The following is a 57,671-nucleotide window of genomic DNA, read 5'->3' on the forward strand; positions in this document are numbered from 1 at the left end:
ACCTTCCCGATTCGAATGTTGGAAAAGGGGAAGTTATTTCGTAGGCGTTCCTAAGGCGATTTCGTGCGGGGCATGTCGCGATGCGTAAACTGCCGCATCGTCGAGCCGGCTTTTATGGTTAAAATGCTAATGATGCAAACCAATAGTCAGGGATCTTCGTGTCAGTCAAGCTAGCGCGCCCACTGCGTGCCTTCCTGCTTTCTTTGGCACTGTTACTCGGCGTGGCCGGTTGCGACATGATCCAGCAACAAATGGGAATCGAAGACCCGAACGCCAAAGCCGCCCGGACCGATGCCGAAGGCAAGGCGGTCGGTGGTGCCTGCCGCCAGTCGGGGCGTGCCATCGAAGACTGCTACGCTATCTACTCGTGGCTTCCCAAGGCGCCGATCTACGAAGGCTGGCGCGACATGGATGCCTACATGCGCGAGAACAAGCTGGAAACCGTCGAGCCTCAACTGCCTCCCGTATCAGCGCCCGGCACCAGGCGCAAGACGCCAGCGCCCGAAGCGCCTGCAGCAGGCGCAAAAGCCGGCACCAAGGCTGTCGAAAAACGCTGATCATCCGCCGGGGGAGACCAATTTTTTCCGTTAGCATCGCCCCCAGAAATGTTGTTATTGTTTTCAAGGAATGAAAGGAATCCGCCATGAGCCAGGAAAAATATAGACTAGTTACTCGCAGCGATTTTGACGGTCTCGTTTGCGCCGTGCTGCTCAACGAACTCGATCTGATCGACGACATCAAATTCGTCCACCCCAAGGACATGCAGGACGGCAAGATCGATATCACCAGCCGCGACATCACCACCAACCTGCCCTATGTCGCTGCAGCCAGCCTGGTCTTTGATCACCACCTCTCGGAAACCATCCGCAACCCCGGCGCGCACAGCAACTACATCATCGACCCCGACGCCCCGTCGGCGGCGCGCGTGGTTTATGACTACTACGGCGGCAGGAAAACCTTCCCGAACATTACCGACGAGATGATGGCCGCCGTCGACAAGGCCGACGCGGCGCAATTCAGCCGCGAGGAAATTCTCGACCCGGTCGACTGGGTGCTGCTCAACTACCTGATGGATTCGCGCACCGGTCTGGGCCGCTTCCGCGAGTTCCGGGTCAGCAACTACACGCTGATGATGGATCTGATCAAATACTGCCGCAATCACGGCATCGATGACATTCTCGCCTTGCCGGACGTCAAGGAGCGCGTGGAGCTTTACTTCGAGCACGCCATCAAGGCCAAGGAACAGATTCAGCGCTGCACGACGGTTTACAAGAAACTGGCCGTACTCGACCTGCGCAACGAAGAAACAATTTACGCCACCAACCGCTTCATGATCTACGCGCTTTTCCCGCAAACCAATATTTCGATCCATGTCTTGTGGGGTGTGCAGAAACAGAACACCGTTTTTGCTACCGGAAAATCGATTCTTGACCGCAGCAGCGCGACCAACGTTGGCGAGTTGATGCTCAACTACGGCGGCGGTGGTCACCATGCCGCCGGCACCTGCCAGGTGGACAACGATCAGGCGGAGGCCAAGCTCAAGGAAATCATCACGCAGATCAACGCCGATGGTTGATCGGGAAGTCAATGCAGTTGGCGGCAGGCGCTTGCTGCCGCCACCTCATTTTGTATTGAATTAAAAATGCTCGAACAATCCGGCCCCGCGACGGCTCCGCAACAAGCACAAGAGGACTCGTTTTTTGTCCTGCGCGACTGCAGCGAACTTTTTCAGCGCCGACTCGTGGAAATTGCCAGGCAGTCGGGGATTTCTTCGCCATCCGTCATTTCGGCCTTTGTCCGCGAAGTCGGAAGTGCTCATGACGAACTGGCCGCTTCCGCCCAGCAGGACGGATTCGAGCAGACCGCCGGGCTGACGGCCTCGCGAATCACGCTGGTGGGCAATGACGATCTCGAACTGGATATCCGTATCGGCGAAATTGCCAGTCGCCTGAGAAGCGATGAGCGCATTGATCATTGGCGAGTCCAGTTGCGCTACATGACCTTGCTGCATCGGCCAAAGATGGCTGCAGAAAGCAACCCGGTCGGTCTTGAGCCGATCTGCCGGGGCCTATGGACGATCTGCAAAGAGAGTGGCGACAACCTTGATCAGAACCTTGATCGACTTGACCGCCTGCAGGAACAACTCCAGGAGAAGCTTCCAGAGATCTACATGGAACTCAACGAACTGCTTGAGAGTCACCGCGTTGAGCCGGCAGTAGTTCAGTTTGTCCAGCGAGCGAGCGGCGGCAAGCCTTCGGCCGGGACGGGGGCTGGGGGGGCTGGGGGAACAGGGAGGGCAGGGGGCTCCTCAAGCAGCGACGGTGGCCAGGCCGCCAACGCCCTCTCGACATTGCAACAAACCTTGCGCCAGCAGTTTGCTGGCGAAGACCTTGCGCCGGCGGAGACCTTTTCAGGCAACACCACCGGCAATCACGCCGATAGTTCGGGCAATGTCATTCTCAACGCTTCGACCATCGTGATGCTGAACCATCTGATGGAACGTCTGCGCATTTTTGATCTTCAACAGGAATGCGGGCTGTCAAATTTTTCATTCGGAGAATCAAGCGCAGATCAACCACTGCGCGCGCTGAAAGCGAAAGATCTGGATTTGCCGCTGGGCAAGCCCGCCGCCATCGCCCTTGACACGCTTTCGCTTATTTTCGAGGGCATCTTTGCCGCCCCCGACCTTCCCGACGCCGTCAAGGCCGCCATCGGCCGTCTGCAAATCCCGCTGCTCAAGCTGGCCATAATCGACGATTCCTTCTTTGCCGACACGCAGCATCCGGCCCGCCGGCTGGTCAACCGCATGGCACGTGCCGCCATCGGACTGGCCCCGGATGCCGGACGTGATCACCCGGTGTGCGTCAGCCTCGCGAAACTGGCTGACGCAGTTCGTAGCACACTTGAAGACAACGATGGAAAAATTGGCCCGCATCTCGAACAACTCGACGCGCTGATCGCCGAGCGTGATCAATCCATTCAGGCGAATATACAGCCCTATGTGCAAGTGGTTCTGGAGCACGAAGCCGGGAATGCGGCCCGCTCAAGCGCCCAGGATTGGCTGCGCAAAGTGCTCGGCCAACCCATGGATCCGGCAATCGGGAAATTCCTGTCGGATTACTGGCTGCGTGTCATGCAAGCCGCTTGCCTTGAGGGCGGTACAGAGGGGACGCGCTGGAAGGAATGCCATTCCACCATCGAGGAGCTTCTCTGGAGCGTGCAGCCCAAGCAGACTGCCGATGAGCGAAAGCAACTGGTCTCGCTGATCCCTTCGCTGATCAAGCGCATCAACGCCGGGCTGGATCTTCTGGAGATTTCAACTGAAGAAAGAGTCCCTTTCCTCAACACCTGCTTTGACCTTCAAACAGCCGCCCTGCGCAATCGATCCGCTGTTCCCGCACCGGCCTCTGCAGAGTTGCCCCTTGCTAATTTGATGAGCGATATGGCGGTGCCTTCGGTTCAAATCCTTGAGCACAATGGCAAGCTTGTGCAATACCTTGGTCTGCCAAGCGCAACCCAATCCCCCTGGCGTGCCGCAGGCAACGCCTGGAAAGTGGGGGACTGGATCAGCTTTTTCCTGCCGGATGGCGAACGTCTGTGTGGTCGCTACTGCTGGCATGGTGTTCCTTCCGGAACCGTCTTGCTGTTCAACCCCGACTGGGGCTTTGCCGTCGCTTTGGCGCCATCGTTGCTTGAACAACAACTACGCGATAGCCGCGCTCGTGTCGTCTCCGAGTCATCGCTCTTCGATGAAGCGGCGGAGCAGGCGCTAGGCCGGATTACGCTGCAGTGATCGAAACCGCGTTTGGACTTTAAATGCCGCAACGCGCTGCACACCACGCCTGGCCATATTCGGCAAGCGAAAAAGCCCGCAAAAGGTGTATAATCCACGCCCTATGCCATTGATTCCACATTTATTTACAGGCGCTGCCGATGCGTTTTGACGAACTCGGCCTCGCGCCCGAGCTGCTAAGAGCCATTTCCGAACAGGGCTACACGGATCCGACGCCGATTCAGGCGCAAGCCATTCCGATTGTTCTTGCCGGTAACGACCTGATGGGCGGCGCCCAGACGGGTACCGGGAAAACCGCTGCTTTCACCCTGCCGCTGCTCCAGCGCATCCTTCCTTTCGCCAGCCCGAGCCCGTCTCCCGCCCGCCACCCTGTACGCGTACTGATGCTGGCGCCGACGCGCGAACTGGCGATCCAGGTGCACGAGTCGGTCAAGACCTACAGCAAATACATTCCGATCCGCAGCCTGTGCGCTTACGGCGGAGTCGATATCAAGCCGCAGATCGCCGAAATCCGTCTCGGTGTCGAGGTGCTGGTGGCCACCCCGGGACGCTTGCTTGATCTCGTCGAACAGAAATGCCTGAACTTCGGCAGCGTGCAAGCGCTCGTCCTCGACGAAGCCGACCGCATGCTGGACATGGGCTTTGTGCCCGATGTGACGCGCATCATCAGCCTGCTGCCGAAACAGCGGCAGAGTCTGCTTTTTTCGGCGACCTTCTCGGAAGAGATCAAGAAGCTGGCTGACAAGATGCTCAAGTCGCCGGTGCTGATCGAAGTGGCCAAGCGCAACACGGTTTCCGAGACGATCACGCACCGCGTTCATCCGGTGGCTTCCGATGCCAAGCGGGCGCTCCTGGTCAAACTGCTCAAGTCTTCGGATTTCAATCAGGTGCTGGTTTTCACCCGTACCAAGATCGAAACCAACAAGCTCGCCCGCGAATTGCAGCGTGCCGGCATCAAGGCCGATTCGATTCATGGCGACAAGACCCAACTGGAACGGCTGAAGGCGCTCGAAGAGTTCAAGAATGGCACGGTGCTGGTGCTGGTTGCCACCGACGTTGCAGCTCGCGGCCTGGATATCGATGATCTGCCGCATGTCATCAATTTCGAGCTTCCGCATACGCCGGAAGACTACATTCACCGCATCGGCCGTACCGGTCGGGCGGGCAAGCCGGGCACGGCAATTTCCCTGGTTTCGGCACACGAAGTCCAGTATCTGGTCGACATTGAAAAGCTGATCAAGATACAGGTCGAACAGGTCATCGTTCCCGGATTCGATCCGGAATACGACTACGAATATCCGCCCACCGGCCGCAAAGCGCATCACCGCCGCCCACCGTCTCCACCGGCATCGGTCGCTCCAGCGGCCAGGCCGCGCCGTGAGCATGCCTCAGAAAGCCGGCCGGTCAGCAGCAGCAGGCGCAAGAGCTCGATCGCTGCCGACGGTTTCGATTTCAGCAAGCCGTACGAGAGTGCGGAACCGCATCCCCTGGCCGCTCCCGCCGACACCGAAACAGCGCAGGTCGTTGCGCGCATGGAGCACCCGCACAAACCGCGCCGTCTTGTCGCGGCGTTACTGGGCGGACTGGGTCGGAAAAAAGTTTAGCGTGGCCGCAGACGGTGGTTAGCGTACCGGTTTTTTCGCCGGCGCTTCCACGAGTTTCAGGATCGCCAGCGATACATTATCACCTTCGCCCCGGGACCGCGTTCGAGCCCGGCTGATCAGCAGTTCCGCAGCTTCGCGGGCCGAATAGGCGGCGATCACGCCAGCCAGTTCGGCATCGCTGAAGTACCCCCACAGACCGTCCGAGCACAGCAGAAAAGAATCTCCCGCCTGCAGGTCTTCTGCTTCGCCAAGATCGATCTTCGGGACTTCGTTGCCGCCAAGCGCCGTAATCAGGATATTGCGGTTGGGATGGACGAGGGCCAGTTCCGGGGTGATTTTCCCCTTGGCCACCAGTTGCTCGACGTAAGAATGGTCGGTCGTGCGAAAAAAAGGCTGGTCTCCGCGGAACCGGTAGAGACGGCTGTCGCCGCAATGCGCCCAACTCACCTTGCCCGGCTGCAGGATCATTATCACCGCCGTGCTGTGCGGATCCTTCTCGTTCATGAAACGCGACGCCTTGATCAGCATGTGCGCCTCTTTGAGGCTGGATTCGAGCATGGCCTGTGACGATTCGCTGCGCGCCGATAACCCCTCGAGGTTGTTGCAGGCCGTGTGAATCACCTGCTGGGCGGCCAGCACGCCGCCGGTATGTCCGCCCATCCCGTCGGCAACGACCGCCAGCACTACTCCCCCGCCTTTGGGATGGGGCAGCAGGGCAACACGATCTTGCTGTTCTTTGCGGTCTCCCTGATGCTGGGCAATACACGCATCGATAATTATTGGCATTACACTGGTTCTCCCCGAGTGTGGGCAGAGTATCACGTTTGGAGTAGGCAGTTACTGTGCGGCAATCCACGAAACAGCAATTCCGGAGCACGTAGCCCAGACTGGCGAAGCGCCTTTCGTGCCCTCGAATCACAACCAAGGCCAAACTCAAGCCGTGCGGTTATAGCGCTCAAGAATGACATCAAACAGTTCGGGCAAGGTATCTTCACCGAGACCCAGTTCATCGAGCACTTCATGGCGCACGCCATCCCACTCCGGGTTGTTAATGCGCTGATTCAGGTGGTAAAAATGGATTGCCAGCTGCAGGATCGCCACCATGGTTCGCGCTGCATGATTCTCGATGCGATTGATGTCGTGATGGTAGCGAATCGAGTCGCAGATGAAATCCGGCAGCTTCCAGTGCCGCCCGACCAGATAGCCGATCACGCAATGATCGGCGTTGAAGCGGGCGTCTTCTTCGGCCAGATCGATCCAGTTTTCCGGATCATCGAGATGCATGTCCTTGCAGTAGGTCGAGAAACGCTGCATCAGCACCGGCACGCCGCAATCGTGAAAGATGCCGGCCAGGCAGGCCTGGTCGGGAAAGATATTGCACACCGTCACCCGATCTTCGGCAATCAGCATGGCGAGTTCTGAAACGGCCTGCGAACGCGCCCAATACGCCTCAAAAGCCTTCTGGTTGTGCTTGGCGGGCAGCGCCGACGACAGCGCAATGGCGCGCACCAGATTGCCTGTCTGCTGCAGTCCGACTGCTTGCAGAATGTGTTCGAGCGAATCAAACGGCTGGAATTTGCGGAACACCGCGCTCTGCACCACCCTGAAGAGCATCGAGCCGATCCCGGGGTCCTGGGCGATGGTGCGCGACAGTACGCGCACATCCGCAACGCCGCTCGCCAGTTGCTCCTGCAACTGGTGCAGCACACGCGGCTGCGTCGGAATGGTTATTCCCTTGTCAAACAGGCGCTTGACGCTTTTGCTTTCTTCTCCGGAGAGATCCACGAGAAGTGTTTTGTCGAATACCATGGTTTCCTCTAATCGATCAAGACTTCATCAAGGATGATTGATCGCGTACTTTAAAGCTTCGCGTAGCCGGAAATCTGACTTGCTATCCAATGCTTTGATTGCAGTAAAGAACAGGAAGAAGTCTTCCGATATAATCAGCCACTCAGTCTCTTATTCACCCATTCTCCTCAGGAATCCAGTTATGGGCAACCGCCTTTCAAAAATAGTTACCCGCACCGGCGATGCCGGCACCACCGGCCTTGGCGATGGGTCGAGAGTCGCCAAGGATTGCCTGCGCATTGAAGCCATTGGCGAGGTTGACGAACTCAACTCGAGCCTTGGCGTCCTGCTGACTGAAGAGTTTCCTGAAGCCATCCGCGAAGCACTGATCGGCATTCAGCACGATCTTTTCGATCTGGGTGGCGAACTGTGCATACCCGGCTCACACATCATGAGTGAAGCGCACATCGTACGCCTTGAAGAACTCGTCACACAATTCAACGAGAATCTCAGCCCCCTCAAGGAGTTCATCCTGCCCGGCGGCACCACGGCCGCAGCGCTTGCTCACCTTTCCCGTACCATCTGCCGCCGTGCCGAACGTCGCGTCGTGCACCTCGCCAACAACGAAAACGTTTCCGATTTCGCCGGCAAATACCTGAACCGATTGTCCGATCTGCTGTTTGTGTTTGGCCGGGTGCTGAACATGGCGGGTGGCCGTGGTGATGTACTGTGGGCACATGGCAAGAAGCGCAGCAAGAAGCCGGGTTGATAAAGCACCACACCTGGAAGCCGCGCCAATTGGCGTTCTGCAGCGACTATGGCTGTAAAGCCAATCAATACGCCACTGTTCTGGCATGCAGGCTGTAGATCGCCTTTTCACGGGCTCTGCAGCCTCATGTGTCTGTAAAACAACAATAATTCCAGGCTGTCTTGTTGTCACAAGCGTTCAGCCTTAAATCTAAAAACCGCAGTTCAAACCACGGCGACACGACGGACACGGCGAAAAGCCTCAGTTTTTCAGGATTTAATGGCTCACCCAAAGGGTGAATCATAAAAACATTGCAAGCCATTGTTTTTACGCTGTGTTCGCCGTGCCGCCGTGGTTAAACAGAGTTTTCTGGGTTAAAACCACATTCAGCACAGGGAGCAGTGCGCAGCAGAGTATATTTTCTCTAGTCTGAAGCGATCTATTTGACCAAATCGAACGATTCGTCTAGATTGAATGTGTCAATTCTGTATTCCATGCAAAGAGGGGTCAAGCCATGCAAACCTATACCGCCAACGAAGCCAAGACCCATTTTGGCGAGTTCATAGACCGTGCTCAGCGCGAGCCGGTGCGGGTGATGCGCCACGACCGCGTGGTCGGCGTGATGGTCAGTGCTCAGGACTACGAAGCGATGCGCGCCTATTACGCCGACCGTTTGGTGAAGACGATGGACGAAACCGCCGATGCAGCGGAACGTGCCGGATTGACGCCGGAGAAGCTGGCCGATTTGTTGGCCGACGAAAGCTGAGCAGCCGGTGGGCCCGAGGAGTTCGCCCGTTGTCATCGACACCAATGTCTGGGTCAGCGGCTTGCTGACCAAGTCGGGCCACCCTGCACGTTTGACGCGGCAGGTGGTGCGTAACGGTCAGCCGATTTTTTCGGATGACACCTTTGCCGAACTCAGGGAGCGTCTGTGGCGCCCAAAATTTGACCGCTACGTGACGTTGGAACAGCGCAACGATTTTCTGCGTGACCTGGCGTCCGTTGCCATTTGGGTCGATGTGCCGCCCTCGGTTGCCGAAAAGACCTTCTGTCGCGACGCGACTGACGACAAGTTTATCCATGCAGCACTGGTGGCGGGGGCTGCCTGGCTGGTGACCGGCGACCAGGATTTACTGGTTTTGTCAGAAAGCGTGTCGTCGCTCCACGGCGTGAAAATCCTTTCGCCTGCCGACGCATCGGGCTTGCCCGAATTTTCCGGATTCCCGCCTGAGCGCGAATGAGCGCGGAGCCTGGCCTTGGGCCGGTAGTCAGTCAGGATAAACTTGCCGTGGCGATTCGGCCCTGATCACCGCATCAAACCCCGACATCGCTAACCCGCACCGACACCTTCAGCACCGGGCGAAGTCCAGCCGGGCCAACAAAACTGCCCGAGATCGGGGGCACCGCTTCGGGATGGCGAGCCACGGCAACCGGGATGTGGTGATTACCGGTGATCAGGCCGCTGGTCGGATCGAAACCCTTCCAGCCGGGGCCGGGCAGATAGACTTCGGCCCAGGCATGGGTGCTGGCATTTCCTTCCTCGTTGTTGGGCATATGCAGATAGCCGCTGACAAAGCGGCTGGCGAGGCCCATATAGCGGCAGGCTTCGATGAACAGTGCGGCAAAGTCGCGGCAGGAGCCGCTGTTCATGCGCAGCGTCTTGGCCGGGGATTGAACGCCCTCTTCCTCGCGAATCTGGTAGGTGAAATTATTGGCGATTGCACAGTTCAATTGCGAAAGCAGCGCGAATGTCTCGATCGGCCGCTTCAGCAGGCCCAGGCCATTAAGCCAGGTGTGCACCGCCGGGCGATCATCCGGATAGACACTTTGCTCGAAGGCAACGAGATCGGGTTGCTCGTCGATGGCGTAGGCGAAGGGACAATTGACCGCATAATCCTCCATCAGGAAATCGAGCGGCGCATCGTCATAAACAGCAATGACCACCGCGCTCAGCACGTGCAAGGTGTCTGCAATATCGCCAAAGCTCACCGTCGCCACAGAATTGCCAAGCACGTCCTGATACCAGCGGATGGCGTGGGCCGGGGTGATGTCGAGCGTTGAGGATTCGATCCTCAGGCTGTGGCTTTCGAGTGGACGCAAGCGCAGCCGATGCGGCTGCAGCGCTACCGGAGTCGAGAACCGGTACTCGGTTACGTGAGAAATATTTAGTCGTCGCATGCTTTTCCTTCTTTCTTTCTGTATTGCCCAGCATCGTCTTGAGCTAAAAACCGCAGTTGAATGCGACTAATTGACCGCAACGTCAAGTTTGACGCGTGTTTAGCCCTCACCCCGACCCTCTCCCGCGGGGAGAGGGGGTTTGCACCCTTCTCCCCGCGGGAGAAGGGCCGGGGATGAGGGCCTGCGACATTGGCATTAATCCAACTGCGGTTTTAAGGTTGAGCGATCAGTGCTGGTTCCGTGCCGGCTAACTATATCCGAATTTTCCATCACTAAACCTTCAGTGATCTGCCTGGCCGAGCAACGATTCTTGTTTTGCCATCCCGTGGTGCATGGCCGCTGGCGCTCGCACTGTTTCGGTGCGCCAATTGCCGAATATCAGCGAAAAGGTTAGCCAAGGGATGGCGCGGCTCTTGCTAACCAAACAGCAGACCACTTTTCCCGGAGCTCACCGTGTCGATTCAAGTTGCCCTAAATCACGTTACCATTTATCGCTATGACCGCCTGGTTGCCCTCTCGCCGCAGGTGGTTCGCCTGCGTCCGGCGCCGCATTCGCGTACGCCGATCCTCAGCTATTCGCTGAAAGTCACGCCCGCCGAACACTTCATCAACTGGCAACAAGACCCGCAGGGCAACTATCTGGCGCGGCTGATCTTCCCCGGGAAAACGCGCGAGTTCCGGGTTGAGGTCGATCTGGTGGCCGAAATGTCGGTGATCAATCCCTTCGACTTCTTCCCCGAGCCCTACGCCGAGAAATTCCCGTTCAAGTACGAGGCCGAGCAGCGTGAAGAGTTGCTGCCCTATCTGCACACGCTGCCGCCGAGCAAGCTGGTCAGCGAATTTCTCAAGACCATCCCGAGCGAAGCGATGCCCAGCGTCGATTTCCTGGTCGACATCAACCAGCGCGTGCAGCGCGTCGTCGGCTACGTCATCCGCCTGGAACCCGGCGTGCAAAGCCCGGAGGAAACCCTGGAACTGGGCACCGGCTCGTGCCGCGATTCAGCCTGGCTGCTGGCCCAGGTACTGCGCCATCTTGGCCTGGCCTCACGCTTTGTCTCCGGTTACCTGATCCAGCTGGTGCCGGATGTGAAGTCGCTCGACGGCCCGTCCGGCACCGAGGTCGACTTTACCGACCTGCACGCCTGGTGCGAAGTCTATCTGCCCGGTGCCGGCTGGGTTGGCCTCGACCCGACTTCCGGGCTGTTTGCCGGTGAAGGGCATATCCCGGTGGCCTGTTCGCCGCAACCGTCTTCCGCATCGCCAATCACCGGGTTTACGGAAGAGTGCGTCTGTGAATTCGAGCACAGCATGAGCATTGAACGCGTCTGGGAAGCACCGCGCGTGACCAAGCCCTACACCGAGGAGCAATGGTCGCAGATCGAAACGCTGGGCCATCGCATCGACGCCGATCTGTTCAATGGCGACGTGCGCCTGACCATGGGCGGCGAGCCGACCTTCGTTTCGATCGACGACCCGGATGGCGCCGAATGGAGCACCGAGGCCATGGGGCCGACCAAGCGCATCCTGGCCGCCGAAGTCTTCCATCGTTTACGTGCGAAATACGCGCCGCAGGGCCTGGTGCACTTCGGCCAGGGCAAGTGGTATCCCGGCGAGCAACTGCCGCGCTGGTCGCTCAACTGCTACTGGCGGCGTGACGGGCAACCGGTGTGGAAGAATCCGGCGCTGTGTGCCGATGAAAAACAGAACTATGGCGCCGACGAGGCGCTGGCTGGGCGCTTCCTGCGCGGCCTGGCCGAGCGGCTGGGGCTCGATGGCAAGTACGTTTTCCCGGCTTACGAAGACGCTTTTTACTACCTGTGGCGCGAGCACCGCTTGCCGATCAACGTCGACCCGCACGATGCGCGCCTTGACGATCCGCTCGAACGCGCCCGTCTGGCCTCGATCTTCGGTGAGGGGCTGGAGAAAGTCATCGGCTACGTCCTGCCGGTAATGCGCCATCCGAAGAAGACGGAACTGTGGCAAACCAGCCCGTGGTTCCTGCGCGGCGAACGCTGCTTTCTGGTGCCCGGTGATTCGCCGGTCGGTTTCCGCCTGCCGCTCGATTCGCAGCCCTGGGTGGCCAAGAGCGACTATCCGTACACCCATTCGCCCGATCCGACCCAGACTTTCGAACCGCTGCCGACGCATGCCGACTTGCATGAAAAAATTGCTGAAGGTTCTCCTGCCGCAAGTTTTGTCAATGATCGCCCGCCACAAAGCAAGGAGTCGGCGTCCGAGGTTACGCGCACGGCGATTTCGGTTCAGGCACGCAAAGGCATTCTCTACATTTTCATGCCGCCGACCGATGCGCTGGATGATTACCTCGAACTGGTAGCCGCCGTCGAAGCCACTGCCGACGCGCTGAAATCGCCGGTCCTCCTCGAAGGCTACGAGCCGCCGTCGGACCCGCGCCTGACCAACTTCCGCGTCACCCCCGACCCTGGCGTTATCGAAGTTAACATTCAGCCCTGCGCCAATTGGGACGAGATGGTCGAGCGCACCACGCATCTTTACGAAATGGCCCACCTGTCGCGCCTGACCTCCGAAAAGTTCATGCTCGACGGCCGCCATACCGGCACCGGCGGCGGTAATCACTTCGTTTTCGGCGCGCTCACTGCGCTCGATTCGCCCTTCCTGCGCCGTCCCGACCTGCTGCGCAGCCTGATCAGCTACTGGCACAACCATCCGTCGCTGTCCTACCTCTTCTCCGGCCTGTTCATCGGCCCGACCAGCCAGGCGCCGCGAGTTGACGAGGCACGCAACGATTCGGTCTATGAACTGGAAATTGCCTTCAGCCAGTTTCCAAAACCGTGGGAAGAAGTTGCCCCGTGGCTGATCGATCGCCTGCTGCGCAATCTGCTGATCGACGCCACCGGCAACACGCACCGCGCCGAGTTCTGCATCGACAAGCTCTATTCGCCGGACGGCCCGACCGGTCGCCTCGGCCTGCTGGAAATGCGCGCCTTCGAAATGCCGCCGCACGCGCGCATGTCGCTGGCCCAGCAGTTGTTGCTGCGGGCGCTGATCGCGCACTTCTGGAAGCAGCCCTATGCCCCCGAGAAACTGATGCGCTGGGGCACCGAACTGCACGATCGCTTCATGCTGCCGCATTTCGTCAAACAGGATTTCGACGACGTGATCGACGATCTACGCGGCGCCGGCTATGCCCTGGAAAGCGCGTGGTTCGCCCCGCATTTCGAGTTCCGCTTCCCGATCCACGGCGGCTTTGTCGCCCAAGGCATCGAGTTCGAACTGCGCCATGCCCTCGAACCCTGGCATGTGATGGGCGAAGAGGGCGCTGCCGGCGGCAACGTGCGCTATGTCGATGCCTCGTGTGAGCGTGTGCAGGCCAAGGTAACCGGCATGGCCGGCGATCGTTTTGTGCTCACCTGCAACGGCAAGCCGGTACCGCTGCAGCCGACTGGCAATATTGGCGAGTTTGTCGCCGGCGTGCGCTACCGCGCCTGGCTGCCGCAATCGGCGCTGCATCCGACCATCGGCATCCATGCGCCGCTGACCTTCGACCTGGTCGATACCTGGATGAAACGTTCGCTCGGCGGTTGCCAGTACCACGTCGAGCATCCCGGCGGACGCAATCCCGAGCGTTATCCGGTCAACGCCAACGAGGCCGAAGGGCGGCGTCTGGCACGCTTTTCCGCCGTTGGCCACACGCCGGGGACGATCGAGGTACCGCTCGCGCCAGGCAACGCAAACTTCCCGTTTACGCTAGACTTGCGGCGCTCCTGAAACGTAGGCGCTGGCTAGTGGTCAATCATGGTGAAACGTGCCAAGAAAATTCGTCATTCCGGGCTTGACCCGGAATCTAGAGGTGCACCACTGGATTCCGGGTCAAGCCCGGAATGACGGGGTTACCCATAGATTTCACCATGACTTGCTACTAGTGTAGGTGAAGCCGGAACGCTCACCTCTGCGGTGGATTTTTGATATTTTCACAGTCTCTCAACAACCCCTTTTAGCCATGCCGCGAACCCTGCTTTCAAAGTACCTGAGACCCACCGACCGCTTCGACGAGATGCTCGCCGAAGACGGTGAGTTGCGTCCGTCATGGCAAGCATTTTTTGATCATTTAAGCGCGTCCACGCCCGAGCAGATGCGTCACCGGCTCAACTACGTACGCCGGCGCATCCAGGAAAACGGCGTTACCTACAACGTTTACGCCGACCCGAAAGGGACTGACCGGCCGTGGGAACTCGATCCGCTACCGCTGATCCTCTCGGCCGGCGAGTGGCAGGAGATTTCCAGCGCGATCACCCAGCGCGCGCGCCTGCTCAACGCCGTGTTGGGCGATCTCTATGGCCAGCAGACGCTGCTCAAGGACGGCACGCTGCCCTCGGCACTGGTCTATGGCCATAACGGTTTTCTCTGGCCGTGCCAGGGTATCAAGCCGCCTGGAGACACCTGGCTGCATCTCTATGCCGCCGATCTCGCGCGCTCGCCGGACGGCCGCTGGTGGGTAATTGGCGACCGTACGCAGTCGCCCTCCGGTGCCGGTTACGCGCTGGAAAACCGGATCATCGTTTCGCGTGTTTTCCCCGAACAGTTCCGCGACCTGGGTGTGCAGCATCTGGCGTCCTTTTTCAGTGCGCTGCGCGACAGCCTGGCGCACTGGGCTCCGCAAGTCGGTGTCAGTGCTCACGATGGTGGCCGGGATGCGCCGCTGATCGTGCTGCTGACGCCGGGCCCATACAACGAAACCTATTTCGAACACGCCTATCTGGCGCGCTATCTCGGCTTTCCGCTGGTCGAAGGGCAGGATCTGACGGTGCGCGGCGAGTGCGTCTATCTGAAGACGCTGACCGGGCTCTGTCGCGTGCACGCGATCATGCGCCGGCTCGACGACGACTACAGCGATCCGCTTGAACTGCGCGGCGATTCGGCGCTGGGCGTTCCCGGACTGTTGCAGGCCGTGCGCGCCGGCAACGTGCTGGTGGCCAACGCGCTCGGCAGCGGTCTGCTCGAATCGGCCGCGCTGCCGGGTTTCCTGCCCGGCGCCTGCAAAAAATTGCTCGGCGAAACGCTGGCCATGCCGTCGGTCGGCACCTGGTGGTGTGGCGAGCCGGCGGCGCTTGAGTTCACCATCAAGAATCTCGACCAGTTGGTGATCAAGGCTTCATTTCCGTCGCAACGCATGGATCCGATCTTCGGCAACCAGTTGAATGCAGCACAGCGCGAGGAAATGATTGCCCGCCTGCGTGCCCGGCCGCTGGCCTATGTGGCGCAGGAACTGGTGAATTTTTCGCAGGCGCCGGTGTGGAGTACGACGCACGAACGCAGCCTGTTGCCGCACGGCGTCGGGCTGCGCGTGTATGCCGCCGCCACGCCGAACGGCTACGTCGTGATGCCGGGCGGGTTGACACGTGTTTCGGCGGCCGCCAACGCCCGTCTCATCTCGATGCAACGCGGCGGGTCGAGCAAGGATACCTGGGTGCTCAGCGAGGGCGCCGTGAATTCCTTCAGCCTGCTTAAAAATTCGGTCGGGATCATCGATCTGATACGTAGCGGGAGCAATCTGTCGTCACGGGTAGTCGAAAATCTCTACTGGTTCGGCCGTTACACCGAACGCTGCGACGATGCGGCGCGCCTGTTGCGCATCAGCGTCTCGCGGCTGGTCGACGCCGGCACCGACGCCATGCCGGCGCTGCTTTCCGCTTTCAATATGTGTTATGCGCTCAAGTTGTTGCCCGAAGAAGATGAGGATGAAGCCGGCACAAAAGCTGAGCCGTCAAGCGCTGATGAAATTTCTGTTCGTCGCCCGGAAATTGAAACGTGTTTGCTCTCCGCAATCTGTGACAGCGAGCCGGATGACGGTCTGGCCGGCAACATCCGTCGCCTGCTGTGGGTTGGCGCACAGGTGCGCGAGCGCTTTTCGCTCGACAACTGGCATGCGCTCAACCGCATGCAGCATCAGTTGCAACGCTACAGCGAAGAGCCGCACGAGATCAGCGACGCGCTGGCCTTCCTCGATCAGGTGCTGCTCGCCTCGTCGTCGCTGGCCGGTTTCGCCATGGACAACATGACGCGCGACGATGGCTGGCGTTTCCTGATCATCGGCCGACGCATCGAGCGTCTCATTTTCCTGTCCACGGCCATCAGCCAGTTCCTGCGTCTCGAATCGACGCGCGCCCCGGGCAGCATCGAGTGGCTGCTCGAGCTGGCCGACAGCATCATCACTTATCGCTCGCGTTACATGACCCAGCCCGAACTCCTGCCGGCAATCGACCTGATAGTTTTCGACGAAGGCAATCCGCACGCCGTCTGCTTCCAGCTGCAGGACCTGGTGCAATACATCGGCCGTCGGGCCAATGAGCTTGGCGATGCCAATGACGACTCGCTGCGCCTCGCCTTCAGCGGCCTGCAATCCTTTGATCTGGCGCGTTTCGAAAGCCTTGATTTCAGCCAGTGCCGCAACTGCGACCCCTGTCTGGAACTGGCCGGTCTGCTCGACGCGACAGCCCTCGCCGCCGCCACCCTTTCGGATCGCCTGGCCATGCGCTATTTCACCCATGTCGGCGATGTCAGCCGGCAGACGCTGGCGGCGTGATACAAAGATGAAGTCATGAACGCCCCCGCCGCCCGCTACCACGTAATTCACGAAACCAGCTACAGCTACGAAAGCCCTGTTTCGCTGTCGCGCCAGCTTCTGCATCTGACGCCGCGCGATTGCCCGTGGCAAAGCTGCATCGCGCACCAGATAAGTATCGATCCAGAGCCGACCCTCACACAGTCTCGCGTCGACCACTTTGGCAATTTGGTCAGGCAGTTCGCCATCGAGGCACCGCACAGCCGCCTGCTGGTGCGTGCCGAGAGCACCATCGAGGTCAGGCCGCACTTGCCGGCCGCTGGGCTGGCTGCATCCCTGTCAAATTCTCTGGCAAACTCGCCGCCTTGGGAGGAGGTTCGTGACGCGCTGGTCTACGGCGTCACGCCGGTGCTTCTTGATGCCGAATGCTTCCTGTTTGAATCGCCTTACGTTCGCGTCAAGCATGAGTTTTCTGCCTACGCCGGCCCCTGCTTTACCCCCGGACGCCCGCTGCTTGAAGCCGTCCAGGCCTTGATGAGCCTCATCCATAGCGAATTCGAGTTCGATCCCGAGGCGACCACCGTCGCCACGCCGGTACTCAAGATACTGGAAGACAAACGCGGCGTCTGCCAGGACTTCGCGCACCTGATGCTGTCCTGCCTGCGTTCGCTCGGCCTGGCCGCACGGTACGTCAGCGGCTACCTGCTGACGCAACCGCCGCCGGGGAAACCACGCCTGGTCGGCGCCGATGCCTCGCACGCCTGGATTTCGGTCTATTGCCCGAGCATTGTTGGCGGCATCTGGGTCGATTTCGACCCGACCAACAACCTGCTGCCCGATACCCAGCACATCACCCTGGCCTGGGGCCGCGATTTCGGTGATGTGTCGCCGCTACGCGGCGTGATCCTGGGGGGTGACGAGCACGAACTTGACGTCGCGGTGACGGTGACGCCGTGTGAAAACGAAGTCTCCATTGGCGAAAGTCTTCAACAGACTTGAGCCACCTGTCTCCTTTCCTGCAGGAAGATTCCCATGTTGCTAGACGCTGCTGAATCCCAACTCGTCCTCGTCGATTACCAGATTCGCCTGCTGCCGGCCATTCTTGAAGGCCCCGCCGTGGTGGCTAACGCGGTGCGTCTGGGGCAACTGGCCCGGTTAATGGATGTGCCTGTCTGGGGTACTGAACAAAACCCCTCCAGGCTAGGCGAGAACGTACCCGAGGTAAGGACGCTTTGCCATCAAACGTTGAGCAAGATGCACTTCAGCGGGGTTCCGGATGGCTTGAGTGAATGGCTGCGCCCGCATGCCGAACCGGTGGCGGGCAACCCCCGCACGCCAGCGACCAATACGCCTGAACGGAACACGGTTTTAATCGCTGGTTGCGAAGCCCATGTCTGCCTGTTGCAAACGGCACTGGATTTGCTGGAATGCGGGTTTGACGTCTGGGTGGTGACCGATGCCTGCAGCTCCCGCACCGAAGGTAACCGCGACGCCGCGTTTGATCGCCTGGCGAGTGCCGGAGCTGAGTTGGTGACCACCGAGATGGTGGCCTTTGAGTGGCTGCGCAGTTGTGAGCACATCGCTTTCAAGGCCGCGCAGGCCTTGATAAAGTAAGGCTTGGATTCAGACCCGAAGTGCAACTTTTAAAAACGCCAAACCCGATCTCGACCCGGAAACCTTCAATCAAAGCCATAGCCCGTAGGGTTTGCAAACCTCCCCTTGGCGGCATCCCAGACGTTCTCCGCCGGTTGCAGGTAGGCGACAATCGCCTTGCCGACCTCCGTAGGCAAAGGCAACTCGAGTTGCTGCGCTCCGTGGCCATTGATATACAAACAAAGAGCGCAATGCGGTGGTCATGAGCTTGGCTCGCTTCAGATGCAACCGTGGTGCCTGAAGCTGTACAAATCTCACCAGCCGCTATTCAATCGGCGCCACGGATTTCGTCGGTCTGAACTTCGGCGATGCGGCGATAACGGCCAAATGTGTCTGAAGAACCAATGGCTCCAGTTCCGGCCTGAATCGCCGCTGACCATATCAGTGGCGATCAGATGAAGCAGACGTCCAATTGCCTATCGAAGCCGGGGCGATTCAAATATCATCGTGTTACGAACTCACCGTAGCCCATTCGAGGAAATGTCGTGACGGGAAAAATTGACTTGGCAAAAGGATCACTCGGCACCGTCGAGTCGGTCGTCATGGGAATTGCCGGTACCGCCCCGGCATTCAGCGTCGCCGTCACCACCGCAGCGATTGTAGCGTCGGTTGGCGTGCTTTCGGTTGGCAGTATTTTCTATTGCGGCCTGATCATGTTCGGTATCATGCTGGCGTTCTTCCACCTCAGCAAGATCGCGCCACATGCCGGCGCTGCCTACGCCTGGGTTGGGCACGTCTTTGGCAGTTCCTGGGGTTTTTTTACCGGCTGGGGGCTGCTGGTTGCATCAACCTTCTTCATGGTATCCGCCACCATCCCGGCAGCAACTTCCACCTTGGTCCTGATTTTTCCAGACCGGGTCGAGGATACCGTCTGGGTGACAGCTACCGCGGCCGTCTGGCTGACGCTGGTCACCCTCGTCGTGACCAAAGGCATCAAACACGCGAGCTATACACAGTTGGCCCTGACCGGGATCGAAACCCTGGTAGTGCTCGCCCTGATCATCGCGGCTTTTGTGCAATACGGAGGCCGTCCGGCTCACCCGCCTTCGATTATCTGGTTCTCCCCGTTCTCCTTTACACCCCAACTGTTCGCCACCGGAGCGCTGACAGCCATATTTTTCTATTGGGGCTGGGACGTCACCTTGAATCTCAGCGAGGAAACCAAGGCAGGCGAGATCGACAAGCCGCACCCAGCGAGCCAGGGAGCCTTCTGGGCCATGGTCAATCTGATCCTGTTCTTCGTGATCATGATGATCGTCGTGCTGATCGTCCTGAATGACGAAGAAATTGCACAGGCCAACACTAATGTGCTCTACGCCATTGCCACCAAGTTGTTTCCAACGCCCTGGAATTATCTGGCGGTGCTTTCGACCATCTTGAGTACGGTCGGCACCATCGAAACCCAAATTCTGCAATTTAGTCGCAGCATGTTTGCGATGGCGCGTGACGACATGCTTCACCGGCGTTACGCAATAATTCACCCTGAGTGGCAAACCCCATGGGTGGCGACCGGTGTGATCTGGGGCCTGGGTGTGTTTCTGCTCTTTAGCTCATCGTTCATGCCGTCAGTCAAGAATATACTTGAGAGTTCGATTCTGGCAATCGGATTCCAGATCTGCTTCTACATGAGCCTGGCTGGATTCGCGTGCGCCTGGCACTATCGCGGAAAACTGAAAGACGGTGCCTGCAGCGCATTTTCCTATGTTCTCTGGCCATTGCTTGCTGCGATCTTCATGGTGTTCATTGCGTTGTACAGCATCCCGACGTTTGACACGGTGACCAACATTCTCGGGGTTGGCGGGATTCTGCTCGGCTTTTTGCCACTACTCCTCGGGCGCTCGCGGCGAAGAATCGGTGGGTGAGAATTACTGGCAGACGGGCACTCATGGGTGGACGTGAATCAGCGGATCGTCCAAATTTTTCCCGAACAGCCGAGTATTTGTTGTGACCTCGATTTATTGATTTTCCTTTTTGCTTCCGGCTTGTCCGGCTTAGGATAATCATCCTGGAAAACTCAGTTGGATGTTATGCCAATGTCGCAAGCCCTCATCCCCGGCCCTTCTCCCGCGGGGAGAAGGGTGTAAACCCCCTCTCCCCGCGGGAGAGGGTTGGGGTGAGGGCTAAACACGCGTCAGATCTGGCTTTGCGGTCAGTTTGTCGCGGTCAACTGAGGTTTTCAGGATCATGGTGCCAGCCTGAAAGCCGCGCCAATTGGCTGTCTACAATGATATGCACTGTCGATCCAATGAATACGGCACTCTTCAGGCATATTGGTTGGAGATTGCCTATCCCCTGCCATATCAACTCGTTGGATGGCGCATAGATTGAATAGCACGCGGAAGATGCCGCAGTCGAAACAGAAAGCACCAGTAAAGCAAAGATTGTTTTCATCATTTGACCTTTTGATAGTCCTGCGACGGTTTTCCTGAACGTGTACAAGCGCTTTTATCCTGGCTCAACTTGCCAGCGGCGTACACCTGGTGGCTGTCCGCTCCCGGTCTGCGGCCCTGGAACCTCGTAATTCCCCAGTGACACGCCCCGTAATATCCCGAGGTCACAGCACTCCTCGTCGCGATTAATCTACGCTTGAAGCCAGGTACTGACAGGTATCGCGGCAAGCAAACGGGCATGGCTTTGAAAGTCGCCCCAAATTATTAAAGTCCTGCCCGTTTCCCTCACCCCCGACCCCTCTCCCAGAGGGCGAGGGGAGGTTCGAGAGTCGCTGGCGCGACTTTTACGTAAGTTGCGGAAAAGGAAATGCCTTGATGCCCGAGACGCCTCTCACTTGTGTTCTGTTGGCGGACCGTCACCACGGTCTGACGGAAGGTGTGCGCGGGTTGCTTGAGACGTCGTTCGGAACGGTGGTCATGGTTGCCGACGAGGTTTCGTTGCTTGAGGGCGCGATTCGACTTCGGCCCGAGGTGGCTGTGGTGGATCTGTCGCTGGCTCAGGACGGCAGCTTGGGCTGGTTGCAGACGATCCGGCAGCGCTGTCCAGACCTCAAGGTGATCGTGCTGAGTGTCCACGACGAGGAGAGCGTACGCCGCGCGGTGATGGAAGCCGGCGCCGACGCCTTTGTGCTCAAGCGGGCGATCTCGACCGATCTGTTGAATGCCGTCGATGCCGTCCGTCGCAGTTTGAGCAGCGAAGTTATTAACGACGGGTCTGTTTCCGGGCCGACTTCGCAACGATGAATCACCAGATCATCTCAATATGAAAGGCGACAATAATGAAAACAGCTGAACAGACCCGACTTGACGAGGCTCGGGAGCAGAAGGCCAACTGGAAACAGTGGGGCCCTTACCTCAGTGAGCGTCAATGGGGAACAGTGCGCGAGGACTACAGTGAAGGCGGCGATGCCTGGAATTTCTTCACTCACGACCATGCCCGCTCGCGCGCCTACCGCTGGGGCGAGGACGGGCTGGCCGGAATTTCCGACGACAAGCAGGGGCTTTGCTTCGCGCTGGCCTTGTGGAACGGGAAGGACGCCATCCTCAAGGAGAGGCTTTTCGGCCTCACCAACAGCGAAGGAAACCACGGCGAGGATGTGAAGGAATACTACTTCTACCTCGACAGTACGCCGACCCACTCGTACATGAAGTACCTCTACAAGTACCCGCAGGCGGCCTATCCTTACGCCGACCTGGTGGACACCAACCGGCGCCGCAACCGCAATGACATGGAGTACGAACTCCTCGACACCGGTGTCTTCAATGACGACCGCTATTTCGACGTCTTTGTCGAGTACGCCAAAGATGGCCCGGGAGACATCCTGGTGCAGATCACGGTCGCCAACAGGGGACCGGACGCGGCCGAACTTCATCTCTTGCCGACACTCTGGTTCCGCAACGACTGGGCGCCGTGGATTGCCGAATCCAACCGCGCCGAGAAGAAACCAATGCTCAGGCAGATCGAGGCAGCGGCAGGCACCAGCGCGGTCGCTGCGGCGCACCCGCTGCTCGGCGAATTCATCCTTTCCTGCGAAGGCGAGGTTCCGCTGCTGTTTACCGAGAATGAAACAAACCACGCGCGGCTCTTTCCCGGGCATCACAATGACGGCCCCTACGTCAAGGACGGCATCAACAACTGCGTGGTGCAGGGCAATCAGGACGCCGTGAATCCTGACAAGCAGGGCACCAAAGTCGCGGCAAACTATCGGCTGATGGTCGAGCCCGGGCAGTCGGCCACGGTACGCCTGCGCCTGACCGCTCAGGCAGCGGCCGTTAAGCCGGGCAAAGGCAAAACCGCACCTTCCGGCTTTGGCGCCGAGTTTGACCAGATTCTGGCTGCCCGCTTGCAGGAGGCCGACGACTTCTATCGCTCGGTGACGCCGCCTTCGGTTACGCCGGATGCGGCCAAGGTGATGCGCCAGGCCCTGGCCGGCATGTTGTGGAGCAAGCAGTTCTTCTTCTTCGACGGTGACAACTGGCTCGATGAGCACAACTCCAACCCACTCCATTCAGGATATCGTTATGGCCGGAATTCGGAGTGGTTCCACATGCTGAACCAGGACATCGTCTCGATGCCCGACAAGTGGGAGTACCCCTGGTACGCGGCCTGGGATCTGGCTTTCCACACGCTCCCGCTGTCCATCGTTGACCCCGACTTCGCCAAGGCGCAGATGAAACTGATGCTCAAGGGCACCTACCTGCACCCCAGCGGCCAGATGCCTGCCTATGAGTGGAACTTCAGCGACGTGAATCCCCCGGTCCACGCATTCGCCACGCTCTTCCTGCTGCGCACCGAGCAGGCGCTGCACGGAGCGACGGACGTCGACTTTCTCAGGGAGACATTCAACAAGCTGGTGCTGAATTTCACCTGGTGGGTGAACCGCAAGGACCGCTTCGGCAAGAACGTCTTCGAAGGCGGCTTTCTCGGCCTCGACAACATCAGCGTCTTCGACCGCAGTTCCCCGCTGCCCACCGGCGGGCATCTGGAGCAGGCCGACGGCACGGCGTGGATGGCCCTGTTCAGCCAGAACATGCTGGAACTTGCGGTTGCGCTCGCCGCCCACGACCGCACCTACGAGGACATGGTCGTCAAGTTTGCCGAGCACTTCTACTATATCGCCCTGGCCATGAACAAACCCGGTCAGGACGGCATGTGGGACGAGGAAGACGGCTTCTACTACGACCTGCTGCGGCTGCCGGACGGCAGCGCCACGCGGCTCAAGGTGCGCTCGATGGTCGGGCTGCTGCCCCTGTGCGCCACCACGGTCGTCGAAAAGGCACAACGGGAGTCCATTCCGGGGGCGATGGCCCAGGTAATTGAACGCTTGCGCCGTATCCCCGAGCTTGCGAAGTCCATCCATCCTACCGGCCCGGGTCATTTAGGCGTGGCGGACCGAGGCATCCTGGCCATGGTCAACCCGGAGCGGCTGCGCCGGATACTCACGAAGATGCTCGACGAGAACGAGTTTCTGAGCCCCTACGGCATCCGCTCGCTCTCCAGGTTCCACGAACGGAACCCGTTCGTTTTTCACGTACAGGGCCAGGAGTTCCGGGTGGATTACCTGCCGGCCGAGTCGAACAGCGGCATGTTCGGCGGCAACTCGAACTGGCGCGGGCCGATCTGGCTGCCGGTGAACACGATGATCATCCGGGCGCTGCTGAATTATTATCTGTACTACGGCGACAACTTCAAGATCGAATGTCCCACGGGTTCGGGGAATATGATGAACCTGTTCGCGGTGGCCAAGGAGATCGCCGACCGTCTCGGCCGGATATTCCTTCAGGACGAGAACGGCCGGCGACCGGTCTACGGCGGCACGGAGAAGTTCCAGAACGATCCGCACTGGCGCGACTACATCCTCTTCTATGAATACTTCCATGGCGACAATGGCGCCGGGCTCGGCGCCAGCCATCAGACCGGCTGGACCGGACTGGTGGCCAAGAGCATCCAGCTTTTCGGCATCATGGACGCTGAGCAGGCTCTGGCAGGGGGCAAACTGGCCGCCTTTGCGAAAGGTGCGCCGGGAGCCGGGGGCGGGAAGAAATGAGAACCTGGCCCAGACATCCCGTCATCCTTGAGATCAACACCTGGGTGTGGCTGCGGGAACTGGGTCAGAAATACCTGCAGCCGGTGACTCTCGCTACGGTGCCCAAGCAGGAGTGGGATGCCATCGCCGCCCATGGCTTTGACGCCGTCTGGTTCATGGGGGTGTGGGAGCGCAGTCCGGCCGGGATCGAGATTTCGATGCGTAACCCCGGGTTGCTCGACGATTTCAGGCGAGCCCTGCCGGACTTTGCGGCGCAGGACAATGTCGGATCCCCTTACTGTGTGCGCCGCTACGTCGTCGATGAGCACCTCGGCGGACCGCAGGGGCTGGCCGCCGCACGCAACATGCTTGATATGCGTGGCCTGCGGCTTTTCCTCGACTTCGTTCCCAACCACGTGGCGCCGGATCACCCCTGGGTCGGCACGCATCCGGAATACTTCGTACAAGGAAGCGCCGTCGACGCGCAGAACGATCCGACGTCCTTCATGGCGATACGAAAATCCGTATTTGCCTGCGGCCGCGATCCTTACTTTCCGGCCTGGCCCGATGTGCTGCAGCTCAACGCCTTTCAGCCGGGGCTCCGGCAGGCGGTGTTCGAGACCGTTTCGGATATCGCCGAGCAGTGCGACGGCATCCGCTGCGACATGGCCATGCTGATGCTGAACACCATCTTCGAACGGACTTGGGGTGCGCGTGCCGGCGTCAAGCCGGTCGACGATTACTGGAAGTCGCTGATCCCTGCGATCAAAGGTCGGTATCCTGAATTCAGGTTTGTCGCCGAGGCCTACTGGGATCTTGAGTGGGAACTGCAGCAGCAGGGCTTCGATTACTGCTATGACAAAAAGCTCTATGACCGGATGGAGCACGGGAACGCCGAGAGCGTTCGCTTGCACCTGCTTGCCGATTCTTCGTACCAGGAGAAAATGGTCCGCTTCATCGAGAACCATGATGAACCACGGGCTGCCGTCACCTTCCCGTCGGCAAAAGGGCGAGCCGCCGCCGTGGCGACCCTCACCCTGCCTGGAGCGAAGCTGCTCCATGAGGGGCAGTTCGAGGGCTTGAAGACGAGGCTGCCGGTCTTCCTCGGCCGCCGTTCGAACGAGCCGGTCGATCAGGATCTCGCGGCCTTTTATGCCCGACTACTGAAGGAGACCAACCAGGATGTCATTCGCAATGGCGCATGGCGCCTGTGCGAGCGTAGCGGCTGGCCCGACAACCAGAGTTGCCTGAATATTCTGGCCTGGTGCTGGAGTAAAGGCGACGAGCGCACCCTGGTGATCATTAATTACGGGCAACAAACCGCCCAGGCGTGGGTTCATCTGCCGTGGGATGGCCTGAGCGGAAAAGAGTGGCGGCTCAACGACGTTCTGTCCGGCGAATCCTACGACCGAAGCGGCAGCGAGCTACAGGATGCCGGTCTGTACGTCGACCTGACGCCATGGAAATACCACCTGTTTCAGGTGCGTGCATTGTGAGAATCAATGCAGAAAATCAAGGGAGCAATGGAGTCATTGGTTTCTTGTGGCAATGAGCTGTTCGGCGTCAAACTGGATCAAGCCCGGAATGAGCGCGAAGCCTGGCCTCGGGCCACGGTAAATCAATGTATTAACGTTAAAACAAATGGCTATTTGCATTCTGAGGTTGGAACGTCTACTAGCCAATCCATTCTGCAAAACCTCCGTCATGTGCAAAACATGGTTGGCTACCGCATAATTCCTTATAGCCCGTTCCGTGCACTTCATGGTTGGAAAGCAAAATGGCTAAGGTGGCATTCCAATCAAAATCGACCGTGGGCTACAATGCATGGTTGGCCGCATAACGGCCATCAACGGGCGCTCAGCTGTTCATCATGGAATGCCTGCTTCTGGCCTGAAAGTGGTCATTCAGTGTCGGTGCTTGAGTGGCGACTGCTGACCGGTACGGCCAGTTAGAGATTCGAAAACAAACGCCGAGCAACGGTACGTCCAGCCAAGTTATCAGCAACGCCAGGGGCAGGCCGATTTTGTTGCCAATCAGGTGTTCAAACGACATACTTACGGTAACGCTTCTACTTCGTTTGGAAGAATCATGAAATCCAGTCTGTTTGCTCGAATTACAATCGAAGCCGGTAAATGTGGCGGGCGTCCGTGTATTCGTGGCATGCGCATTCGCGTCACGGATATTTTGGGGCTGCTTAGTGCAGGCGCTTCCCATCAGGAAATTCTTGAAGATTACCCAATCCTTGAGGAAGACGATATTCTGGCGGCGCTCGAATATGCCACAGCCCAAACCGACCATGCCATTCTGATTGCTGCATGACATTATTGGTCGATAACCAACTGCCAGTGGCTCTGGCTCGTTATCTTGCTGCCAATGGTTGGGAATGCGCCCATGTACAGGACATCGGGCTGGATACATCGGAAGACACAATAATCTGGCAGTACGCTAAAGAGCGTGGCATGGCTATTATCACCAAAGACGAAGATTTTCAGGCGCTTGCCAATAGGCAAGGCAGCCTCCCCCCACAAGTTGTCTGGGTTCGTCTAGGCAATTGTCGGAAGGCAGTGTTGCTGGAAGCGTTTTCGAGAATTCTGCCAGAGCTGCGCGACATGTTGGCAGCCGGTGAGACGGTGGTCGAAATTCGATAAGACCGCTGAAGCATTGAGTCGGCTAAAGATACGGGATGTGGGGCACTCTTTCTATGCAAGACTGCATCCGGTTCTTGCAGTTATGCCGGAAATAAAACCCTTCCAGGATGACAGAATGTTGAGTCAATCGGATTCCGGTTTGTGATTAGCTCTGGATTGCGCAATGCAGCGACAGAAAATAGCCCGAAACCAATAACAAGCTTTGCGATGTCCTTCAGGATGTCGAATCCACACACAATTGCCCGCGAACGGAAACCCCGTGAAAACAAGTCTTCGACTCATCGTCCTGATCTGCGGCCTGAGTTTTCTTGGCATCGCCTACGCTGCATCCAATCAAGGCATGCGTTACTTCGAAGGCCAATTGACGATCGAGAAAAGCGGCGCACATAAACAATGCCAGAGCAGTATCGGAAAAGCCAGGGACGTCCAACTTTCCTGGAAGAAAACGGGAAAGGGGCGCGCAACCCGCCTCTCCGGCTGGATGGTGTTTAGCAAAGGCGCTCCAGGCAAGCTTGAGGGCGCCTCACCGTTGAAGATGACGGTTACCGCCAATTATTTCGACCCCCACCTCAATACCGTGACTACGCTTGAACTTGAAGGAGTTGACGGTGCCGAGGGAAAGGTGACTGGCATCCTGCGTGAAACCCCCACCAAACAGGGGCTGGTCGATACCTTGTGTTACTGGGAGGAGGCCAGGCTCACCCTTACCGACAAAACCGCCGAGACAAATGTCGTTGCCAAGCAGCGCGAGCATGCCGCCCGCTACAGGGCCTATGCCCATGAGAGCCTGGGCGACTATTACGATAACGCAAACCAATTCCTCGAAGCCGCCACCGCGCATGATATGGCTATTGCCGAAGTGGATGGCGTTCTGCCCGAGTCGCACGCCTATTTCAAGGGCCTGCTCAATTACACCGCCATCCTCTATTTCAAAACCAGCCACTACGAACAAGCGGCTCAGCGCTTGCAGCGCTTTGTCGACATTACCCAGCGGCAATCAAACATCGGCGCCGAAGATCCGGCGATGTATTACGGCTGGGTCCGTTTGGCGACCTACCTGTATTTCGCCAAACGCACGGACGAAGCCGTTCCGGCCATTGAGCGTGCCGCCCGACTAGAGGATAGCGCACCGAAAATCGATCTGGATAGTCGACTCATGCGCCTTCAGATTCAGGGATTAATCTACGCCGCTGCCGGAATGTTCGACAAGGCCATTACCAGTTGCCAGGAAGGCGTCCGACTCGCTAGCGCCGAAGCCGGCCCGAACGACCTGCGCACCTACAAAGCCCGTTTGCAATTGGCCAATGTATTCCTGTCGATGAAGGATAACGCCCGCTTCGAAACCACCTTCGAGCCACTTCTCAATGAAATCAACACCCGTTTTGGCGAGGCGCACGCACTGGCACGCGAAAACAACGCGGTGCTGGGCACGCATTACTACGGCACGGATGCCATCGCAAAAGCTCGCCCCTGGCTGGAGAAATCGTTTCGCGGCCACCGAACGCTGGTCGATAGCGCCGTTCAGGCCGTGCAGGAAGATGAAAACGCGAAAGTCGTGCTGGCTGCCCTGCTCGATATATACATGCGCCAGGGCATCGTACCGAAGGACTTTTTGGAACGTGTGCAAGCCGGTGAAGCATCGCTGGATGACTTACCCTTTCAGGAATCGATAATCGGAAATCTCGGCCTGCCGCTTCTGGGCACAGGAAAGAAATAATCCATGCGAATCAACCTCAGCACCGTTCCAATACTCATCAACTCCGATGCCATTCCGGGTTCCGGAGCCCATCATTCTGAACAGGAATGGGCTGAACGCCTCGCGATTCTGCGGCCGCGTTTGCCGGCGAAGACTGGTATCACCAGGGCGGGCTGCTTACCGCGGCGCTTTATCCCTTGATGGCCCTTAGCAACGGCTTGGAAGGACCGTTCGGGCAACGCGTCAAGGCATTGGCGAGTCCCAGTTCCTGGGAATTTTTCATGAAAGACTTCCCGGATGATAGCGACGAGCCTTTAAGCAGGAAACTGGCTGAACAGTGCATGCTTGGCCTTCCCGCGCTGCTGGCGGGACAGCCGTGGCCGTTCGGGGAAGGCGATGAATAGCTCGGTGACGACAAGATGACCGAAAAAGGGAACAACCCATGAGCCATGCCATTTCATTAACCCTCGACAACCCGGCTTTCCAACTGGAAAAGCAGGACTATCCGCCGGCCTATCTCCTGCACCTCACGCAGGAGGGCAATGAAAACGTCGGCAAAGTCAGCATCCAGCTTTCTCCATCCGCCTTCGAAGCCCTGCTCAATCAGGGCACGGCATTGGTTCCGTCGCCGGAGGCCAACCTTAACGTCGGCGCCGAGAACGTCTCCTGGCGGGAAACCGCCTGGCCGCTTTACCGGCTTGAGGATCGGGATTGGCAATTGCTGTTGCGCGAGATGAGCAGCGATGCGCTGATCCGAGTGTTGTGGTTCATGAAGGACCTGGAACTGGCGCGTCGGGCAATGCGTAATTTCTCCGAACGGGCCGCCGCCATGCTGACCGAAGACATCATCGCCCGCTTCGCCGGCAAGAACCCGGACGCGGTATCTGCCAGCCATGCGCAAGACGGCCGCGACAGCCTGCGGGAAATGCTCGATGTGCTTGCCCGCCTTCAATCCGAAGGTCAAATTCAGGAGTCTTGTTGAGATGAGCGTATTTTCCATGAAGCCAAGAAAACCGGAAGTGCACATGCAACTTCTGGGGACGATTTTCCTCATCCTCAATCAGGTACGCCGGGAGGGACTGATGTCCATTGAAGGGCCGATCGACGATCCTGAAAAATCGTCGCTATTTACCGCCATAGCGGGTTTCGACAAGCCCAATGCGGCGATCTATACCGTGCTCTGCGATGCCCTGCACCTGATGGTGGGCGGTAATCTTGATCCTCAAGATATGGCGCGCTATCTCGTCGCTGCGCGCAAAACAACCGGCCTCTCGGAACCTCAGCAGAGTTTATTCGATTCACTGGAGTTAGCCTTGATTGCGACGCTGGAGGGCAAAGCCCCGCAGGTGGCAGTCGAGTTTGGCCGCCAGGGCATCCCCGCCAAAATCAAACCGGGTTACAACGAATTCGAGGATTTTCTTCGCAAAATCCGTACACAAAACAACAGCGTGATGAACCGGGAAGAATCCGATGCGGCGCTGGTCAGTTTCTTTGACGGCATCGCCACCTGACCTCGCCGGCATCGAGCCTCAGCGGATCGGCCGACACTTCCCGCTATTAATGTGCTGCAGCGCATGCTTGACCATGACATTCTCGGCCAATGGCTTGCTGCTGTCCAGGCTGTGCAAAACAACTTCGAAGTCGAAGCAATCCGGGTGCAAGCCGTCGCGATAGGCTTCGTTCCGGGCATTGCGTGATTCGTTGACAACCAGCGTCAGCACCTCGTCGCCGATTGCGAATGGGTGCATCCCGTAGGGCTTGCCGCAGGTGGTAAAGCCGATCTGCACCACCTCCAGGTAAGGGCGCAAGCCGGTTATCAACAACTCGCTCGTCGAGCAGGTATCCATCGAGGTCAGCACATACAGACGGCGTAACGCAAGCGTCCGGCCTACCGGAACATCAAGGTTCTCCTGATAATCGAAGCGCTCCCATCTTGGGCGGTGATGCCAATGAATGAACGGCGCTCCGTGGTTGATCGGTGAGACCAGGCGACTGGCCAGGCGCGTGGCGAGAACGCTCATCCCACCGGGGTTGCCACTCAGGTCGATCACCATTTCCTTGACTCCTGCAGCGAGAAAAGCATCCAGCTTCGCTTCGATTTCAATCCAGCTGTCTTTGTCGAAGCTCGGAAATGCGAGGAATCCGACCGGGCCGCGCTCGCTCGGTAGAATTTGCGCCACCACCTGGCTGGCCAGACGAATCGGCCCCGAACGTACAACGATTTTCCTGGCCGTCGTCGCAGCCACCGCTGTAGCCGATTCCCCGGAGGCCTTGCCCGAACTGACCAATAATCTCACCTCCTTACCTGCCACCCATTCGCGGAGCTCACGCCAGCGCATGGGCAGCGTCTCCCCCACCGGCTCACCATCCAGTTCAAGCAGGCGCATGCCCTTCTTCACCCCCGCTGCTTCGGCCGGCGAGTCGCGCAGCACCTCAGCGATCCACCACCCTGCCTTGTCGCGGTCGAAGTACATCCCCATCCCGACCGGGCGACCGCTGATCCAGGCGGCGTGCCGACCGCTTTGCAAACCCCGGCTATAAGGATCGTCCTTGCGCTTCACACTGGCCGCCAATTCGGCAGCGACGGTACTCGCCGTGTCCTTGCTGGTGTGGGCATGGACTTTATCCGGCCACAAGTATTCCTCCTCGAACAGCCGTGCCACCAGCACCCTGGCGGGAATCAATCTGGCTGGATCAATCGCGCCATCGCTCATGGCTGTGATCAATGAAAAATAGTCAAGCGCCGCCCGCGTCGGGCGCGGCTCTTCCGCAGCAATTTTCGCCCACAACAGCAGGTGGCCGAGTAAAAGGCAGAGAAACATCACGCCGCAAATGCCGCGCAAGGTCGACCACGACTCTCTCAAACGCACTTTTTCCCGAACCGGCTTTGGTCGCATCAACTCCGACACGACCTGCGGCGACAACGCAAAACGCCCGGCAAGTTGCCAGAAAACCAGGCCGACAGCCAACAGAAAGGCCGCTGCCCAGACCGCGCCCCACTGCAGCAGCGCGTAATGCGTGAAGGGAATGCCGGCCACAACGGCCAGAGCGAAAACCAGCCGGCCCTGCGACTGTCGCCAGCCCGCCGCGTAGAAAGCCGGCACCGCCAGCAGACCGAGCAGGGCCACCGGCACGCCGCCCGAAGCCGTATCGACATACGGCCAGGCCAGGCCCATCACCGGCCCGAGCAGATAGCCCATCGTAAAAAAGAGAGGGAGGGCCTTCCATGCCTTGCAGTAACGCCAAAGACTCCAGGCGATGCCGGCGCACAGTGCGCTGACCAGCCACAGCGCCCGGCCATCGGCGACCATTGCCGCCGCATTGCCCGAAAAAGTCAGCGGCAGAATGAACAGCGGCCCCAGCGCGAGTACATGGTTGGATTGTTCCACCAAACGCGCCCCGCTCAAGCGCAGGATTAGCAGCATGCCGCAACACCAGCCGAGCACCAGCCCAAAACCGCACGCCGCTTCAAGCTGTTTGAAGAGGGGCGATTGATCAAGCGCATCCCAGCCGGCAAGCCAGAGTTGCTGACCAATCGCCATGCCGACGCAAGCGGCCAGCGTGACCAGACATATCAAGCTCGCCAGATGGCGGATAAAGGGACGCCCAGCCGCGCCGCGCAAAACCAGCGCAATAGCGAGCAGGGCCAGCGAAGCGCCGAGAAGCCAGCCCGTGAAATCGCCACGCCACCACCAGGCGCCAATCAGCGCCAGGTTGAGCAAAATCGGCAGCAGCAGACCGGCAAGAGCGTCAAAGAGTTCCGGGGTGGAATCTTCAACTGAGAGGGTTTCGTTCACTGACGGCGATTGGTTGGGCGAGATCAAGGAGGAGGCGAGCAGGCCATTTTATTCGGGAGATTGGGACCGGGGAGGTGAAGGGGAGCGGTCAGGCAGGAAACGCGGGGCTGACTATTTTTTGATGATTGTATCAGGCTGAAAGCCACGCTAAACGGCGTTCTACAATGATGCACTCTGTAAAGCCAATGAATACGCCACTCTTCAGGCACATATAGCGAAGATTGCCTATTCATGAGGCCTGCGGGGTAGTGGTCTTGGTATAAGGAGCGAGTATTTTTCAGGGGCAGAAAATGCCGTGCTCAGTGATAATCCTGCTCGCGTTGATGGCGTATTGCCAGAATCAGCGCCATATCGGCGCCCTCGTCGTAGCTGCAAAGCGCCAGATACCCGGATTGGCTGCGGGAAATGACCAGTTCGCGCAAACCCTGTGGCAAAGGCCGGCCCATGCGCGGATGCCGTTCCAGAACCCACAGGGCATCGAGAATCAAGTCGATGGTTTCAACAGCGCCTTCAGAATCAGCCTCCAGCAGAAAATCCATCAGGCGCTCCAAGTCATCGGCTGCCTCCGGCGCCAGCAGCCAGCGCGTCATGCTCTGGTTTCCACACACTCCGCAATGGCCTCTGCCGACGGGCGCGGAGCAGGGTGCCCACGCACACGGCAGCGCAGATAATCCGCAAAGGCTGACCCATCGATGACCTGGCCGGTGGCGATCACCTGTGCGCGCGCCGCCAATGCCCTTGCCACAAAAGCCGCCTCCGCCTCGGCCTGCGCCAGCTCGGCGCCAATGGCCTTGACCATGAAGGCGTGCGGGGTTATTCCCTGGTCGGCAGCAACCGCCAGCAGGCGGTTACGGGTCGCTTCATCCAGTTTGACCGACAAGTTGGGCATGGCAAAATCCGGGCGTCAATAGTGTTGATATCTTACTACCCGGAAATCACTTCCACAATATTTTCCCAAGGAAAAGGGCGGTGCTCGAATTAACCGCTATCCCAGAGCGAAACAGGGGGATTTAGAACAAGTCTCCTGATTCCGGCTCAGGCGTCTTGCGTGGCCTTCCGGCCTTGCCCGGCTGCACCCTGCGCCCAAGGACTTTGGCAATCTGCTCGCCAAAACGCGTATCGCCCAGCGCAAAATTGCCGTTCGTCGCCCGGCGGATTTCATTCACCAACCCCGGCTCCAGTTCGTAGCGAAACAACTCTTACAAAATCGAGCAATTAGACGGCCCCAACACTTCCTGCGAACACGACCATTCATTTTGCGTCTGACGAAACCGCCGGCTTGGCGTCTGGATTAGTACGGCTGTGCGACCTCCTTTGCAAGCCGCAACGGAGCATCGCCAAGGAAAGAAGCGACGCACCAGCTACCGGGGCATTGACCCTTATTATCCAGGAAGCAACATGACTGATCATTCCGATTCAAAAACGCTCTGGCACTTCTCCCGGACACGCTGCGCTCTCTTTGCGGCCGATCGTGTCGGTGCCTGGGCAAGGCTTGCTGCGCCGTTCCTGGCGTTGGCTGTGATCAACCTGTCCGGTTGTGCGGGGTTGCCTGACAAGGCGGATTCGCCGGTTGCACCGGGTCGCTTGGCGCCGGTCGTTCATGCGCAACGTTGGTCGCCAGCCACGGCCTCAACGATCGCGCAGCGCAAACTTGTGATTGCCGTGCCGGACAGGACTGTAACACCCGCCGATCGCGCCGGACTGCCCGATCTTTGGGAACGAATTCGTGCCGGATTCATGCTTCCCGATCTCGATTCTCCGGATGTCGAGCGATTCGCGCATCTATTCGCCAGCAGCGGCTGGCTTGAACGGCTGGCGCCGAGAGCTCGGCTCTATCTCTACCTGCTGGTCGCCGAGGCGGAAAAACGGAACTTGCCGGTCGAGCTTGCTCTTCTTCCAATCATCGAGTCAGGGCTCAACCCGCAGGCCCATTCGCCCGCTGATGCGGTCGGCCTGTGCCAGTTCATCCCCGCCACCGGCAAGCGTTTCGGCCTCTATCAGTCGGCGCTTGCGGATCGCCGCAAGGACCTGGCCTGCATGCACGGCATGTTCGACTATCTGGAAAGTAATGCGGCGCTATTCGGCGGCGATTGGCATCTGGCTCTGGCGGCCTACAACTGGGGCGAAGGGTCGGTGGCCAGGGCTGTCGAACGTAACGGCAAGGCCGGCTTGGCGACCGACTATCTCAGCCTGCGCATGCCGAACGAAACGCGCGGCTATGTACCGCAGTTGCTGGCCATCAAACGGCTTATCGCCGACCCACAGCGATACGGAATCAGCCTGCCGGAGATCGAGAACCGTCCGATCATCGCCTGCGATATCGCCATTTCCCAGGACATGGACGTCGACAAGGCCGCGCGGCTGGCAGGAATTTCAGCGGCCCAGTTCCGCTCCTTGAATCCCGGCGTGCGCAAGGGAATCATTCCGCGTGCAACGCACCCGACCATCTGCCTTCCCTACCAATCGGCCCTTCGCTTCGTCGCCAATGCGTCGGAACATAAGGGAGCGCTCGCAACCTGGACCACGCATACCGTGAACAGCCGCACCACCCTGAGCAGTCTTGCGAAGCGCTATCAGACCACGCCCGACGCCATCCGCTCGATCAATGAAATTCCCGCCGGAATGCGCTTCAAGGCTGGGGCGACGATGCTGGTACCGCGCACACGCACCGATGCGGATATCACGCTCAAAGTCGCGATGAACGCGATAACGTCGATCGAACCGGATGTTCCGGATATGCGCAGAATCACCATCAAGGCCAAACGGAAGGACAGTCTCAACTCGATCGCCAAGCATCACCGCGTCACACTCGACGCGCTCAGGCATTGGAACCGCGACGTCAGGGAACCGCTACAGGCCGGGCAGAAGATCGTTCTTCATCTGCCGGTCGAGCCGAAGCGGGCGGTTCACAGCCGGAGCAAGCGAGCCGACGTCGCCATCCGGCGCGAGCAACGGTCCTGAGCGCCGTGGCGCCACAGCGCTACGGACAAAGGTTAAAGCGCCCTGGCCACCCGGAAGCCGCCGGCGCTGGCGCGCATAGAGGGCTCACCGCCGAAGCGGTAGGCCGAGCGCAGGTTCACCGGGCTGTTGTACCAGGAGCCACCGCGCGCCATCCGCCCAACACCCCCTTCAGCTTTTTCGCAGGCGCTGGTCCACGCACGGCCGTCGCTTGGCGCTCCGGCATAGTTTTTGTGAGCACAGTCCTCGACCCACTCCATGGCGTTGCCGTGCATGTCGTAGAGGCCAAAGCCGTTGGCTGGATAGTGCTTTGTTTCAGCCACAAGTACCGTGCCATCCGAGCAGATCTTGTTGACCGACGTATCCTTCGGGTACTTGTCCGCATAACTGCGATCGGCATGATTGGCATAGCCGCAAATATTCTTGTAATCGGCATCATCGCCCCACGGATAACGAGCGCTGCTGCCGCCGCGAGCGGCATACTCCCACTCGGCTTCGCTCAAGAGCCGGTACCCCTTTTCCGTCTTCTTGGCCAACCATTTGACGTAGGCTTGTGCGTCGTTCCAACTCACGCAGACCACCGGATGCTGATCTGTCTGCGCGAAGCCGGGGGCTTTCCAGTTGGCCTCGGCTCTCTTTTTCCAGTCGCCGCCATCAGACTTCAAAACATAACAGCCGTCGCCTTTCTCGGCGTCAGTCCGGTAAGCTTTTGCCGAGACGAAACGGGCATACTCGCCAACCGTCACTTCGGTTCGGCCAACCGCCAGCGCACTGCCGATTTTCACCTCGTGTCGCGGACTTTCCTCGTCATAACTATGAGTGAAATTCTCTATCACCCAAGGTGACTTTTTCAATACCATGAGCTCGGCCGCCGACGTTCCCATCATGAACTTGCCGGCGGGAATCACCACCATCTCCGGACAGTCGGCGCAGTCCTTGATCACCTGGCCGGCTACAGGCGGTGCATCGGCTTGAGCTGTAGCCGGCACAGGAACCGGCGCCGGCTGCACGCTGGCCAGTTGCGCTGGCGGCGAGGGCGCAACGCGTACCTGACCTGCCAGGTAGATCCGCTCGCTGATCGAGACTTCGCTGAGGCGCGGCTCCTGCTTGCCGCCCGTCAAACGCTTGACTTCGGCGGAGGTGTTGCGGAAGACGTCGAACAATTCGAGTCCCGACGTCTTGATTTGCGCCGCCAGCACCCGCGCGTAATGGCCCTCGTCGCCGGCGGTGGTGTTCGGTGCCGTGGCAAAGGCGATCATCGTTCCTGTCGGCGCGTCCATGCGGCCGAGCCCTTTGCTGGAGCCCTTGGTGACGGCGGCGTAGGGGTTGTCGCGGCAGGCATCGAGCACGACGATCGCCGCTTGCGGCCGGGCGCCGGCGATCTGCCGCATCAGCGCGTTGGCCGAAACGGTTTCGACCTCGTAGTCCGCTTCCTTTTCGATCGTGGCCTTGATTGGGATCAGGTAGTTCTCGCCGTTGGCCTGGGTGCCGTGCCCGGAGTAATAGAGAAAGGCGATTTCGGCGCCCTGTGCCAGCGTGCCGAAGTCGCGAACAGCGCGCTTCATCTGGTTCTGGTTGGCGTCGAGCACCTTCTCGACCCTGAAGCCGACAGACTTCAGCGCAGCCTCCATCTCGCGCACATCCTGCGGCGGGTTGCGCAGTGGCGAGTTACCGTACGCGGCGTTGCCGATCAGCAGCGCCACCCGCTTGCCTTCCGCCGCGCCGGCTTGCGGCGTCCATGGGCCAATGGACCAACCAAGACAGATCATCACCGCCATCAATACGACCTTCATTCCCCCACACCCCTCGCCTTATCGTTATTCATTCGCCGGCGGCGGTGAATTATAACGCGTCTGACGTTTGCGACGGCTCGTCGTCTGGCATTACTTCTCCTCCCGACCTGGTGCCGACATCATGACTCCACTCAGCCATTCTTGTTCCCCGCAAAATACCGCGCATCAGAGCCCCTCTGTGGCTATGCGCCTGCTTCGTGTGGTTCTTGGACTTGCCCTCTTCGTTGTCGGCTGGCTGTTCATCGCCGCGCAGCACCATCTCCTCTGGCAACGACTCAACGACGATGCCATCGAACGCTATGTGGCCGACGGTGTGACCCAGCCCCTACCCAAGCCGATGGCGGTGGGCGAGTTGCGCCGCCTCTGCGCAGGCCCGCAGCCGGCGCTGGCCGCCATTCTGCCCGCGCTCGAACGGCGTGCACTCGCCGACTGCCTGTCGTCTGCGCAGCAGATGTTGAAGGGCGCGCCGGCGGTCGCTGCCGGCCAGTTCTACGCAACAGCGATCGACGAACAGCTGCACGCGGCAGAGCAGTGGCTGACGGACTATCACGCCATCGCCCCAGCACGGCGCGCAGTGCTGCTCGGCCAACTCCAAGGCTTGCAGCGGGAACGTCCCGGCCTGCTATCGTGGTCGCTCAATGCGCTCAATCTGCCAGTAGCGGACACCGGCAAGCGGCAGACGACGGGCCCGCAGCCAGGGCCGGATGCGGTGGCCGAGCTGCTGCGCAGCCGGGTGGTGCAGACGCAGGTTCGGCGGCAGGCCTTGCTGAAAGCTATCGAGAGCGCATCGAGCACTGACAGCGATGCGGCCACGCTCGCCGCGCGAACGCTGGGTCTGTTGGCCAGCGGACTGCAACTGCAACTCGATTTCGGCGAGGCGCCGCCGCAAGCGAGCTTCAACACCGACCGCCAGTCGCTGGCCGACACCCTGGAATGGCGACGCCGTGGGCAGACTTATGAGCCGCGCGGGTTTTCTCTGGCCCAGCTCTACAGCACGGCGGACATGCTCGCGCTCAGCGCCCTGGTGCTGGTGCTGGTCGCGGCAGCCTGCGGCGCCGCGGTCTGGCCCTGGGCACTGGTCACCCATCTACTGGGCATCGGAGGACTGGTGCTGACCGATCTGGCGCTCACCGGCGACCCGGCCCTGCGTTTCCTTGCCGTCCGTCAGTACCACACACTGGGAATCGGCGAGCATTGGCTGCCACTGGCCGTAGAGAGTCAACTGATGAGCGGCGCGCCGTTGCGCTGGTGGTGGCCGTTGCTGGCGCTAAGCGCCTCGCTGCTGGTGCTGCGCCTGCTACGCGATGGCCAAGGCTGGTTGCTCTGGCCGTTGCGCGCGTGGATCCGCGCCGCAGCCAGACCGCTGGCCGGCGCCGCGCAATCGGCGCTGCTCCTGGCGCTGGGTACCGCCGCCGTATTCGGCCTGGGCCTGCCGGCGGCGGTCAGCGAATGGTTGATCCTGCTCGGCTGCGTCGGTCTAGCCACCTATTTTGCGAGGCAGGCCGCCGCCGCCAACGCCGGAACCGGGCTCGACGCCAGCAATCTTGTGGTCGCCGTTGGAGCGCTGACGGTCGCGCTGGGCGGTGCCCTGTACCGCGGCGATCTCGGCCACGCGCTGGTCGCGCTGGCGCTGGGCGGCTGCTTTTTCCTGCTGTTCGGCGGCCACCGGATACGCCTTGTACTGATCCTGGTGCTGTTAGCCAGTCTCGGCGCGCTGCTCTGGATGCGCTTCGCGAACGTGCTGCCAGAAGCGCTCAGTGCTCTGGTCGAGACGCTGCCGCCCCATGCGCGCGAGCGGGTGCTGGCGATGATCGACCCTTACACTGTCGACTCATCGGATCTGGCCCGTATCCGCTGGCTGATCCAGGCGGCCGGTACCGACGGCTGGGGCCTCGGCAGGGTTCCCTGGCAGGGGCTGGCTAACGCCCGCGCCATTGACGGTCTGCCGCTGCAAGGGCCCAGCGACTACGTGCTATCGCTGACTGTGGCGCTCTGGGGAAAAACTCCGGGCATGCTGGTTATGGCCGCCGTCCTGCTGCTATTTGTCTCGTCGGCGGTGGTCGCGGCACGCACCGCATTGCGTTGCGGCATGCCGTTCGCAATCCGCTGGCTAGCTTCCCTGGGCCTGTTCGGCTGCGTCGTGATGGCCGGCAAAGTCGTCCTCTCGGTCGCCGGCGTCGCCGGCATACTGCCGTTAACCGGATTGCCAGTGGCGCTGGTCGGCTACGGCCCGGTCGGGCATCTGATGGCTCTGTTCTATCTCGCACTGGCGCTCGGCACGGCACATCTCCAGCCGGCGCTGGAGGGCTCCGGCGTGCAACTGCACCCGAGGTCGCCGCCGATCGGCACCGTCCAGGTGCGGGCCTTGACCACCCTCGTCGCCGTCGTGCTCGGCCTGACCGCGTTGCTGGCGCTCGGCGCACAGATCATGGGCGGAGCCGGCGAGGTGCGGGCACACCTATCGAAACGTCGCCACCAGTTGGCCGTTGCCGTTACCCAGGCGCTGCGCACGTCGCCGCTGCCGGAAAGCGCCGCGCACTGCCCGCAACTGACTCTCGTCGTCCAAGCCTGGAACCAGCGCCTCGCCGCGCTGCCCCCTGCGCCGGGAAGCCAGGCGCCACGACAACTGGGAATCACCGAACTGCTGACGCTCGAGATCACTGCTGACGCCGCCAGCCAGCCCCGCGCGTGCCGCCTGCTGGCGCACGAACTGGGCATGCTGCTGCAGAAAGACTGGCCGCGTCTGGCCATCGAGGTCGCCCCGCCGATCGGCGCGGAAGCCAAACGCGTCGCCGCGCTGACCGTCCCGCACCCGCGTACCTCGAGCCCGGCCGATTTCAGCACACCCAACCCCTGGTGGGGAATTCCCGGCTGCGCGCGACCGGTCAGCGCACTGGTCAATTTGAACGGGCAACAAGCCGCCGCCGAGGCGGTCTGCGAAATCGAGGTCGGCAAGGCGGGCCGCAGCGAAGCCGGGCGTCTGGACAACGACGTACGTTCGTTGTTCACCGACCTCTGGTTGCAGCGCGAACTGGCACCCAGGGTGCAGAGCGCAACTTTCACGCCGACCGGCCAGCGGTCGCTGTACGGCAAGACGGTCGCCATCGGCCCGGTGCTTGCCGTGACGCTGGATACGACGCTGCAGACGGTCACGCAGCTCATCGCCGATTGCTTCACCGGGCGTGTCACCGGCGAACAATGCGCCGACGCATTGCCGAACGACGCCAGTTGGCGCAAGCGCTATTTCGAAGGTGGCGGGAAACGCGCCGGCGCGCTGGGGCTGGTGCTGATCGAGGTCGACAGCGGACGCCTGGTCGCGCTGGCCGGATCGCTCGGCGATTGCGTCATCGAAGCCATGAGCCAGACGGTAACGCCCGACAGCCAAGGCCGGATGCCGGCGTTGCGTCAAGGATCGACGAGTTTCTGCTCGCAATGGCCGGATCGGCGCAGCCAGTTTCTGGCCCTGCAATCTCCGGCCCTGTGGATGGTTCCGCCGGGCAGTTCGCTCAAGCCGCTGGCGGTCCTCGCCGGCGTCGAAAGCCGTTTGATCGGGCCCGCCGACGATGCACACTGGAAACGCATTCTGGCGGAAAGCCACGAACAGGATCCGTTGCAACGCGTCGCCCTCGACGCCGGAGAACATTACCTCCGCACCCTGCGCGCGCTCGGCTTTGGCGACGCCCAAGGGTCCGCCGTCAGCGAGTTGCTGTGGGGGTATCGACCGCTCAAGGGCGGCCCGCTCAAGCCGCCGCTCAATGTCGCCTGGCGCTTCGGCCTGCGTACCGGCAATGCCGATCTGCGCGTGGCGCAGGTCATGAGCTTTGACACGATGCAGCGCATTCGCCATGAAAAGGAAAGCGGAGCCAACGTCGATAAGCGCTACGGCAAGACAGTCATCACCGAATACCTCGCCGCCCGCCGGGTGGCAGATTCGGCGATCGGAGGCAACGACATGCGCATCAGCGCACTCGGTCTGGCCGACATCTGGCGCCGTCTCGACTTGCGCGCCCACGAGCATAATCGCGCACCAGCGCTGCACCTGCTTGAACTGCCCGGCCAGCCGGTCGCCACGATCGAACTCGATTTCGGCTCGCCGGACGCCGCGCGGCGGGCCATCGCCGCGACCACCGGCATCACCTCGAGCGCCTGGAAGGGTACCGCTCAGGGCTCGTGCCGCGTGGTCTTCGGTCAGTGTCCCGAGCAAGGGCTAGCCGACCTGGCAGGCAAGACCGGCACCAGCGATTTTCTTGAAGATGAGAAAAGTTCGACCGTCAAGGCGGGTTTGCAGGTTCCGGCCAAGCTGTTTGGCGGTGTTTTCAGCCATCGCGGCAAACGCTACGCGATTGCCGCGATGGCCCTGCGCGTTCGTGATGGGCAGACGCAGAGCCTGGAACTGACATCTTCGGCACCAGCAGAAGCGGCACTAACACTGATCCGCGAAATGCAACGCCGGCCCTGACGATTTTCAGTAGTTTGCGTCCTTGACTGAACCCCCCAACCGATAAGGAGATTTTCATGACCAAGATTGACTGCCGGCTGACCGGCAAACAGGCCACGGCCAAGGCCATCCAGGCAATGGTCAATCGTCATCTGCACGAAGGCAAGCTTGAACGTATCGAGGTTCGCCTATCGACGCAGCCAGTTCACCCGACCAACCCGAGCGAGGTGCGCAAACTGCTCAGCCAACTTCTTGGGCAGCATGGCCTGGGCGCTGTCGAACTATCATTGCGGCATCTCGACAGTGCGCTCGACGACGCGATGGGGGAACATCTGGTGCGCCTGATTTTCGCACCGATCGAGGCCGCCCCGGCGATCGTGAACGACGCGGCCAGCGGCTGGTGGCAACGGCTGTGGCGCTGGCTGCCGGGGCGGCGTGCGACACCCCGCCCGGCCGGTCGGCTCGAACCGGCGCTGAAGGCCGTGAGCGGCATCTCGCCCAAGCGCGCCGTCGAGTTGCTGCGCGAATCCCTGAGCAATGCAGTTCGTATCGAAGCGACCGGACTGCAGGGCAAGCCGGTCGCTTCGGTGAACATTGTCGCGCGCCTGCCCGAGATCCACGCCACCCTGAAGGCCATGATGCCACCGATCAACCCCGGCTCAGCGCAATCGCTGGCGCAGTGGCTGCAGCGCGACGGCCAGCAGACGCAGCCCGAACTGATCGTCAGCTACCGTTTCGAACCCTACGACAACGGTGACACGGGCACCGCGATGGTGATCCGCTGCGATCTCGAGACCCACTTGTCGCCAGACGCCGGAAGCCGCACGAAGCCGGCTCCCGAAACCAGCAACGGGCCAGCGCGAAGCGCCGAGACGGCGCTCTCCGGCGATGCCGCAGACCAGGGCACGGCAATGCCGCTGCGGCCCCGTCGCGAGTTCACTGCACCGCGCGCTGCGCTGCGCATTCGCCTTCGCGGAACACTGGCCGGTGATTTTCCGCAGCCATTTGACTTGCTCTATCGCTCGCTGCCTGCCTGTTTTGATCGCGCCACGCTCAAGGCCGCCGGTTTCGGCTTTCGCCACGGCCTCTTGCTGGCGGTTGCCAGCCAGGGCAGTCCGCTGTTGGTCGAGGCGAGTCCCGAGGGCCTAAGGCTGCGCCCCGGCGTTCGCCCCGACGGCCAGCCGATGTATTTCCGCCACGACAACCAGGCGCCGCTGACCGTCTCCCTGTTGCTGGGCAACAACCAGGCGTCACTGGCAGTCGTCGTCAACGCGGTACAAGGCGTCTGTTTGACTAGCGGCATTGAACTTTCGCCGCTGGTCATCGAATTGCTGCCCGATCCGGGAGCAGCCGATCCGCTGGCGCACAGCGCCTGGGTCACAGCCGATCCGGCGACGGCGCTCCCGATGGCAGGGAGAATGGCTGCGTAAGCGGCCAACCACGGCGGGCGCAGCGAAAAACACAGATCATTCCGGGTTCAGCTGCGCAGCCCGGAATGACCCGCTGGCGGCCGGGGCGCCAAGTGCACCGTGAAAAGCTACAAAAACGCCTGGAATGGGTACAAACTGCACATCGATACCGCCGATTGCTGCGTATCGATCATCGCCCTCAAACGACAAAAACGAAAGTGCCCGAATGCGCCATGCCAGTCTCCCCCCTTTCTTTTCAATCACGCCATCTTCTGATCATTTATTACCAGGAAATTCACTATGAAAAACTGCCTCAGCACCATAACCCTGCTCGCCGCCTTGACTACGTCAAGTGCGTTTGGCCTCGACGCGATTCGCTACCAATGGGATGGTAAATGGATAGGTGTCAAGAACAGCGCTGCCGGTAGTATGGTTGTAACAGAAAACAGTGGGGTGATTGACATTGCCGGCACTGACACCGGCTCGGAGTATCGGGCGGTGTGCATAGCCAAGCGTGACAACTCCCACACCGCTACCTGTGTGGGCGATGGGGTAAACCATGAAAATGGCAACAACCGCTTTATCTACCGCAGCGAAATACGCGACAACGGAGATGGCACAATTACCGAGACGTGGGAATGTGAGTTTTACCAAACGCTCAGAAAAGGGATTACCGGGTTCATACATTCGAGCAGGATGTCGAGATAGGACAGACGATCTGTGGATTATCAGGTTACGCTGCGCTAACCCAACCTACGGACTGCACGGTGTCGGGCAAACCTCTTTACGCCGTAGGGGTCTTCTCCCGGCGTATTGAGCATGCGCAGCAGCATCGATGCCAGCAGGCCGTAAACGACTGCGGCAACGATTGAGTAACCCATACGCTTTCGGAAAACCAGATCACGGGGATTTCGGCAGTCAGTGAGGCGCTCATTTTCGGATCCCGATGTTGAGGTGGCAGCACGTTCGATGTCGTTTTTCGAAGCGCCCTGAAGCGATAACGGATAGGCTTTTTCCAGCGCCACGCCGCTTTTACGGCGGTGATCCATTTCGGAAATGGAAATCACCCTTAAAAAATCGTCAGCAGGGGCTTTGTCCCTGCACCCCAAAGCCAGACCATCTCTTCGTAGCAACGTTCTTCTCAATCACAGGTAAAGGAGTAGCAAGGACTAAGCTCCCTTCGATTCGCTACGGAAGCATCCTGGCGGGACGGAACCCCGTGAAGTCGCTCCGGGACGACGCGACATACTCGTTGCGGCAGGCTGCGCGGGCGTCCGCTGGATCGTGGTTCCGGGAGCCGCCCCGCAACACGCGCGCCTTGCATTTGTATACAAACCCGAGTCCTCTTGTCAAACCCTTCTCGTAATAACCGTCTTTATAGCAATCCTCTACCCACTCCCATTGCCGCTCATGTCATACAAACCCCAGCCATTGGCCTGCTTACCCGCCACTTTGTGCGTCTTGTAATCACTATTCTTTTCGTACCACGCCACACTATCAATGTTCTCGCCTCCGCAATACGTCGATTGCCGACCCGCTTGACAGGAATATTCCCATTCGGCTTCGCTCGGTAACCGGTACCGCTGGCCAAAAAACAGGTTTTTGCACCACGCTGACATCGGCGCCGAAGAAAATATGCCTGAAAGATATCAGTGGCGATTCAGATGAATGGCCAGCAAGGGTTCGTCCGGTCGCTCGGCGGCCAGCCGCCTCCATTCATCGTCGGCCGACAAGCCCTCGCTTTCCAGCAACGCGGCGTAGAGCACACGTTCGGAAAAAGTGGCGTTGGCAGACGGCGCTTGTTGCAGGATACGCACGGAACGAGCCTCATCGACGATCGAAAACTCTGCAGCAGCCGAGACCTCGCGGCCGTCAGGCAGCGATGAACGCACTTCCCATGAATACCGATGCTGGTGTTGCAGGAGCAGATTGGCCGGCAACTGCCAGACGGGCTCGCTGACCGTCGCCTCGGCCAGCAATACCCCATCGCTCTGATCGACGAGTGTCACTGCATAGCGTGTTGATTGCAGCGGCGCAGACCATTTAAAAACAGGCCGCAGCGTCAACGACTCGGCGTGCACCGGCGCCAGCAGTTGCAGGCCCGGCGGCAGCGCCTTCATCTCGTAGGCCGCTAGCGTGAGCCGCTCGCGCTGCGTTGCAAAAAGCCGTTGCGCGGCATTGACCCGGCGCTCATCGAGGGAACGTCTGTGCAATGTCCCGCCGCCCGTGCGGCGAACCTCCGCAGCCGCCAACTCAAGCCGGGCGGGGCCATTAGCGACATACTCCGCAGCCGGACTGAACAGCGTGATGGTAATCGCCGCCTGGCCATCCAGGCGTATGCTGGCTCCCGCGTCGAGATAGGACAGCAGGTCGAGCCGCTTCTCCTTCCCGCTTTCCCGCAACCAGGCATTCCCCGTCAGATCGGTGACCATTGCCACCGGCTCCGCAGCCTGCACCATTTGGCCAACAAAAAGGAGCGCCAGCATGAGGCCGCTCCCCGAAATAACCCGCGCTGTTTTCATCACGTCTCCCGGTACTCCATAAATATGACTGCAAATCAATCGCCCTGCCAGGCGAATACCCGCTCGGGCGAGCGCCCTTTGATCGGAAAAACGCCAATCTCTTGCAGCGCCGCCGCCCCAGCCGAATTTTCAGCCACTGCGGCCGAGCAGATAATCGGAAACCCGACGTCCCGGCTCAGCCCTTCCAGGCGGGCAGCCAGATTCACGACATCGCCAATGGCCGTGTATTCATGGCGCGAAGCCGAACCGACGTGGCCGATGACCGCCTCGCCGTAGTGCAATCCGATACCGATTTGGATTGGCGCGGCGCCCTCGGCTTCGAGCTGCCGATTCAGATCGTGCAGTTGCAGCAGCATTTCCCGCGCCGCCGCCAGAGCGTTCTGAACTGGGTGATCCAGTTCCTGAGGCGCGCCGAAGAAAGCCATCAGGCCGTCACCGATGAATTTGTCGAGTGTTCCGCCGTGCCCATGTATCGCCAGCGTCATCTGCGTAAAATACCGGTTCAATAGCTCGACAATAGCCTCGGGCGACAGGTGTTCGCTGCGCGTCGTAAAATCCCGAATATCGGCAAACAACACGCACACCTTGTGCCGCTCGCCGCCAAGGCCCGGCCTGATCTCGCCGGAAAGGATGTGCTGCATGATCTGCGGGCTGACATAGCTGCCAAAGGACAGTTTCAGCGCGTGTTTTTCCTGCGCATGAGTCCACCCGTCGAGCGCCATCCTGGCCGCGACGGCAAACAGCGAACAGCCCATGATGTTGGCTATTGGCAAAAAGTTGCCCAAACTGAGCAGCCAGGTCGACAGCACAAGACAGCTAACCACGAAGCCGGCAGCAAGCAGCAGCTTCAACCCGGTGCTGCGCCCGAACCAGAACAGGGCGCTCAAGGCCCCGATCAACACCAGCAGGGGGCGTGGCGCCTCCACGATCAGACCCTGCGACAGCATCGAGCGCAGGCTCTGGGCATGCACCAGCACGCCGGGAACGCGCTGGTTCAAAGGTTCCCAGACAGCGAGTGCGACAGGCACCCTGACCCGATCGCGAAACGGGATGGTGACGCCCAACAGAACCGGTCGCCTGCCGAAGGTTGAAATCAGTTTTTCAAGTTCTCCTCGCTCGAACCAATCGAGCACCTGCAGAAACGGCACATAGCTCAGTTCGCCACCGACGCTGTAATCGATCAGCCCACGCTGCCCGTCGGCCACCCCCAGCCGCTCGGCCATCGAGCCGGACAAGCCCTGCGCGACATCGTCGCCGGTGCAGGCAATGCTTCCAGCCAGTCGGATCACCGCATCGCGATCCGCGCACATGACGGCCGAGGCTAGCGCTTTCACACCGGTCAGGGCCAGATAGGGCGAAAACACCGGGTGTGCCAATCCGTCCTCATCCATGCCTTGCCCGAGCACCACCGGCACCTGCACTGCCTTGACGGCCAGCAGGCCTTGCAGCAGCGACCGATCATAGCCAGGCAGCAAGAACTGGAACGAGCGGTCTGGCAGCACGATATCCAGGCCAAGCACCGAAGGCTTGGCCACGGCCATCGCCTGGAGAAACTTGCCCAGATGCGGGTGCCACAGCGCGAAAGGCTCGCGCAAGGCATTGAAGGCCGCTTCATCGATACCCACCACCAGCACGTCATTTTCCAGAGGACGTGGCAGCAACTTGCGCAACAGCCGGAATTGGGCATCGAGCAGCAGATGGTCGACACGCTCGAACCATGAGAACCCGGCCGATATCGCCGCCAGCACAACGAGCAGCGCCGCCCAGCGCCGCAAGCCGCTGCGTCCGCGTGCCAGGCGCAGCGAGTTTGCCGGCGATTTCAAGACGCAGCTATCCATTAGGCGAGCTGATGAGGTTCAGAGCGGTCAGAGTTGAAAGCCGAAAAGTCTGTCGCGCCCTCCGTCCCGGTGATCCGGCAAGACGGAGGGCGCTTGCTTCACTCATCATGACGGCTCGTGGATGCTTTCGTGCACACCCGTTGCGTCCATGGACGCAACGGCTCCGGCATTGGAAAGCGTACTGGCGGGACGGAACCCCGTGTTGTTGTTCCGGTTCGTCGCGTCGTTCCTGTTGCGGTGGGCTGTGCGGGCGTTCGCTGGTTTGTTGTTCCAGGAGCCGCCCCGCAGCACGCGCGCCTCGGGCGAGCCGTCAGGCTCCCGCGCTGGGTCAAACCACCCGCCGCGAAAGAGGGCATGGCGCAAGCGCCAGGTCTGGGCGTGTTCGGCATGGGCAACCCACGACGACACGCGTTGCTTGATCTTTATTTCATCGGCTGCACCCGCCTGCCAGCGGTCGCGCAAGCCGCGCAAGCGGTTGCGAAAACGCCGCACATTATCTTCCGGCAGCCGGCGCACGCCGTTACCGCATAGCACATACCCGAGAAAACAGGCGTCTTCCACGGTGGCGCTGATAAACGTCTTCTTCGGGTGCAACACAAGGCGGCGACCGTCAAGGTAACGGGCGATCTTTTCGCGCCAGTCGATCAGCATGGCGGGGTCGTCATGGAACAGGGCGAAATCATCCACATAGCGCAGATAAGGCGCACGCAATACCTCTTTGACATAATGGTCGAGACCGTCAAGGTAAATGTTGGCAAACCACTGGCTGGTCAGATTGCCAATGGGCAAGCCGCGCCGCCGGGAATACGGCGTAAACAGATCGTCGCCGGGAAAAAAAAGATTCACCGGCTCCTGAAGATTGGAGCCATCGACGAGTGTATCCATCAGCCTCAGCGTTTTCTCGCAAACAATACGGCGGCGGAAATCGGCCTTGAGAATGTCGTGATCGATGGCCGGGAAATAACGAAAGATGTCGGCGCGCAAGACGTAACGATAGCGGTTCCGGTAGTGCTCATAACGTGCCACGGCGCGGTGTGTGCCATAGCCAACGCGATTGGCGTAGCTGTCGGCGATAAAACCACGCTCGAAAATCGGGGCGATCACTGCACACAGGGCGTGGTGCACCACCCGGTCACGGAATGGCGCGGCGGAAACCCGGCGGGGCTTTGGCTCGCGAACTTCGATCACGGTATAGCCGCCTCCGTGCCAGGTCCCGTCGTTAAGTTGCCGCTCGATGCATAGCAACTCCTTCTCCCGGTTGGCCATAAAGCTCGCTGCACCGGGTTTGCGGCGCTTGCCGCTCAGGGCTCGCTCGGCGGCCTCATGCAATGCCCGGAAGCTGGCAATGCCGGAGAACAAATGGTCATGCTGGCGCGGCACGTTGCGCTTTCAGCCAGCCACCAACCAGACGACCGATCTCATCGATGGCACGGGCGGCAAATTCATAACGCTTCAAATCGAGATAGTGCAAATCCATCGCCATACGAAACAGGAAGCGCAGCTTTTCCAGCCGGAGATTGCAGGCGAGCAACGGGGGGGCCGGATTTTTGGAGTAAGTCGCTTCAATCAGGCTCTCCTGCACGTCCAGCGCGAGGGTTTGCATCCGGTCGCCGAGCAGAAATTTTTGCGAACGGGGAAATTTTTCGACCGCCGGAATCAGCCAGAGCAAGAACTGGTAGGCTTTTTCCAGTGCCACGCCACTTTTACGGCTGTGATCCATTTCTGACATGGAAATCACCCTTAAAAAAATCGTCAGCAGGGGCTTCGCCCCTGCACCCCTACCGCCAAACCTTCTCGCCGTAGCAACGTCCTTCTCCATCCCCGGGTAAAGGAGTAAAGAAGCAAGGACCAAGCTCCCTTCGCTTCGCTACGGAAGCATCCTGGCGGGACGGAACCCCGAGAGGTCGTCCCGGTCCGTCGCGCCGGACCTGTCGCGGCGGGCTGCGCGGGCGTTCGCTGGATCGTAGTACCAGGAGCCGCCCCGCAGCACGCGCGCCTCGCACTTTCCGCTTGCCCACGCACTCCCGTCCTTCGGCGCTCCGTTATAGCTGTCATAGAAACAATCTTCTACCCATTCATACACATTTCCAATCATGTTGTATAAACCAAAATCGTTCGCCAGGTAATGTTTCACTTCAGCAGTATTTACCCGTCCATCCGAACACTCCTTGTTTACAACAAATGCGACGTTCGGAAATTTTTCCGCAAAGGTCTTGTCTCTATGGTTGGCATACTTGCACATCTTCCGGTGATCCTTGTCCTCACCCCAAGGATAAGGGCTGTTGCTCCCAGCCCGGGCAGCATACTCCCATTCAGATTCGCTTAACAACCGGTAGCCCTTCTTTGTCTTCTCTCCTAACCATTTAACGTATGCTTTGGCGTCATTCCAGCTCACACAGACGACCGGGTGCTCGTCGCTTTGCTCAAATCCAGGACTCTTCCAGTTGACGTTTTCTTTTTTCTCCCAGTCACTTCCATCTGCCTTGAGTACATAACAACCGCCTCCCGTCTCAGCCTCCGTCCGATAGCCGCTTGCTCCGATGAAACGACTAAACTCGCCTCGCGTAACTTCCGACTTGCCCACCGCCAGCATACCAATGCTCACCTCATGCTGTGGGCTTTCTCGGTCTGTTGTCGCTTTCGGCACGCCTTCCCGGACCGCCGCCGCTTGCTCTGCCGCTGATGAGCCCATCGTGAATTTTCCAGAAGGGATCACCACCATCTCCGGGCAGTCGGCGCAGTCCTTGAACACTTGGCCCGGCTTGATGGCGGCGCTCGCTGCGGGCTGGAGTACCGGTGCGGTGGCGGCCGCCGCCTCCGACCGGGGATTGGCGGCTGGGGGCTGCAAACCGGCGAGTGAGACGCGTGCCGCCGAGGCATAGCGCCCTTTCGGGTATTCCTGAAGGTAGGCACCATAGGCCGCCGTCGTCGCCGACTTCTGCGCCGCTTCCCACGCCGACTGCTCGATCTCGGCTTCGCTATGACCCCTGGCCGGCGGCGGCGCGGCATTTACCGTGATCGTCGGGTTGATCAGGTAGACGTTCACTTCGAGGTCGCCTTCGCGCGTCGGGTTCTGCTTGCCAGCGGTGTTGTCGCGGACCTGCCTTCTGACGCCGTCGAGTTGCGCCAGCAGGGGCTTGGTTCTGTCCCTGAGGTTTTCAGCCAACGCCCTCGCGTAGGGGCTGTTTGCCGCCGCTCCGTCGTCGGCGGTGTTGTTCTCGGTCGTCGCGTAGGCAACGAGGATGTTGCCGCCATTGACGTTCATGCGCGTCAGCCCCTTGGCCGTGCCTTTGCTGCGCTTGGTGTACGGGCTGTCACGGCAGGCATCGAGAATGAGCAACGCGACGCGCGCGTTGCTGTCCTTGAGTACTTCGACCAGATCGCCCGCAGCGATGCCGTCGCGCCTGACATGCTCTTCCTCGCTGATCCTGGCATCGACCGGGATCAGGTAGTTACCGCCCGGTCCGCGCATGCCGTGCCCCGAGTAATAGACCACAACGGCATCAGCACCCTTGCTCTTGCGACCGATTTCATTGACCAGATCGAAGAGCTGGGCGCGCGTCAGGTCCTTCTTTTCGATCACTTCGTCAAATCCGAGCTCCTGGCGCATAACCCCGGCCAGCAGCGCTACATCGCGCAGCGGATTCTTGAGCGGCGTTTCGCTAGCGTAGTTGGCGTTGCCAATCACAAAAGCAATCCGTTTGGCCGCGTGAACAAGCGGCGCTTGCAGGATCAGCAGGCTGCAAAATACGATTGACAGCACCGTCCTCTTCCTCAACGACCATGAAATTCTTCCAGTGCTGTTCTGCGTTACTTCAGGCATGTCCCAATCTCCGTTTCGTACTGCTTTAGATCAATCCTGGTACTCGACTGCATTGCATCCGCTGGACGCCGCATGGATTGGCGCTCTACCGCATGGCAGGCTGAAGAGCCAATAAACACGCCATTGTTCACGATGCCTCATTGCGAAGCCTTTAATCATGGGGCTTACAGACCATTACCGATTGAAGTCTTCGGGCATTTCTAACCCGCCTGGTGCGGCAAAGCGAAACACAATGCGGACTTTCTGTCAAAAAAAATCGTCAGCAGGGGCTTCGCCCCTGCACCCCAACCGCCAAAACTTCTCTCCGTAGCACCCCTCTTCTCCATCCCCAGGTAAAGGAGTAAAGAAGCAAGGGCTAAGCTTCCGTTTACGGAAGCATCCTGGCGGGACGGAACCCCGTGACGCTGTCCCGGAACGTCGCGACGCTCCTGAGGCGGTGGGCAGCGCGGGCGAGCGCTGGAGCGTTGAAGCAGGAGCCGCCCCGCAGCACGCGCCCGACAAAACATTGACCCGTTGTCCACGCACTGCCGTCGCTTGGTGCGCCGTTGTAGTTGTCGTTCCAGCAGTCCTGCGTCCATTCCCAGACGTTGCCGCTCATGTCGTAGAGGCCCCAGGCGTTGGCCTGCTTGCCGGCGGCCGGATGAGTCCTTTTTCCACTGTTGCTGTTATTCCAGGCGACGCTGTCAACGCTGTCACTGCCACAGTATTCGTTCCTGCCTCCCGCCCGGCAGGCGTATTCCCATTCGGCTTCGCTTGGCAGCCGGTAGGTCTTGCCGGTCTTCTGGTTGAGTTTGCTGATGTAGGCCTGCGCATCGTCCCAACTGACTTGTTCGACCGGGCAGTTGTCGCCACATTGGGCGAAATGGCTCGGGTTGTTGCCCATCAGGGCTTTCCATTGCCCTTGCGTGACTTCGGTCTTGCCCAGCGCGAAGGCTTTCAGGCTGACGTTGTGAACCGGTTGTTCGTCGCTTGCCGTGCCGCCCATCTGGTAGCTGCCGGCCGGGATGGTCAACATCTCGGGGCAGTCGGCGCAGTCCTTGAACACTTTCCCCGGTTTCATTTCGGCGTCGGCCTTGCGCTGCGTTTCCTGCCGGGTGCGCTCGGCGGCGGCTTCCTGTTTTTCACGTTCGGCGCCGTCGCGCTGCGCTTTTTGCTGCGCGGCTTGCGCCAGGGCGACGTAGCTGCCTTTCGGGTAGCTGTTGATATAGCTTGAATAAGCGGCGGCGCTGCCGCTCGATTTGGCTTGCTCCCATGCCGTCTGTTCGGCGCGTTGCGCTTCCGCGGCTTCGTCCGCCCGCTGCGCCTTGCTCCGCTCGTCCAGATTCTTCAGCTCGATGCGCGCCAGTGCTATGTACTTTCCCTTCGGGTATTGCTTGAGGTAGGCGTCGTAGTATTCGCGTGCGCCGCTCGCCTTTACTTCGTTCCAGAACTGCGTTTCAGGGTCGGCGCTGGCCGCAGGCTGCGCCGGCAGGCGTGGCGCGGCAGCGGGAATGACCGCCTCGGGCTTCAGGCTGGCTACTTGCGTGCCTTCCGTCAGATAGACCTTGGCCCGCAGGCCGACATCTTCACGCGGGCGCTGCTTGCCACTGCTCGCCTTTTCAACGGCCAAGGCGGTTTCGTTGAAGACTTCCTTGAGTTCCATCCCCGGTTTGCCCAGATTGTCGGCCAGGTAGCGGGCGTAGAAACCATCGTCGCTGGCGGTGCTGCCCGGTGATGTGGCGTAGGCGACCAGGGTGCCGCTCGGCGCGTTCATTCGTGCCAGACCCTTGCTGGCGCTCTTTGTGCGCACCTGCACCGGGTTGTCGCGGCAAGCGTCGAGGACGACCACGGCGGCGCGCGGCGCGGCATCCTCGATCTGGCGCAGGACGGCGGCGGCCGAGATGGCTTCGATGTCGAGGTCGCTTTCCTTGTCGATCTGCGCGCCAACGGGCAGCAGGTAGTTCTCGCCCCGGCTTTGCATGCCGTGGCCCGAGAAGTAGAAGAAGGCGACATCGGCGCCCTGCGCCTTGTCGCCAAAATCGCGTACGGCACGTTGCAAGGCTTTCTGGCTGAGGTCGACCTGCGCGCTGACTTGAAAGCCGAGGCGGCTCAGGCTCGCTTCAAGCAGCCTGACATCGCGTGGCGGGTTTGCCAGGGGAGGCAACCCATTGCTGTAGGCGGCGTTGCCGATGAGCAGCGCGACGCGCTTTTCGGCGGCTTGGGCAGCGGCGGTGTAGAGCGCCAGCGCCACGATCAGCGCGGCGAAGCAGGGCAATCGATCCAGGACGGGGCGCATGAGATTTGCTTTGGCGTTGGCAGTCGCTCATTGTGAAGGCGCGGCGCTCGGCATGCAAGTCGGTTAACAAGTCTGTTAATAAAAATAAACACACCATCCAGAGAGCCGCAGCCGATAGCGATCTACTGCACCCTACGGGCTTCGCGCAATTCTCCCCTCGCCCACTTGTGGGAGAGGGGTTGGGGGAGAGGGGGATTTCGACCTTGCCACGACGGAGCTGCCCTCTGATGAAACACTAGCCATTCGACTAGGCCACCAAAAACCGGTAGCCAAGTCGCTGGTTATCCACGGCCCTCCCACGAGTGGGAGGGGGGAAACCAGAGCGCGCCCTAGCCGTTGCGAAAAGTAGTTGATATACGCTCAAGGCGATCTTCGAAAGAGGAGCGCCTTTGTTTATGGCCGCCCAGATGCCGGTCTCTTTAGGCCGGGGACGTCAACTGGACACCAGCGGAAGTCTGTCGGCGGTTCTCGATGCGGTTTCCGCCCTGCCCGAACAACTGTTGCATCACCGCCAAGGGCGTAACCACTCACATGTGCTCCTAAATCTTGTATAAGCGATTATAAGTAAGCGTTTAACCATCCAGGTGCTTGACGGAATCCATGCTGTAGTTGATAATGTTCTCATTGACCTAGTTTAATGATAAGCGCTCACATGGAACCTTTTAGAAAGCAAAACAGCTCATACGTAAGCGATAAGCTATTGCCGTTGCCGGTTGCGCGAGCATTGAAGAAGCTTGGGCATGACCTGGCACTGGCTCGTCGGCGCCGCAGATTTACGCAGGCGTCGATGGCAGAGCGCGTGCAGACTTCGGTGGCCACCCTCCGTCGATTGGAGAAGGGCGATTCGCGTATCAGTGTCGGGCTGGTTGCTCAGGCACTTTTCGTGCTGGGTGAGCTGGAAAAAATAAACAGCCTGCTCGATACCGCAAACGATGAAATTGGCCTGTCGCTGATGAACGAGCAGCTGCCTCAGCGCATTCGTAGCAAGGGCGGGAAACCGCCTACTGGAGCGCTGTAAGCATGGCCACCATCCAGCAGACCGTGCAGGTTGCCTTGGGTGAGGCCGCCCTCTCCTTGGGGTCGTTGACCTACGGCAAAGACGGGAAACGTGAATACTCGACATTCGCGTACGGTGAGTCCTGGCTTTCCGATGCAAGCAGGTTCGAGATTTCGCCGGACCTACCTCTCATCGCCGGCCACCAGTTCCGCAAGGCGCCTTCAAAGGAAGACTCCATCTTCCACTTCGCGTTTGCAGACACGGAGCCCGATGGCTGGGGCTGCCGGGTTATTGCGCGCGACCACGCAAAGCGGCGCAAAGCGGCCCAGGCCGCCGGCGAGCCGGTACCGAGCGCTTCTCTCACCGAGATGGATTACCTGCGTGGCGTGGACGATATGAGCCGTATCGGCGCCATCCGACTAATGGATGACCGCGGCCGGTTCCTGCGTACCCTTGAAGATGACGGCCGAGGCACCCCGCCATTGTTGGAGCTCGCGCAAATGATGGCCGCCACACGCGCCGTCGAGATGAACAAGGAAACCGAAGCGGACCTGCGCTACCTGCGCGGCCGGGGAACCTCCCTGGGTGGCATGCGCCCGAAGTGCACCATCGTTGATGAAGATGGCCACCTGGCGATTGGCAAGTTTCCCAGCGTAAAGGATGACCGTAGTGTCACCCGCGGCGAGGTGCTTGCCTTGCACCTGGCTAATGCGGCCGGCATCTCGGTAGCGGGGTCGCGCGTGGTGATGTCAGACGACATCCCGGTCGCGCTCATTCGCCGGTTCGACCGGCTAAATGGCGGTCGCATTCCTTACCTGTCTGCCGGCTCCATGATCCAAGCCTCCCGAGAGGATGACCATGCCTACACGGAGATTGCGGACGCCATCATCGCGAAAAGTATTCAGCCGAACCAGGACCTGGAAGAGCTATGGCGCCGGCTGGCGTTCAACCTGCTGATCACCAATGTCGACGACCACGTGCACAACCACGGTTTCTTGCATGTCGAGCATGGCCAGTGGCGCCTGGCGCCGGCCTTCGACATCAATCCATTCCCGGATAAAGACCAGGAGCTGAAGCTTTGGCTGGATGAGGCCTACGGGCCAGTCGATTCGATTACGGCCATAGTCGACCGCGCCAGTTATTTCAGGCTCGACGCCGCAGCCACCCGCCGGGTGCTGGGCGAGGTGTTCACGGCCGTGCTGGGGTGGCGTCAGGTAGCTACGTTCGCCGAGGTGGGCATGTCGCTCCAGGACCTGGAGGACTTCGCCCCAGCCTTTGAGAATGAACAGATGCGCATTGCGGAAACCCTGCTTCGCTGAAAACTACATCCTACGGGCTTCGCGCAATTCTCCCCTCGCCCACTTGTGGGGTTGGGGGAGAGGGGGAAAACCAGAGCGCGCCGCAGGGCTTTTTGGTTCCCGCTCGACCGGCTCAGGTTGCTGGCAGATCGCCTGTCCATGCGCTTGCGACATTGTAGGGTGCAATAAGCAAAGCGCATTGCACCGGCAGGAAATCCCTTGGGGGCACAAATCGCCGCTGGTGCAATGCGCTACGCTTAGTGCACCCTACGGGCTGGATTGCGATATCAACACATGTGATGGATCGCGAAAATTCAAGCGTACCAATATATTTGTAGGGTGGATAAGCGCAGCGCACCCACCGATAGTATCTCCGAGACTTGGTGGATGCGCTCCGCTTAGTGCACCCTACGGACTTATGCCCAAAAAAAACGCCGACAGGGGTGATGCCCCTGCACCCCGGTAACCCGGCGCTCCGTCGCTTCGTGCTTCTCCATTCAAGGGGTAAAGGGGTAAAGAAGCAAGGTCTAAGCTTCCGTTTACGGAAGCATCCTGGCGGGACGGAACCCCGCGAAGATGTACCGGATCGACGCGCCGTCCCTGTAGCGGAGGGCTGCGCGGGCGTCCGCTGGACCGTTGCTCCAGGAGCCGCCCCGCAGCACGCGCCCGACAGAACATTCTCCCGTCGTCCACGCACTGCCATCACTCGGCGCTCCGGCGTAGCTCTTGTTCCAGCAGTCCTCTGTCCATTCCCAGGCGTTGCCGATCATGTCGTACAGACCAATTGATAAATTTTCACTTACCGTAAAAATACCCCTATTCCCGCTCAGCCCAGCCGAGCAACCGGTCGTCAAACGGATAACGTGCATCGAAAGGATGCGGCAGTCCGGTGCTTTGGGATGCAGCGGATTGAGCAGAAAATTCTATGCGCGCCCATCCACGGCGGGCTTCACGTTCATCAACAGGAAACGCCACGAGGCGAGCCATAGCTCAGTTAAGCGACGGATTGCCGGGAGATTGCTCTGCCATCCCGCCTCCTGCCTGGTCTGGTCAAACCGGATCGGCTACCCACGTCCTGCCCGCTTCAACCACGCCTGCACTGCCCCTTGAATCAAGCTTCGCACGTCTTCGGTGTAGCGCTGCGGCGCGTCGGTATCGGGCGAATCGCAGAGCGGGCGCAGCAGGGCATCGACTTCGAGCTGGGACAGGAAACTTTCGTGTTCGTCCATGACATGTTCCAGCACCACCATGTCGTAGGGCAGCGCTTCGCTGCTGTCCGGTCGGGTGACTTCCTGCAAGGCCTCGATCCAGCCTTGCGCTTGCCCGGCAGGCACCGATTGCCAGACAAGCTCGGCCAGCGCCGCATCCAGCCGCCAGAGATGCAGCCATTCGAGGCCGGCGCGAAGTGCGTGGGTGGCGGTGCCGGTGACAATTGCTTCGGGCAGTTCGATCGGCACACTGGCGGCGGCAGGTTCCGGCCAGGTGTCGGGATGATCCTTCGGCGCCGGCAGGCGGTAGAAGCAGGGGAGCGGCAGGTCGTCCCACAACGCGTCGGCCAGTAGCGCCAGATGCAGCGGGAGTTCGTCACCCGGCAGCACACGCTCGGCGGGAAAGAATGCCGCGTCTTGCGCTTCCCATTCCATGTCCCGGCGTAACGTGGCCGCCCGAGCGAAATTGACTTGGGCCAGGGCGCGGAGTGTGCGGGAAACGGCCGAGTCGGCTGCTCCGTCCAGCGCCATGGCGCGCAGCAACTGGCCGACGCGGGCGGTTTCTAATCGGCTGGGCAGCACCAGCAGGCTGGCGACGGCGCAATCGGTCGGCAGGCCGGAAAGCAGGCGCATCGCCAACGGGCGCGGCCAATGGCGGGCGATGCGGGCCAGATCGAGCGGTACGGTCG

General features: G+C 60.1%; 46 protein-coding genes and 1 pseudogene (1 of these 47 running past the window's edge). 28 read left to right on the forward strand and 19 right to left on the reverse strand.

Translation table 11 applies throughout. The features are described from left to right. Positions 1 to 158 precede the first annotated feature (158 nt). The 4 genes from ACOYNV_RS03920 to ACOYNV_RS03935 all read left to right on the forward strand — a co-directional run bounded on the left by ACOYNV_RS03920 (position 159) and on the right by ACOYNV_RS03935 (position 5,397). Positions 159 to 557 carry a hypothetical protein gene (locus ACOYNV_RS03920; protein ID WP_422898437.1) on the forward strand — a complete coding sequence of 133 codons (399 nt, stop codon included), beginning with the start codon at positions 159 to 161 and terminating at the stop codon, positions 555 to 557. An 86-nt stretch (positions 558 to 643) separates the two neighbouring features. Beyond that, entirely contained in the window at positions 644 to 1,576 is a 933-nt protein-coding gene (locus ACOYNV_RS03925; protein ID WP_422898438.1) for an exopolyphosphatase, read from the forward strand. A 66-nt stretch (positions 1,577 to 1,642) separates the two neighbouring features. Continuing rightward, positions 1,643 to 3,793 carry a DUF1631 family protein gene (locus ACOYNV_RS03930; RefSeq protein WP_422898439.1) on the forward strand — a complete coding sequence of 717 codons (2,151 nt, stop codon included), beginning with the start codon at positions 1,643 to 1,645 and terminating at the stop codon, positions 3,791 to 3,793. Positions 3,794 to 3,933: 140 nt separating this feature from the next. Then, positions 3,934 to 5,397, forward strand: coding sequence for a DEAD/DEAH box helicase (locus tag ACOYNV_RS03935; RefSeq protein WP_422898440.1), 1,464 nt, complete (start codon positions 3,934 to 3,936; stop codon positions 5,395 to 5,397). A gap of 18 nt (positions 5,398 to 5,415) precedes the next feature. Here the strand turns inward: ACOYNV_RS03935 and ACOYNV_RS03940 are convergent, their stop codons facing one another. Together ACOYNV_RS03940 and ACOYNV_RS03945 are read right to left on the reverse strand one after the other, a co-directional pair. Then, positions 5,416 to 6,183, reverse strand: a complete 768-nt coding sequence (locus ACOYNV_RS03940) for a PP2C family protein-serine/threonine phosphatase (RefSeq protein ID WP_422898441.1) — start codon at positions 6,181 to 6,183, stop codon at positions 5,416 to 5,418. A 147-nt stretch (positions 6,184 to 6,330) separates the two neighbouring features. Beyond that, positions 6,331 to 7,206 carry an HDOD domain-containing protein gene (locus ACOYNV_RS03945; protein ID WP_422898442.1) on the reverse strand — a complete coding sequence of 292 codons (876 nt, stop codon included), beginning with the start codon at positions 7,204 to 7,206 and terminating at the stop codon, positions 6,331 to 6,333. Positions 7,207 to 7,387: 181 nt separating this feature from the next. Between ACOYNV_RS03945 and ACOYNV_RS03950 the strand changes: the two genes are divergently transcribed. The 3 genes from ACOYNV_RS03950 (at position 7,388) to ACOYNV_RS03960 (ending at position 9,174) form a co-directional block, all read left to right on the forward strand. Then, complete coding sequence (locus ACOYNV_RS03950) at positions 7,388 to 7,954, forward strand: cob(I)yrinic acid a,c-diamide adenosyltransferase (protein WP_422898443.1); 567 nt, start codon at positions 7,388 to 7,390, stop codon at positions 7,952 to 7,954. 493 nt (positions 7,955 to 8,447) lie between these two features. Next, positions 8,448 to 8,699 (forward strand): type II toxin-antitoxin system Phd/YefM family antitoxin, encoded by a 252-nt coding sequence (locus ACOYNV_RS03955; protein WP_422898444.1) that lies wholly within the window; start codon positions 8,448 to 8,450, stop codon positions 8,697 to 8,699. Between the two features lie 7 nt (positions 8,700 to 8,706). Further along, complete coding sequence (locus tag ACOYNV_RS03960) at positions 8,707 to 9,174, forward strand: putative toxin-antitoxin system toxin component, PIN family (RefSeq protein ID WP_422898445.1); 468 nt, start codon at positions 8,707 to 8,709, stop codon at positions 9,172 to 9,174. A gap of 73 nt (positions 9,175 to 9,247) precedes the next feature. Here the strand turns inward: ACOYNV_RS03960 and ACOYNV_RS03965 are convergent, their stop codons facing one another. Next, positions 9,248 to 10,111, reverse strand: a complete 864-nt coding sequence (locus ACOYNV_RS03965; protein ID WP_422898446.1) for a transglutaminase family protein — start codon at positions 10,109 to 10,111, stop codon at positions 9,248 to 9,250. A 453-nt stretch (positions 10,112 to 10,564) separates the two neighbouring features. Here ACOYNV_RS03965 and ACOYNV_RS03970 point away from each other — a divergent pair, with 453 nt between their 5' ends. The 15 genes from ACOYNV_RS03970 (at position 10,565) to ACOYNV_RS04040 (ending at position 30,137) form a co-directional block, all read left to right on the forward strand. Beyond that, a complete protein-coding gene (locus ACOYNV_RS03970; RefSeq protein ID WP_422898447.1) occupies positions 10,565 to 13,858 on the forward strand; it encodes a DUF2126 domain-containing protein in 3,294 nt (1,097 codons plus the stop codon). A gap of 232 nt (positions 13,859 to 14,090) precedes the next feature. Further along, positions 14,091 to 16,673: a circularly permuted type 2 ATP-grasp protein gene (locus ACOYNV_RS03975; protein ID WP_422898448.1), complete on the forward strand. Its 2,583-nt coding sequence runs from the start codon at positions 14,091 to 14,093 to the stop codon at positions 16,671 to 16,673. Positions 16,674 to 16,688: 15 nt separating this feature from the next. Continuing rightward, positions 16,689 to 17,651 (forward strand): transglutaminase family protein, encoded by a 963-nt coding sequence (locus ACOYNV_RS03980; RefSeq protein ID WP_422898449.1) that lies wholly within the window; start codon positions 16,689 to 16,691, stop codon positions 17,649 to 17,651. Between the two features lie 33 nt (positions 17,652 to 17,684). Continuing rightward, on the forward strand, positions 17,685 to 18,266 hold the full coding sequence (locus tag ACOYNV_RS03985) for an isochorismatase family protein (protein WP_422898450.1): 582 nt from the start codon (positions 17,685 to 17,687) through the stop codon (positions 18,264 to 18,266). Between the two features lie 524 nt (positions 18,267 to 18,790). Continuing rightward, a complete protein-coding gene (locus ACOYNV_RS03990; protein ID WP_422898451.1) occupies positions 18,791 to 20,167 on the forward strand; it encodes an APC family permease in 1,377 nt (458 codons plus the stop codon). Positions 20,168 to 21,070: 903 nt separating this feature from the next. Beyond that, a complete protein-coding gene (locus ACOYNV_RS03995; protein WP_422898452.1) occupies positions 21,071 to 21,499 on the forward strand; it encodes a response regulator in 429 nt (142 codons plus the stop codon). Between the two features lie 35 nt (positions 21,500 to 21,534). Further along, positions 21,535 to 24,303, forward strand: coding sequence for an MGH1-like glycoside hydrolase domain-containing protein (locus tag ACOYNV_RS04000; RefSeq protein ID WP_422898453.1), 2,769 nt, complete (start codon positions 21,535 to 21,537; stop codon positions 24,301 to 24,303). Continuing rightward, positions 24,300 to 25,778, forward strand: coding sequence for a hypothetical protein (locus ACOYNV_RS04005; RefSeq protein ID WP_422898454.1), 1,479 nt, complete (start codon positions 24,300 to 24,302; stop codon positions 25,776 to 25,778). The genes ACOYNV_RS04000 and ACOYNV_RS04005 overlap by 4 nt, the downstream gene beginning before the upstream one ends. Before the next feature lie 6 nt (positions 25,779 to 25,784). Further along, the gene (locus tag ACOYNV_RS04010; RefSeq protein WP_422898455.1) at positions 25,785 to 26,234 is read left to right on the forward strand and encodes a hypothetical protein; all 450 of its coding nucleotides are present in this window, start codon (positions 25,785 to 25,787) and stop codon (positions 26,232 to 26,234) included. Between the two features lie 136 nt (positions 26,235 to 26,370). After that, positions 26,371 to 26,601, forward strand: coding sequence for a DUF433 domain-containing protein (locus ACOYNV_RS04015; RefSeq protein WP_422898456.1), 231 nt, complete (start codon positions 26,371 to 26,373; stop codon positions 26,599 to 26,601). Further along, the gene (locus ACOYNV_RS04020) at positions 26,598 to 26,930 is read left to right on the forward strand and encodes a DUF5615 family PIN-like protein (protein ID WP_422898457.1); all 333 of its coding nucleotides are present in this window, start codon (positions 26,598 to 26,600) and stop codon (positions 26,928 to 26,930) included. The genes ACOYNV_RS04015 and ACOYNV_RS04020 overlap by 4 nt, the downstream gene beginning before the upstream one ends. 259 nt (positions 26,931 to 27,189) lie before the next feature. Further along, on the forward strand, positions 27,190 to 28,647 hold the full coding sequence (locus ACOYNV_RS04025) for a tetratricopeptide repeat protein (RefSeq protein ID WP_422898458.1): 1,458 nt from the start codon (positions 27,190 to 27,192) through the stop codon (positions 28,645 to 28,647). A gap of 179 nt (positions 28,648 to 28,826) precedes the next feature. Beyond that, positions 28,827 to 29,030: a hypothetical protein gene (locus ACOYNV_RS04030; RefSeq protein ID WP_422898459.1), complete on the forward strand. Its 204-nt coding sequence runs from the start codon at positions 28,827 to 28,829 to the stop codon at positions 29,028 to 29,030. A 38-nt stretch (positions 29,031 to 29,068) separates the two neighbouring features. Then, positions 29,069 to 29,608 carry a FliG C-terminal domain-containing protein gene (locus tag ACOYNV_RS04035; protein ID WP_422898460.1) on the forward strand — a complete coding sequence of 180 codons (540 nt, stop codon included), beginning with the start codon at positions 29,069 to 29,071 and terminating at the stop codon, positions 29,606 to 29,608. Between the two features lies 1 nt (position 29,609). Continuing rightward, entirely contained in the window at positions 29,610 to 30,137 is a 528-nt protein-coding gene (locus ACOYNV_RS04040) for a hypothetical protein (RefSeq protein WP_422898461.1), read from the forward strand. Between the two features lie 18 nt (positions 30,138 to 30,155). Here ACOYNV_RS04040 and ACOYNV_RS04045 read toward each other — a convergent pair whose 3' ends face one another. From ACOYNV_RS04045 to ACOYNV_RS04060, 4 genes are all read right to left on the reverse strand, one after another. Then, complete coding sequence (locus tag ACOYNV_RS04045) at positions 30,156 to 32,423, reverse strand: S41 family peptidase (RefSeq protein WP_422898462.1); 2,268 nt, start codon at positions 32,421 to 32,423, stop codon at positions 30,156 to 30,158. A 299-nt stretch (positions 32,424 to 32,722) separates the two neighbouring features. Beyond that, complete coding sequence (locus tag ACOYNV_RS04050) at positions 32,723 to 33,013, reverse strand: type II toxin-antitoxin system RelE/ParE family toxin (protein WP_422898463.1); 291 nt, start codon at positions 33,011 to 33,013, stop codon at positions 32,723 to 32,725. Next, a complete protein-coding gene (locus ACOYNV_RS04055; RefSeq protein WP_422898464.1) occupies positions 33,010 to 33,312 on the reverse strand; it encodes a hypothetical protein in 303 nt (100 codons plus the stop codon). The genes ACOYNV_RS04050 and ACOYNV_RS04055 overlap by 4 nt, the downstream gene beginning before the upstream one ends. Positions 33,313 to 33,433: 121 nt before the next feature. Beyond that, positions 33,434 to 33,589 (reverse strand): hypothetical protein, encoded by a 156-nt coding sequence (locus tag ACOYNV_RS04060; protein ID WP_422898465.1) that lies wholly within the window; start codon positions 33,587 to 33,589, stop codon positions 33,434 to 33,436. Between the two features lie 232 nt (positions 33,590 to 33,821). Between ACOYNV_RS04060 and ACOYNV_RS04065 the strand changes: the two genes are divergently transcribed. Then, on the forward strand, positions 33,822 to 35,384 hold the full coding sequence (locus ACOYNV_RS04065; RefSeq protein ID WP_422898466.1) for a transglycosylase SLT domain-containing protein: 1,563 nt from the start codon (positions 33,822 to 33,824) through the stop codon (positions 35,382 to 35,384). A 32-nt stretch (positions 35,385 to 35,416) separates the two neighbouring features. Here ACOYNV_RS04065 and ACOYNV_RS04070 read toward each other — a convergent pair whose 3' ends face one another. Next, positions 35,417 to 37,174 carry an SUMF1/EgtB/PvdO family nonheme iron enzyme gene (locus ACOYNV_RS04070; protein ID WP_422898467.1) on the reverse strand — a complete coding sequence of 586 codons (1,758 nt, stop codon included), beginning with the start codon at positions 37,172 to 37,174 and terminating at the stop codon, positions 35,417 to 35,419. Between the two features lie 121 nt (positions 37,175 to 37,295). Between ACOYNV_RS04070 and ACOYNV_RS04075 the strand changes: the two genes are divergently transcribed. Both ACOYNV_RS04075 and ACOYNV_RS04080 read left to right on the forward strand, forming a co-directional pair. Next, positions 37,296 to 41,633 carry an FtsW/RodA/SpoVE family cell cycle protein gene (locus ACOYNV_RS04075; RefSeq protein ID WP_422898468.1) on the forward strand — a complete coding sequence of 1,446 codons (4,338 nt, stop codon included), beginning with the start codon at positions 37,296 to 37,298 and terminating at the stop codon, positions 41,631 to 41,633. Positions 41,634 to 41,689: 56 nt separating this feature from the next. Beyond that, complete coding sequence (locus ACOYNV_RS04080) at positions 41,690 to 43,042, forward strand: hypothetical protein (protein WP_422898469.1); 1,353 nt, start codon at positions 41,690 to 41,692, stop codon at positions 43,040 to 43,042. Positions 43,043 to 43,078: 36 nt separating this feature from the next. Here the strand turns inward: ACOYNV_RS04080 and ACOYNV_RS04085 are convergent, their stop codons facing one another. Further along, the gene (locus tag ACOYNV_RS04085; protein WP_422898470.1) at positions 43,079 to 43,285 is read right to left on the reverse strand and encodes a hypothetical protein; all 207 of its coding nucleotides are present in this window, start codon (positions 43,283 to 43,285) and stop codon (positions 43,079 to 43,081) included. A 36-nt stretch (positions 43,286 to 43,321) separates the two neighbouring features. Here ACOYNV_RS04085 and ACOYNV_RS04090 point away from each other — a divergent pair, with 36 nt between their 5' ends. Beyond that, complete coding sequence (locus ACOYNV_RS04090) at positions 43,322 to 43,729, forward strand: hypothetical protein (protein ID WP_422898471.1); 408 nt, start codon at positions 43,322 to 43,324, stop codon at positions 43,727 to 43,729. A gap of 35 nt (positions 43,730 to 43,764) precedes the next feature. Here ACOYNV_RS04090 and ACOYNV_RS04095 read toward each other — a convergent pair whose 3' ends face one another. From ACOYNV_RS04095 to ACOYNV_RS04130, 8 genes and pseudogenes are all read right to left on the reverse strand, one after another. Further along, positions 43,765 to 44,088 (reverse strand): hypothetical protein, encoded by a 324-nt coding sequence (locus tag ACOYNV_RS04095; RefSeq protein WP_422898472.1) that lies wholly within the window; start codon positions 44,086 to 44,088, stop codon positions 43,765 to 43,767. Positions 44,089 to 44,209: 121 nt separating this feature from the next. Then, positions 44,210 to 44,640 (reverse strand): annotated as a pseudogene (locus ACOYNV_RS04100) (formylglycine-generating enzyme family protein). 30 nt (positions 44,641 to 44,670) lie between these two features. Then, entirely contained in the window at positions 44,671 to 45,543 is an 873-nt protein-coding gene (locus ACOYNV_RS04105; RefSeq protein WP_422898473.1) for a hypothetical protein, read from the reverse strand. Positions 45,544 to 45,578: 35 nt separating this feature from the next. Then, positions 45,579 to 47,366, reverse strand: coding sequence for an adenylate/guanylate cyclase domain-containing protein (locus tag ACOYNV_RS04110; protein ID WP_422898474.1), 1,788 nt, complete (start codon positions 47,364 to 47,366; stop codon positions 45,579 to 45,581). Between the two features lie 120 nt (positions 47,367 to 47,486). Next, positions 47,487 to 48,761 carry a reverse transcriptase domain-containing protein gene (locus tag ACOYNV_RS04115; protein ID WP_422898475.1) on the reverse strand — a complete coding sequence of 425 codons (1,275 nt, stop codon included), beginning with the start codon at positions 48,759 to 48,761 and terminating at the stop codon, positions 47,487 to 47,489. Then, entirely contained in the window at positions 48,745 to 49,110 is a 366-nt protein-coding gene (gene avd / locus ACOYNV_RS04120) for a diversity-generating retroelement protein Avd (RefSeq protein ID WP_422898476.1), read from the reverse strand. The genes ACOYNV_RS04115 and avd overlap by 17 nt, the downstream gene beginning before the upstream one ends. 138 nt (positions 49,111 to 49,248) lie before the next feature. Further along, a complete protein-coding gene (locus ACOYNV_RS04125; protein ID WP_422898477.1) occupies positions 49,249 to 51,204 on the reverse strand; it encodes an SUMF1/EgtB/PvdO family nonheme iron enzyme in 1,956 nt (651 codons plus the stop codon). A gap of 367 nt (positions 51,205 to 51,571) precedes the next feature. Next, positions 51,572 to 53,479, reverse strand: a complete 1,908-nt coding sequence (locus ACOYNV_RS04130) for an SUMF1/EgtB/PvdO family nonheme iron enzyme (RefSeq protein ID WP_422898478.1) — start codon at positions 53,477 to 53,479, stop codon at positions 51,572 to 51,574. 700 nt (positions 53,480 to 54,179) lie between these two features. Between ACOYNV_RS04130 and ACOYNV_RS04135 the strand changes: the two genes are divergently transcribed. Then, positions 54,180 to 54,497, forward strand: coding sequence for a helix-turn-helix domain-containing protein (locus ACOYNV_RS04135; protein ID WP_422898479.1), 318 nt, complete (start codon positions 54,180 to 54,182; stop codon positions 54,495 to 54,497). 2 nt (positions 54,498 to 54,499) lie between these two features. Next, complete coding sequence (locus ACOYNV_RS04140; RefSeq protein WP_422898480.1) at positions 54,500 to 55,795, forward strand: type II toxin-antitoxin system HipA family toxin; 1,296 nt, start codon at positions 54,500 to 54,502, stop codon at positions 55,793 to 55,795. A 518-nt stretch (positions 55,796 to 56,313) separates the two neighbouring features. On the opposite strand, the gene ACOYNV_RS04145 is transcribed toward ACOYNV_RS04140, so the two are convergent. Both ACOYNV_RS04145 and ACOYNV_RS04150 read right to left on the reverse strand, forming a co-directional pair. Further along, the gene (locus ACOYNV_RS04145; RefSeq protein ID WP_422898481.1) at positions 56,314 to 56,643 is read right to left on the reverse strand and encodes a formylglycine-generating enzyme family protein; all 330 of its coding nucleotides are present in this window, start codon (positions 56,641 to 56,643) and stop codon (positions 56,314 to 56,316) included. Positions 56,644 to 56,838: 195 nt separating this feature from the next. Then, positions 56,839 to 57,671, reverse strand: partial view of a hypothetical protein gene (locus tag ACOYNV_RS04150; RefSeq protein WP_422898482.1) — the 3' portion only. The gene runs 67 nt beyond the window's last position; 833 of the gene's 900 nt are visible here — the last part of the coding sequence; its start codon lies off the right edge, out of view; the stop codon is at positions 56,839 to 56,841.

Source organism: Propionivibrio sp. (assembly GCF_049316945.1).
GTDB lineage: Bacteria > Pseudomonadota > Gammaproteobacteria > Burkholderiales > Rhodocyclaceae > Propionivibrio.

Excerpts from the sequence above, each read along its gene's own strand:
- ACOYNV_RS03925 (WP_422898438.1), top strand. The coding sequence starts at position 644 with ATGAGCCAGGAAAAATATAGACTAGTTACTCGCAGCGATTTTGACGGT.
- ACOYNV_RS03930 (WP_422898439.1), top strand. The coding sequence starts at position 1,643 with ATGCTCGAACAATCCGGCCCCGCGACGGCTCCGCAACAAGCACAAGAG.
- ACOYNV_RS03935 (WP_422898440.1), top strand. The coding sequence starts at position 3,934 with ATGCGTTTTGACGAACTCGGCCTCGCGCCCGAGCTGCTAAGAGCCATT.
- ACOYNV_RS03940 (WP_422898441.1), bottom strand. The coding sequence starts at position 6,183 with ATGCCAATAATTATCGATGCGTGTATTGCCCAGCATCAGGGAGACCGC.
- ACOYNV_RS03945 (WP_422898442.1), bottom strand. The coding sequence starts at position 7,206 with ATGGTATTCGACAAAACACTTCTCGTGGATCTCTCCGGAGAAGAAAGC.
- ACOYNV_RS03950 (WP_422898443.1), top strand. The coding sequence starts at position 7,388 with ATGGGCAACCGCCTTTCAAAAATAGTTACCCGCACCGGCGATGCCGGC.
- ACOYNV_RS03955 (WP_422898444.1), top strand. The coding sequence starts at position 8,448 with ATGCAAACCTATACCGCCAACGAAGCCAAGACCCATTTTGGCGAGTTC.
- ACOYNV_RS03965 (WP_422898446.1), bottom strand. The coding sequence starts at position 10,111 with ATGCGACGACTAAATATTTCTCACGTAACCGAGTACCGGTTCTCGACT.
- ACOYNV_RS03975 (WP_422898448.1), top strand. The coding sequence starts at position 14,091 with ATGCCGCGAACCCTGCTTTCAAAGTACCTGAGACCCACCGACCGCTTC.
- ACOYNV_RS03980 (WP_422898449.1), top strand. The coding sequence starts at position 16,689 with ATGAACGCCCCCGCCGCCCGCTACCACGTAATTCACGAAACCAGCTAC.
- ACOYNV_RS03985 (WP_422898450.1), top strand. The coding sequence starts at position 17,685 with ATGTTGCTAGACGCTGCTGAATCCCAACTCGTCCTCGTCGATTACCAG.
- ACOYNV_RS03995 (WP_422898452.1), top strand. The coding sequence starts at position 21,071 with ATGCCCGAGACGCCTCTCACTTGTGTTCTGTTGGCGGACCGTCACCAC.
- ACOYNV_RS04000 (WP_422898453.1), top strand. The coding sequence starts at position 21,535 with ATGAAAACAGCTGAACAGACCCGACTTGACGAGGCTCGGGAGCAGAAG.
- ACOYNV_RS04005 (WP_422898454.1), top strand. The coding sequence starts at position 24,300 with ATGAGAACCTGGCCCAGACATCCCGTCATCCTTGAGATCAACACCTGG.
- ACOYNV_RS04010 (WP_422898455.1), top strand. The coding sequence starts at position 25,785 with ATGCAGAAAATCAAGGGAGCAATGGAGTCATTGGTTTCTTGTGGCAAT.
- ACOYNV_RS04015 (WP_422898456.1), top strand. The coding sequence starts at position 26,371 with ATGAAATCCAGTCTGTTTGCTCGAATTACAATCGAAGCCGGTAAATGT.
- ACOYNV_RS04020 (WP_422898457.1), top strand. The coding sequence starts at position 26,598 with ATGACATTATTGGTCGATAACCAACTGCCAGTGGCTCTGGCTCGTTAT.
- ACOYNV_RS04030 (WP_422898459.1), top strand. The coding sequence starts at position 28,827 with ATGGCCCTTAGCAACGGCTTGGAAGGACCGTTCGGGCAACGCGTCAAG.
- ACOYNV_RS04035 (WP_422898460.1), top strand. The coding sequence starts at position 29,069 with ATGAGCCATGCCATTTCATTAACCCTCGACAACCCGGCTTTCCAACTG.
- ACOYNV_RS04040 (WP_422898461.1), top strand. The coding sequence starts at position 29,610 with ATGAGCGTATTTTCCATGAAGCCAAGAAAACCGGAAGTGCACATGCAA.
- ACOYNV_RS04050 (WP_422898463.1), bottom strand. The coding sequence starts at position 33,013 with ATGACGCGCTGGCTGCTGGCGCCGGAGGCAGCCGATGACTTGGAGCGC.
- ACOYNV_RS04055 (WP_422898464.1), bottom strand. The coding sequence starts at position 33,312 with ATGCCCAACTTGTCGGTCAAACTGGATGAAGCGACCCGTAACCGCCTG.
- ACOYNV_RS04065 (WP_422898466.1), top strand. The coding sequence starts at position 33,822 with ATGACTGATCATTCCGATTCAAAAACGCTCTGGCACTTCTCCCGGACA.
- ACOYNV_RS04070 (WP_422898467.1), bottom strand. The coding sequence starts at position 37,174 with ATGAAGGTCGTATTGATGGCGGTGATGATCTGTCTTGGTTGGTCCATT.
- ACOYNV_RS04075 (WP_422898468.1), top strand. The coding sequence starts at position 37,296 with ATGACTCCACTCAGCCATTCTTGTTCCCCGCAAAATACCGCGCATCAG.
- ACOYNV_RS04080 (WP_422898469.1), top strand. The coding sequence starts at position 41,690 with ATGACCAAGATTGACTGCCGGCTGACCGGCAAACAGGCCACGGCCAAG.
- ACOYNV_RS04090 (WP_422898471.1), top strand. The coding sequence starts at position 43,322 with ATGAAAAACTGCCTCAGCACCATAACCCTGCTCGCCGCCTTGACTACG.
- ACOYNV_RS04105 (WP_422898473.1), bottom strand. The coding sequence starts at position 45,543 with ATGAAAACAGCGCGGGTTATTTCGGGGAGCGGCCTCATGCTGGCGCTC.
- avd (WP_422898476.1), bottom strand. The coding sequence starts at position 49,110 with ATGTCAGAAATGGATCACAGCCGTAAAAGTGGCGTGGCACTGGAAAAA.
- ACOYNV_RS04125 (WP_422898477.1), bottom strand. The coding sequence starts at position 51,204 with ATGCCTGAAGTAACGCAGAACAGCACTGGAAGAATTTCATGGTCGTTG.
- ACOYNV_RS04130 (WP_422898478.1), bottom strand. The coding sequence starts at position 53,479 with ATGCGCCCCGTCCTGGATCGATTGCCCTGCTTCGCCGCGCTGATCGTG.
- ACOYNV_RS04140 (WP_422898480.1), top strand. The coding sequence starts at position 54,500 with ATGGCCACCATCCAGCAGACCGTGCAGGTTGCCTTGGGTGAGGCCGCC.
- ACOYNV_RS04145 (WP_422898481.1), bottom strand. The coding sequence starts at position 56,643 with ATGCACGTTATCCGTTTGACGACCGGTTGCTCGGCTGGGCTGAGCGGG.